The organism is Deinococcus murrayi DSM 11303, from assembly GCF_000482805.1.
GTDB classification, from domain to species: Bacteria; Deinococcota; Deinococci; order Deinococcales; family Deinococcaceae; genus Deinococcus; species Deinococcus murrayi.
In genome coordinates this window covers 56,297-112,769 of record NZ_AXWT01000016.1, presented here as the reverse complement: position 1 = coordinate 112,769, position 56,473 = coordinate 56,297, and the positions used below count along the sequence as shown (strand labels likewise).

Genomic DNA, 56,473 nt, shown 5'->3' with positions numbered 1-56,473 from the left:
GCGTAGAGGTGCCCAGTTGTTGCTGAGCCTGGCGGTTAAGGCCCAGCGCCCCGGTCAGCGTAGCCGTCAGCACTGCGGCGAGCACGGCCAGCACCGCCACCGACACCAGCACCTCGATCAGGGTAAAGCCCTGTGTCCTTGCCTGCCTCATGGGGTCCCTCGCGTCACGATGACTTTGCCCGTCACGCCCACCACGCGCACTTCCAGCGGGGTGAGGCCAGGAAAGGAGCTGGCAAGGCGCAGCACCTTGCCGGTTGCCCCCGCGAGTTCGCCGTAGGGGGCGGTATAGGTCACGAGGTTGCCCGACGTGCCGGAGCCGGAGCAGTTGGAGGTGCAGTTCAGCGTGACCGTGCCGGGCAAGCGCCGCTCGCTCCCACTCACCTGGTACCGCACCGAGTTGCCCGCGTCCCAGGAGACGGTAACGTTCGTGCTGCCACGCTGGGCCTGTGAGCGGGCGCGGCGCAAGTCGGTCGCCACCTGGGTGGCTGCCTCCCGCAGTTCTGCTGCGCGGGCGCTGCGGACCGTCCCGAAGCCCACCAGCCCCACCAGGATGCCCAGGATGGCGATGGCTATCAGGAACTCAATCAGGGTGAAACCGGAAGGGCGCATTACGACCCCTGCTTCCAGAGCACACGCGTCAGGTCGCGCTTGGTTCCTGCATCTTCAAAACTCCATTTCGGCGAGGTTGGATAGAAAGGCGGCGTTAAACCATCTAAAAATCGCTTGTCGTGTGAGTAGTCACGGCCATATCCCGTACCACTTGTCGTCCCGCTAGCTCCATAATAGCGCTCTACCATAGAGCCGGTAAACAGCATCTCACCGCGATATGCACCCGAATCATGACCCTCCACCATAAATTCCTGCTGACTCGCCATAAGGGCAGCATGAATCACTGCGTTATTGGGGACTTGGCGACGAACTACTATCTTGCCCGCGCTACTGAACAATCCCAGTACATTTTCCCGCTCCTTACAGGGCGGATTGAGTGATACAGAATCATACTCGTCATAACGGCAAGGCGACTGCGAGAGGGCAAGATCGCTGCGGATGTCAATTTGGCGAGGTGTTGCAACTGTAATACCAGAGAAGGAAGCCACTGCAGGCCGCACCCGAGCTTCTTGTGTACCCGTAGAGAGACGACCTGGGTCGGGGCCAACCAGGGTCAGTGGCTCGCTACCTGCGGCCTTAAAAATCACCCCGTTAAAGGGATTGGGCAAGAGTATCCAGCTACCATTTCCCGTCTTGCTGTATATTCTCTTACGGTCATCCACACGATAAATGGTGTTGCTATATGTGTAAGTACATGTACCACCAAGCTGCTCTACGCAGTTTTGAGAAACGATGGGTCGTAGGTATTGATAAGAAGGGGTAGCTTCCACCCAGCGCCTTTGAGCAGAATCGTAAGAGTTAGGTGGGTTCATGTCACCGTCACCCACAAACATCTGAATTCCAATAACTCCATTTCCCAATATCAGTCCGCGGCTATTATCACTCAGAGGGTTGCCATCAGCATCTAGCCCATTGGCCGCATTTTCTTGTATAAGCGCAGCACGAGGAAAAGGCTGGTATTGACTAGCGTAGTTTGGCGTGACGCCACTATAGTTTACATTGACGCGATTGTTACTAATATAGCTACGAATGCCGTCGCTTTTTTGTTCATCAGTCAGGGTGCTGTCCAAAGGATATCGGAACACGCTGCCGTTGACTCTAACCCCAGGTCGACGCACGCAGCTCTCTTCCTCTGCCGTCTGAGTACGCGATGTGCAGCCCGCACTAGAGATCTTCCCCGAAAATCTTGGGCTATTATATCCACTCTGTGAAGTAAAGGTAAAAATATCATTTGTCTTAATTTGTCCCTGAAAACTCGTCGTGGTTGTAAAGTTCACGGGGCCTCCTGATACCATTGTATGATAATCAGTCTGAACCACCGCATCGAGCAGGCTAGGCTGAAGCACATCAAACCACCATTCCCCGTCTCGAGCGCCTTGGGCAGTTATGATGCGGCGGCTGTTAGCATTCGCATCGGCACTAGCTGTCAGAGAGGCAACTCTGACAAAGACGCGATGATGATCTGGACCCAAACGTAAGATACGCGTCAAGCTTAAGCTCGTGGTTGTCGAACTTCCCAAGTCGCCGTTCGCTCTTGATTGTGCTTGAGTCAAGACTCGACGCCAGAAGGCCTTGCGAGCTGCTTCGGTGGCACCAGGTTGCTCACTGGCTGGGAGCGCATTGTAACTTGCAGGGGTTACCAGTTTGGCAAATAGTGTAAAGTTGTCGTCCGAATTCAAGTTGGTGGGCACGCAAGCTTGCGCCGTAGGATAGTTTCTTCCTGCGCCATCATTTCCATCGGGGTCGAAGAACCCAGGCCCTCCGTTAATGCCTTCATTGAGGGATGTCCAAGTACCCGTACCACAGAGTTGGTCAATCCAAGTACGCACAGCAGAGACACGCACGTTGGAGGCCAGGAATAGACCGGGTGTTGCTCCATTTTCAGCAGGGCTTAGCATGGTTTGCACGTCCCGCAACCACGACTGCGCCAGCGCCAGCCCCGATTCTGCCGCGTACTGCGCCCGCAGGGTGGCCGCCTGGTCCGCCGTATTCTGACGGCTGCCCAGGCCCAGCCGCAGGGTGGCCGCCAAGATGCCCGCCAGCAGCAGCAGGGTCAGCAGCACGACCAGAATCATGGCCGCGCCTTCGGTCCTTTGTGGGCCTCTCATGGGGTTCAGTCTGCGGCGCGGCCCGCGGGAGAACCTAGCCCCCGAATAGGGGCGCGTAAAGACGCCTTCATCCCCTTCGGCCCCTCGGCACAGCGGAGAAGCGGCACACTGGCGGCATCCCCATCAGGAGGTAGCCCCGTGACCGGACCCTACGACCGTCCCCCCATGCCCGCCACCGAGCCGACCGACACCCCCGCGCCCCTGCCAGAGCAGATGCCCGGCGCCGATGACACCGGCCCGGTGATGGACCCGCCCGTCAACCCCGACCTGCCGGGCATGCCAGAGCCGGACCCCACCGGCAACCCCGACACGCCGGGCATGCCCAGCCCGACGCCGATGCCCGCGATGTAAAAGCGGCGAGGGGTCAGGGGTCGAGGAGCCGAGAGGAACACCCCGTTTCTCGGCACCTCGGCCCCCGACTTCTAGACCCCCAACAGCGTGTGCCCCTGCTCGCGCAGCCAACGCCGCCACTGGGCATGGTCCGGCATGAGGCGCGAGACGTGTGCCCAGTAGCGGGGCGAGTGGTTGAGTTCCAGCAGGTGCGCGGCCTCGTGCAGGGCGACGTAGCGGGCCACCTCGCGGGGAGCGCGGCTCAGTGCCCAGTGCAGGCGGATGTCTCCCCGCGAGGTGCAACTGCCCCAGCGGGTGCGGGCAGCGCTCAGCCCCACCCGCCCCAGGCGGTCCCTGGCCCCCAGCGCCTCCGCATACTCCTCCACCCAGACGCGAAAGAGGGGCAGGGCGGCCTCGCGGCTCCATTCCTCCAGGGGGGCGGCGAGGTCCGGGCCGGGAGGCAGGTGCAGCTCGCCACCCACCCGCTGCGCCCGTGTCAGGCCGGGAACCTCGCGCAGGATGAGGGTCTCGCCCAGGAAGGGATAGGCGGCACCGTCCCGCCAATCCGCCGCCGGGGCCTGTCGCGCCGCAAAGGCCCGCAGGTGCCGCTCGGCCCACTCGCGGCGGGCCTCCACAAAGGCCGTGAGCGTCCCCTGCGGCGTGCGGGCGGGCGCGTGCAGCACGACCTCGCCGGGCCGGACCTGGAGGGCCAGGGTACGGCGGCGAGGGCTGCGGCGCAGCTCCACGGGAACGCCCCCGACCGTCCAGGGGGAGGGGGGCCGGGGGCAGGAGGGCGTCATCTCAAAGCTGATTGTAGGGCTGGCTGAAGGTGTCGCACCGGTTGGGGTCGCCCGTGCGGAAGCCGGTCATGAACCAGTTCACCCGCTGCTGGCTGCTGCCGTGGGTAAAGGAGTCGGGCACCACGTAGCCCCGGCTTTGCTGCTGCAAGGCGTCGTCGCCGATGGCCGCCGCCGTATTCACGGCCTCGCGCACGTCCTCTGGGGTCAGGTTGGCGAGGCTGGAGACCCGGTGGCCCCACACCCCCGCGAAGCAGTCGGCCTGGAGTTCGAGCCGGACCCCATAGGCGTTCGCCTCGGCCTGGGTCCGCGCCCCCTGCTGCGCCCGCGTGACCTGGTCGGCGATGCCGAGTTCGTTTTGGACGTGATGCCCGACCTCGTGCGCGATCACGTACGAGTAGGCGAAGTCGCCGCCGCCGCCAAGCTGACGGTCCATCTGCGCGAAGAAGGAGGTGTCGAGGTAGATCTTGTTGTCGAGCGGGCAGTAAAAGGGGCCGACCGCGCTCGTCGCCTGGCCGCAGGCGCTGCGCACCGCCCCCCGGAAGGGCACGAGCACGGGCTTGGTGTACGTGCGGCCTGCTTGCTGGAAGATGCCGCCCCAGACCTCGTTGGTGCTGCCCAGGATGCGGTCGAGGAACTCGTACTCCTCAGTCTCCCCCGCCTGGCCCGCTGGCGACTGGGTCTGAGCGGGAGGCGACTCCCCGCCCCCCAGCACCACGCTGGGATCTACTCCAAAGAACATGGCCAGCAAGGCGAGCAGCAGGCCGCCGATGCCGCCGCCCACCGCGAGGCCGCCGCCGGGCAAGCCGCCGCCACTGGGTTGCACGCCGCCGCCACTGCGGGGCAGGTTTTTCCAGTCCATCTCCAGCCTCCTTCGCCTTGGCTTGTGCCGGGCTTCAGGGGGCATTGTAGGGACCTGCCGGTGAGGGGGTCTTGACCAAGCCATAGGAAAAGGGCCGGCGGGCGCGGGTAGCCCGCGTCCCTCTGGCCCTCCCCTGCCCCGCGCTCAGTCGGCGGCGGGCACGGCCCCCAACGGCGCGGGGGTGGGGGGCGCGACCCGGCGGCGCTCGAAGTGGTAGAAGACGGCAGGTACGACAAAGAAGGTCAGCAGCGTGGATGTGACCACCCCGCCCAGAATCACGATGCCCAGCCCGCGGCGGAACTCGGCCCCCTCGCCCTGCCCCAGCACGAGCGGGAGGCTGATGACGAGCACGGTGAGGGTGGTCATCAGGATGGGCCGGAAGCGCAGCTCAGCGGCTTCGACGAGCGCTTCGCGCAGCGGCAGCGAGCGCATCCGCTCGGTCACGAACTCCAGGTACAGGATCGAGTTCTTGGTGGACAGCCCCAGCAAGATGACCATGCCGAGCACCGTGATCACGTCGAGGTCCACCCCGAACAGCGAGAGGGTCCACAGCGCCCCCACGACCGCGAGCGGTACCGGCAGCAGCAGGTAGGCGGGGTAGCGGAAGGAGTTGAACTGTGACCCCAGCACCAGGTAGGTCAGCAGCACCGCGAGCAGCAGCACGACCGGGCCGTAAAACACCAGGTCCCCGGTGAGGCCCGCTGCCCCAAAGGAAGACGCGTTGCCCAGCGTGACCCCATTTGTCAGGAGGCCCGCCGCCCGCGCCCGCTCGACCAGCTCGCGCTGGTAGGCAAAGGCGTTGGGACCGCCGGGAACGAGGTTGAGGTCAATGCGGGCCGAGTAGGCCTTGTTCAGGCGGCTGAGGGTGGCCGGGGCCTGCCGGGTCTGGAAGGTGCCCAGGCTGGCGAGGGGCACATTGGTCCCCAGCGCGGGCGCAAAGACCGTCTGCGACAGCAGGCTCTCGCCGCCCTGCACCTGCGCGGGGTCGAGCCTCACCACGATGTTCACGCTGCGGTCACCGTCGCGCAGCCGCCCCGCTACGCTGCCGTCGTTGTAGGTCCGCAGGGCCTGGGCCACGTCATTGGCGGTAAGGCCCGTGCCCGCCAGCCGCGCCGGGTCGGGCACAAAGGTGCGCTCCTGGCGGGTGGCCGAGAGGCTACTTTCCAGCGAGGCGATGTTGGGGTCGGCGGAGAGCAGCCGTAGCAGGGCGCGGTTGCGCTCGGTGAGCAGCGCCTGATTGGGCGCGGTGAGGGCGAGGCTGAGGTCGGCGTCTCCCCCCGGCCCCCCCTGCTGGGCGGTCACCCGCACCTCGGCCCCTGGCACCCCAGCAGCGAGGGCGGCGAGGTCGCGGGCATACCGGGCAGTCAGCGTCTCGATGGGGGCGCGGTCCTTGCGGGGGACCAAGGTCACGGTCAGGCTGGCGGCATTCGCATTCGTGCCCCCCAGCACCCCGCCCGCGCCCACGCTGGTTTGCACGAGCCGCACCTCTGGCCGGGCCAGCAGGTTCTCCTCCAGACGGGCCGCGAGCGCGTTCGTGCGGGCGAGGTCAGTGCCGGCGGGAAGTTCGAGGTCGGCGGTTAGGATGCCGCTGTCGCTGCGCGGCACAAAGGAAAAGCCCACCGTTCGCAGGGCCAGCGGAGCGCTGAGCAAGAAAGCCCCCGCGAGCAGCATGACCCCCCAGGGCCGCCGCAGCACTCCGCCCACGCTGCGGGCATAGGCGCGGGCGGTCGCCGTGACCCCCCGGCGGGTGAGGCCGTGCAGGGTACCCGTCAGGGCCTCCAGCAAGGCGAGCAGCACGGTCAGAACGTACCGCACCAGGGCGAGTGCGGCGGGCGCGAGCAGGATGGCGAGCGCGGCGACGGCGGGCCACTCCAGCTCCGTCAAGCGGCTGAGGCCCACCCACAGCGCCGCCCCGGAAAGCGCGAGCAGCAGCCCCCCGGAGAGGGTCCGCACCCCCGCCAGCGCCTCGCGGAGGAAGCGCGGCCCCTGCGCCAGCACGCCGGGCACCTGTCGCCAGCCGACCGGCTGCGGGTCGCGGGCATAGGCCATGCGGACGGTGAGAAAGAGGAGGCTCTCTAACCAGCTTAGCGCAATCGCCGCCGCGAGGCCCAGCCCGAACTGGCTAAAAAACTGACCCAAGATGCCGGGCATAAAGGACAGCGGGATGAGCACCGCGAGCAGCGAGAAGGAGGCCGCCGTGACCGCTGAGAAGACTTCCGAGGCCCCCAGCAGCACGCTGCGCAGCAGGCCGTAGCCCAGGTCGCGGTAGCGCTGCACGTTCTCGGCGACCACGATGGAGTCGTCCACCACGATGCCGATGGCGACGATGATGGCGAGCAGCGAGACGATGTTGAAGGAAAATCCGAACAGGCTATAGAGCAGTGGCGCGGCGCTGATGGAGATGGGAATGGCGAGAATCACGGCAAAGACTGTGTTGAGCCGTCCCAGGAACAGCAGCACGATGACGCCCACCGCGCCGATGGCAATCAGAAACTCCTTGAAGGTGTCCCCCACGGTCGCGCGGGTGGCAGTCGTGGTGTCGCTGGCAAGGGTGAGCTGGTAGCCCGCCGGGAGGGGTTGGGCCTCCATCGCCGCCGTCACCTCGTCGGCGACGGCCACACTGTTCGTGCCGCTGGCCTTGCGCACACTCAGGAGCACGGCGGGCTGCCCGTTCACGCGGGCGTAGCTCGTCGCGCGGGCGGAGGTGTCGCGCACAGTCGCCACGTCCGCCACCCGCAGGCCGGAAGCGGGGTCCACAAGGGTGCGTTCCACGTCCGCGAGGCTCTGCGGCGTGTTGCGGGTGGAAAAGCCCACGGTGGTGCCGCTTACGGTGACGCTCCCCGCCGGGAGGTCGAGCGCCGAAGCCTGAATCGCCCCCGCTACCCGCCCCGGCGTGAGGCGGTAGGCCTGGAGCCGCGCCGGGTCGAGGAGGACCTGCACTTGCCGTTCTGGAGCGCCCGATACCGCCACGTCCGCCACGCCGGGTACCCGCTCCAGCCGGGGCACCAGGGTGTCTTCGGCGTAGGCGACCACGTCCTCGGCGCGGGCCGCGCCTCCCAGCAGGGCCAGGGTCAGGATGGGGGTCGCGTTGGGGTCAAACTTCTGCACGACCGGGGCCTCGGTGCCCCCCGGCAGGGTGCCCCGAATCGCTGCCACCGCCTGCGAGACGCTGTTGGCCGCCGCATCGATGTCGGTGCCGTCCGCAAAGGTAATCACCACCGCCGACTGGTTGCTTACCGAGGTCGCGTTGATGTCGGTCACCCCGCCCAGGGTGCTCACGGCGGCCTCGATGCGCTGGCTGACCTCGCGGTCGACCTGGTCGGGGGTTGCGCCGGGATAGGCGGTCGAGACGGCGAGCACGGGCACCTCGAAGCTGGGCAGCAGCTCGACCCCCAGCCGGGTCGTCGCCAGCAGCCCGAACAGGACCGTCGCCACAAAGATGCCGATGGAAAAGACGTAGTTGCGCACGCTAAAGCGCACGGCGGGATGCACGGGCGGTTCGGGGGTACCGTCGGGCAGCGTGCCGCGGGGCAGGCTGAGTTCGGGGGGGTCGTGGGTGCTCATGGACACTCCGGAAGGGGGAAGTCAGGCCGGGAGAGACAGGAGCGGACGCCGTCAGCTCGCCTCATGACCCTCCTCCGGCGACCCGCACCCGCGCTCCGTCCTGGAGGCCGCCCGGCACGGGGGTCACCACCCTGGCTCCGGCGTCCAGCCCGCGCACGGCGACCTGCCCCCGCGCCTCGGCCTCCACCCGCACGGGCACGCGCCGGGCCACACCGTCCCCGACCACGTACACGGCGCTCTCGCCCCCCTCTACGCTGAGGGCCGCCGACGGCACGAGGACGCCGCCGCCCACCGCCGCTCGGTAGCGCACCTGGGCCGCGCCCCCCACCGGCAGGGCAGCCCCGCCTTCCACCCGCGCCGTCACGGGCACCAGGCGGTCGGCACCCGCCACCCCGCTCAGCCGCTGCACGGCGGCCACGTAGGTCTGTCCGCCCGCATCGAGGTTGAGCCGGGTGCCGGGCGCAAGGGCCGCCGCGTCCGCCGGGGTCACGTTGAAGCGGGCGCGGACCTCACCCGTTTCTACCAGCCGGAAGACGGGGCTGCCCTGTCCCACCGCCTCGCCGACCTCGGTCCCGACCGACACGACCACCCCCGCGAAGGGAGCGCGGACGACCGTGCGCTCCAGCGCGGTTTCGGCCTGGGTGACCCCGGCGCGGGCGCTTTGCACGCTGAGTTCGAGGGCTTCGGGGCTGCCCGCCCCCGCTCGCCCGTTTTGCGCGAGGGCGTTGCGGGCCTGCGCGAGGGCACTTTCGGCCTGCGCCTCTCCCGCCTGGGCCGCGAGGAGGGCCGCCTCAGGAAGCTGGCCGTCGTCATACCGCTTCTGGGCGTTCCGCGCTTCCTCGCGGGCGCGGCGCAGCCCCAGCTCAGCGGCGCGAACCCCCGCTTCCAGCGCGGGGCGAGCGGCCTGCACCGCCTCCCGCGCTTGCCGCAGGCTGAGTTCGGCCTGCTGGAGGGCCAGCCGCGCCGAGGTCAGCGCCTGCCGCGCCCCAGTATCGTCGAGCTGCACGACGGGCTGCCCGGTCGTCACCCGCTCGCCCTCCGCGACGAGCACGCGGGTCACCGTGCCGCCCGCCTGCGCCGCCACGTTGCTGTCGCGGCCCGCTTCCAGGGTGGCGGCCACCGTGCGAACCACCGTCAGCTCCCCCTCCTGTGCCCGCACCGTCCGCACCGCGAGCGCGGTTGTCTTGGGGGGCGGGGTCGAGAGCCGGGTAGCCCCCTCTCCTCCCCCCGGCGAGCAGGCCGTCAGCGCGAGGCACACGGTCAGCGGAAAAAGCGGCCAGCGGGGGCGGGTCACGCGAACCCCCGGCCATACGGGGCGAGGAGAGCGGGCTGGGGATGGGACATAGAAACAACCTCCACAAGGGACGAGGGGGCTAGGGGGCGAGGCCAGGCCACAACAGGTCGAGCAAGGCCGCGACAAACCGGCCAGGGTCTGCTGGGGAGGGGGGAGGAGCTGGGCCAAGGGGCGCATCCTCCTCCCATGCCCCGGCGAGCAGTTCGCGGTGAACGTGCTGGGTAAGCGCTCCCAGCAGGGCGAAGGCGACCACCTGCGGGTCTTGGGGGCGCACCCGGCCCAGCGCCATCTCGGCCCGCAGGTACGCCGCCAACGCGTCCTGGTCTCGGCGCAGGGGGTCCCCGATGCGGCGCAGCAGGGGGTTATGCGCCGGAGCGTGTCCCTGCGAAAGCATCAGCGTGAGGCGGGGCAGCACTCGCGCCGCGTCCTCCAGGAAGCGCCGGGCCACCTCCTCCAGGTGCCCGCGCACCTCGCCCATGCCCACCCGCCCCGGCAGGTCGTCGCGCCAGGGCGTTCCTTCCCGCAGCCCCACCGCCGCCTCGAAGAGGTCCGCTTTGGTGGGATACCGGGCAAAGAGGGTGCCCTCCGAGACGCCCGCCCGCCGCGCAATCTCGGCGGTGGTCACGCCCACCCCGCGTTCCAAAAAGGCGGCGCGGGCCGCCGCGACAAGCTGCTCGTCCGAGACGCTGCGAGGCCGGGGCATATACCTGAGTATGCACTCAAAAATGGCCGAAGGCGCTGTAGGAGGGCCTACACTGCGGCCCTGCGCCGAGCTACTGCACCGCCCGCGCTGGGCAGGTCACCCGCACGCGGACCTCTTGACCTTCGGACCAGACCTCCTGGCCTGCCGTGTGGACGAGCAGTTCCTGGCCGCCTAGCCGCACGACGTAGGTCACGTCGTGGCCCTTGTACTCGCGGGCGGCGATGGTGACCGGGGTGCCGTCCTCGCCGGGCCGGGCAAAGGCCAGGTGCTCCGGGCGCACGCTCACGAGCACCGCCCCCTGCGCGGGTTCCTCCAGCGGCAAGTCACCCAGGGCGGTGCGGGCCACGTGGCCGCTCGCGGTGCCTGACAACAGGTTGCTGCGGCCCAGAAAGTTGGCGACAAAGGCGGTGCGCGGGTGGGCGTAGACCTCGTGCGGGGGGCCGAGCTGCTCGGCCCGGCCCGCCCGCATGACGACGAGGCGGTCCGAAAAGGCGAGCGCTTCTTCCTGGTCGTGGGTGACGAGGAGGGCGGTGGTGCCGCTCTCGCGCAGGATGGCACGGACCTCCTGGCGGGTGGAGTGGCGCAGCCCCGCGTCGAGGTTCGAAAACGGCTCGTCGAGCAGCAGAAGCTGGGGCCGGGGGGCCAGGGCGCGGGCGAGCGCTACCCGCTGCTGCTGTCCGCCCGAAAGCTGGTGGGGGTAGCGGCCCTCAAAGACAGTCAGGCCGACGAGCGCGAGCGTCTCGCGGGCGCGGGTGAGCCGCTCGGCGCGGGGCAGCCCAGAGAGGCCGAAGAGCACATTGCCCAGCACGGTAAGGTGCGGAAAGAGGGCGTAATCCTGAAAGACCAACCCGACGCCCCGGCGCTCTGGAGGCACGGGTGGGGCGGTCATCTCGCGCCCCGCGATGCGGATGCTGCCGCGGTCCGGCGTCTCCAGGCCCGCGATGAGCCGCAGGGTGGTCGTCTTGCCGCAGCCCGACGGCCCCAGCAGGGTGACCAGCTCGCCGGGAGCGACCCGCAGGTCCAGGGCCTCCAGCACGGGCGGCAGCCCCGGCGCGTAGCTCTTGGTGAGGCCCACAATCTCCAGCAGCGGGGCAGGAGGGTCGGCGAGGGCCGCCGGGGGCGTCCCGGCGCGGGTCAGGGGGCCAGCAGGAAGGTGGGTCACGGCCTTTCTCTCCTCAGAATCAAGATGGTGAGCAGCGCTCCGCCCAGAGCCAGCACCAGGGCGTAGGGGGCGGCTGCCGCGTACTGCGCCTCCTCGGTGTAGGTCCAGACGTTGCGGGCCAGGGTGTCAAAGCCGGTGGGGGCCAGCAGCAGGGTCAGCGGCAGTTCCTTGAGGACACTCAGGAAGACGAAGGCCGCGCTCGCCAGCAGGCCGGGGCGCATCAGCGGCAGGACGACCCGCCACAGCGTCCGCCCCGGCCCCGCCCCCAGGACCCGCGCCGCCTCCTCCAGCCGGGGGGTCGCCCGCGCCAGCGAGGTGCGGATGGGACCGATTGCCTCCGCGACGAAGTGCAGGGTATAGGCCAGAATCAGGAGGGAAAACGTCTGGTACAGTCCCGGCGCTGCCCGCAGCACGAAGAAAATCAGCGCGAGGGCAAAGGCGAGGGGCGGGGTCGCGTAGCCCAGGTAGGCCACCCGCTCCGTGACCCTGGCCGCCCGCCCCGCGTAGCGATTGCCGATGTAGGCGAGCGGAAAGGCGAGCGCGGTGGTTGTGAGGGCCGCTACCCCCGCCGCCGTCAGCGCCGAGCGGGTCGCGTCCCACAGCCCGGCCAGGGCATAGGGATTTTGCTCCAGCCGCAGCCAATAGGCCACGGTCCCCAGCGGCACGACGAGCGCTGCGCCCCCCAGCAGCCCCACGAAGACCCAGGCGGGCAGCACCCAGCCGCGCAGCGGCACGCGGGGAGGCTGCCGTGCCCCCCCCGGCGATACCCGTGCCAGGAAGACGCCGCGCATCAGCCGCGCCTCCAGCCACAGGGTCAGCCCGGTCACAGCAAGCAGCATCAGCGCCAGCCACGCCGAGTACACCCGGTCGTAGGCCGCCGTGTACTGCTGGTAGATGGCCGCACTGAAGGTGGGGTAGCGCATCAGGCTGGTCACCCCGAAGTCGCCCAGCACGTGCAGGGTGACGAGCAGCCCGCCCGACAGCCACGCCGGGCGCAGGTGCGGCAGCGTGACCTCCCGGAAGGTCTGCCCCGGCGTGCGGCCCAGCAGCCGGGCGGCGTCCTCCAGCGCGGGGTCTTGGGTCCGCAGCGCCGCGTGCAGGTTCAGGAAGAGGTACGGAAAGGTAAAGAGGGTGAGCACCCCCAGTGCCCCCCAGAACCCGCTTGGCCCCGGCCAGGCGAGTCCCGTCAGCGCCTGAATGGTGCCCCCTGGCCCGCTCGCGGCAATGAGCGCGTAGGCCCCCACATACCCCGGAATCGCCAGCGGCAGGACCCCCAGCAGGGTAAGCACCCAGCGCGGGCGAAAGGTCGTGCGGGCCGCCAGGTACGCGAGCGGCAAGGCCACCGCCGTGCCCGCGGCGAGCACGCCCAGCGCCAGCCCCAGCGTGTTGCGCAGCAGTTCGAGGTTGCGCATCCGAAAGACGATGTCGCGCAGCTCCTGGGTCTCCGCGCCAAAAGCCCGCAGCACCAGATAAGCGAGCGGCAACACAACGCCCAGGGCGGTCAGGAGGGCGGGCAGGGCCAGGGTGGGGGGCAGACGTCGGCGCAGGGTCATGGGGAAAAAGGGGGCGGCGGCCACGGGGGACTCGCCGCGCCAAAGTTATCAGAGTGGATTGGTCAGGATTGGGGGGCGGGCGTCCCGAAGCCCAAAGAGGAGGGGGAGGCCCCACCCAACGGGCGAGACCTCCCCTCTGGGGCTGGCGGCTGGAAGCTGGCCGCTGGCACCGGCCTTAGAGCAGGCCCGCTTCCCGCAGCAGCCGCTGGGCCTTTTCGATGTTCTTGGGCAGCACGGCAGGGTCGAGGCGCGGGCTGCGCTTGGTCACGTCGCTGTAGGGCAGCATGGTCGTGGGCTGGATGATGTTGCCAATCACCGGGTACTCGAAGTTCACGCTCAGGAAGAAGGTCTGCGCGTCTTTCCCCGTCAGTGCCTGAAGGAAGCGGGTGGCCGCCGCCCGGTTCTTGCTCGTCTTCAGAATGCCCGCACCCGTGGCGTTGCCCAGGTTACCGATGTCGCCGTTCTTAAAGAAGTAGGTCTCGACCGGGTAGTTCAGGCGGTTGACCCGTTGGATGTAGTAGTGGTTGGTCAGCGCCACGTCAATCTCGCCCGCCCGCATCGCTTCGAGCATCCCGACGTTGCTCGTCTTGTAGTCCTTGGGTTGCAGGGCCTTCATGCCCTCCAGCCAAGCCTTGGTCGTGGCCTCGCCGTGCTTGGCAATCATGCCCGCCAGGAAGTCCTGGAAGGAGGGATAGGTCACCGTCCAACCGATGCGCCCCTTGAGGCTGGTCATCTTGGGCAGGTCGAGGACGCTGTCGGGGAGGTCCCCCGGCTTGATTTTGTTCGGGTTGTAGGCCAGTACCCGGAAGCGCACGGTGGTGGGCAGCCAGGAGCGGTCGTCGGGCACGTAGTCGGGGGCCACCCCGCGCACCATCGCGGAGGTCAGCTTCAGGAACTTGCCGTCCTCGGCCAGCTCTCCCAGCGCCCCCACCGAGTTGCCCCAGAACACGTCGGCGGGGCTGCGGCTTCCCTCCTCGCGCAGGGCGGCAACCAGTTGGCTATCGGTCCCGTAGCGGACATTCACCTTGATGCCCGTCGAGCGCTCAAACTGCTGCACGATAGGCTCCACAAAGGTCTTGGCCCGGCCCGTGTACACGGTGAGTTGGCCCTGGGCCAGCGAGGTTCCGGAGAGCAGCAGGGCGGCGGAAGCGAGCAGGATTCGCGTCATGGGGCGAATCCTAAGTAAACCGCTCGGTATTGTCAACTCAGGAGTAGGTGAAGCGGGGGGCAGGGGCCACCGCCGCCGCCCCCCACGTCCTGCGCTCTGGCTAGCGCTCCTCTAGGGCCAGCTCAATCAGGCGGGTGACCAGCTCGCTGTAGCTCAGGCCCGCCGCCTCGAAGAGTTTGGGGTACATGGAGGTGGTGGTAAAGCCGGGCATGGTGTTGACCTCGTTGAGGAACAGCTCGCCCGTCTCCTCGACGTAGAAGAAGTCCACCCGCGCCAATCCCGCGCAGTCCAGGGCACGAAAGGCGGTCAGGGCGAGGTTGCGGACGCGCTCGGCCACCTCGGCGGGCAGGGGGGCAGGGATGTGCATCTCGGCGCGGCCCTCGGTGTACTTCGTCTCGTAGTCGTAGAAGTCGGCGTCAAAGCGCAGTTCTCCGACCGGGCTGGCTATGGGCGCGTCGTTGCCCAGGATGCCGACCTCCACCTCGCGGGGCTTGTGGGGGGTCATCGCCTCCAGAATCACCCGGCGGTCAAGGGAAAAGGCGAGGTCGAGGGCCGCCTGCAAGTCTTGGGGGCGGCTCACCTTGCTGATGCCCACGCTGGAGCCGAGGTTGGCGGGCTTCACAAAGAGGGGAAAGCCGAGTTCAGCGGCGCGGGCCAGGACCTCCTCCGGGCGGGTCTGCCACTCGCGGCGCACGGCGAGGCGCCAGTCCACCTGCGGAATGCCCACCGACGCCAGCACCTGCTTGGTCATCACCTTGTCCATGCAGGCAGCGGACCCCAGCACCCCCGACCCCACAAAGGGAATCCCGGCGAGAGTCAACAGGCCCTGAATCGTGCCGTCTTCCCCCATCGGGCCGTGCAGCAGCGGAAAGACAGCGTCGTAGCCCTCCGCGCTCGCGGCGCGGTGCAGCACGAGGTCGCCGCCAGAGACGGCCTCTCCGGTCTCCAGGGCGCGGGCGGTGTCGGTGGGCGCGAGCCAGCGCCCCTGCGGGCTGATGACCACCGGGGTCACGTCGAACTGGTCGCGGGGCAGGGCCGCGAGAACGCTGCGGGCACTCATCAGGCTGACCTCGTGTTCGCCGGACTGACCGCCCGCCAGCAGCAGGATGCGCTTCTTCATCGCGGGGCAGTATGTCACCCCAGAGACCCCCTCTCCCAAGCGCCCTTGGCCACTCTCACATGCCCCCTTCAGGCTGCGCTATGATTGGCCCCGTCTGACACCCTCAGGTTTTCCGGCCCCGGCCCACTGGCCTACGGCGCGTCTCTCCGCTCTGCCCCAGGAGGCACCATGAAGAAAGTCGCTCTGCTTAGCTCGCTCCTCGTTGCTGGCGCTCTGGTCGGCACTGCTCAAGCTGCTGTCGCCAAGGACACGCTGGTCGTTCAGTGGTCCAGCGATGTGCCCACGCTGGACCCCTCTGCAACCTATGACACGGCCTCCGGTGCCATCGTCGAGAACCTCTACGAGACGCTGGTGACCTACAAAGGGGCCAGCATCCGCGAACTCGAACCCCTGCTCGCTACGAAGTGGACCATCAGCAACGGGGGCCGCACCTACACCTTCGACCTGCGCAAGAACGTGAAGTTCCACTCTGGCAACACCATGACCTGCGCGGACGCCGAGTACTCCTTCGAGCGCAACCTGGTCACCAACGCCGCCGAGTCGGGCAACTGGTTTATCGCCGAGAGCCTGCTGGGAACGGGCAGCAACGCCAATGATGACAAGAGCATCACCTGGGCCAAGATTGACAAGGCCGTCGAGTGCAACCGCGCTGGGCAGCTCGTCTTTACCCTGCCCAAGGTGGACCCCGCGTTCCTCTCCAAGCTCGCCTACGCGGGCCAGAGCATCGTGGACCGCCAGCACGCCATCCGCATTGGCGAGTGGAAGGGCACCGAGGCCGACTGGAGAAACTGGATTGGCAAGGACCTCCAGGGCAGCAACCTCAGCAAGCAGCCCAGCGGCACGGGCGCCTACCGCCTGGTGCGCCGCGACGCCAACGCGATTCTCGCGCAGGCCTTTGACGGCTACTGGGGCAAGAAGCCGGCCATTAAGAACGTGATTATCCAGAGGGTGCCCGAACTCGCCGCTCGCCAGCAGGCTTTCCTGCGCGGTGACGCCGACCTGATTGAGGCCGGTGGCCGCGCCAACATCGAAGAGCAGCTCAAGGGCAAGCCCGGCGTCGTCATTGTGGACGGCCTGCCCAACACGGTGGCTTCGGCGTTCTTCATGAACCAGAACATCAAGGACGCCTCGCGCCTGGGCAGCGGCAAGCTCGACGGGCGCGGCATCCCGGCGAACTTCTTTAGCGACGTGAACGTGCGCCGCGCCTTTGCCTACTCCTTCAACTACGCCCAGTACATCCGCGACGTGCAAAACGGCAAGGGCAAGCAGCGCACCATGCTGCTGCCCGACTCCTTCCCCGGCTACGACGCCAAGATTAAGACCTACACCTATGACCCCAAGCAGGCCGAGGCCTACTTCAAGCGGGCCTGGGGCGGCAACGTCTGGCGCAACGGCTTTACCCTGAACGTGGCCTACCGCGCCGGGTCCGTTCCCGCGCAGACGGCCATGGAGATTCTGAAGAAGAACATCGAAGCGCTGAACCCCAAGTTCCGCATCAACATTCAGCCCAAGGAATGGTCGGCGATGCTGAACGACTCCAAGGCGGGCAAGGAACCGATGATCATCATCGGGTGGGCGCCCGACTACGCTGACCCCGACAACTTCATGTACACCTTCTACTCCAGCAACGGGTACTACTTCCCCCGTTCCAACTGGAAAGACGCCCAGGTGGACAAGTGGCTGGAGCAGGCCCGCGAGACCACCAATACGGCCACCCGCAACCGCCTGTACTCGCTTGTCGGGCAGCGGGCCTACGAGCAGTCTCCCTACATCCTGATTCCGGCGGGCGTGGGCATCATCGCCCACCGCGACAACCTGCTTGGCGTGAGCGCGCGCACCTACAACCCGATGATCAGCTTCAGCGACACCGGGACCCTCTGGAGGGACCTCAGCAAGAAGTAAGCCGTCAGCAACAGCCGTCACGCGGGACGGGAAGGGTCAATCGGGGCCTTTCCCGTCCCCCTTTGTGGGGCGAACACTCCGCGTGTATGGTGGAGTGCTGACGCTCTTTCTCGCCTCACCTCCTTTCATCACAGAACCCTGGGCAGGGGCGAGAATCAGCGCCGACTCCCGGATTTCCGGAGATTCCTCCCTTCCTAGAGGTTGTCATGCTCAATTTCATCGTCCGCCGCCTCGCTCAGATTCCGCTGGTCATGCTGGCCCTGTCGGTGCTGATCGTGGCCCTCACGATGCTGCTCACGCCCGCGCAACGGGCGGCGGGGTACATCCGCAGTGACCAGCAGGCCGCGCAACTGGAGCGCATCATCCGCGAGCGGGGGCTAGACCAGCCCTTTCCGGTGCAGTACGGCAAATGGCTACAAAGTACCCTCTCCGGCGACCTGGGCTTTTCCAAAGCGAGCGGGCAGCCCGTGCTGGATACCATCATCGACCGGCTGCCCAACACCATCGAGCTGACGCTGCTGACGGCCATCCCCATCATCCTGATAGGGGTCTGGCTGGGCACCCTCAGCGCGTTGCACAAGGACCGTTTTATTGACCAGGTGCTGCGGGTGTTCGTGGTGCTGGGCTACAGCCTGCCGACCTTTGTGCTGGGCATCATCCTGTTGGCCGTGTTTTACGGCTACCTGGGGTGGCTACCGGGGGCCGGGCAGGTGGAGGTGGTCAATCAGTTCGCCATCGGGGACCTGCGGCGCTACACCGGGATGCTGGGCGTAGACGCCTTGCTCAACGGGCGCTTTGACATCGCGCTCGACGTGCTGCGGCACCTGATTATGCCTGCACTAACGCTGTTTATCGTCAGCAGCGCGACCATTCTCAAGGTGATGCGCAACAACATGCTCGAAGCGCTGACGAGCGATTACGTCCGCACCGCCCGCGCCAAGGGCCTGCCCGAACGCACGGTGAACCTCAAGCACGCCCGGCGCAACGCCCTGCTCTCGGTCATCACGCTGGGGGGCTTCCTGATTATCAATCTGCTGAGCGGCTCGATCATCACCGAGACCATCTTCGCCTATCCCGGCATCGGCCAGTGGGTGGTGCAGTCGGCCCTGCAACTCGACGTGCCCGCCGTGCTGGGCTTCGCGCTGCTCTCGGCCATCATTGTGGTGGTGGTGAGCACCCTGACTGACATCCTGTATGGGGTCGTTGACCCCCGCGTGAGGTTTGACTGATGACAAGTGTTCCCGCTGCTCCTGCCACCTCGCAGCGCCGCAGCCGCCTGCGCGATTTCCTGACCTCGCGGCCCATCCTCAAGCTGCGGCGCAATCGCCTTGCGATGGTGGGGATGGTCATCGCCCTGCTGTTTTTGCTCATTGGCTTTTTCGCCCCCATCATCGCCCGGCCCTCGGCGGGGTCCAACTGCCTGCGCGACCTGGGGGCCAGCAGCCCGCAGCAGGTCGCCAACCCGCTCGACCGGGTGTTCTGGCAGGCCCACTTCGCGGCCCCCGCGACCTGCTACGCGATCGAGCGCGAGAGCTTCTCGCCGGTGCCCACCCCGCCCAGCGAGACGGCCCGCTTCGGCACCAGCCAGGGCTACGACATCTTTTACGGCCTGGTGTGGGGCACCCGCACGATGTTCAAGCTGTCCTTTATCATCGTGGGCATCACCCTGGTGCTGGGCGTGATTATCGGGGCGATTAGTGGGTTTTACGGCGGCTGGATCGACAACCTGATTCAGCGCTTTATCGACGTGTTGTTCGCGCTGCCAGGCCTGGTGCTGACCATCATCCTGATTACCTTCCTGAAGGCGAGCAATCCCGGCATCGACCCCTCGCTCCCCATCATCCTGGCCTTTACGGTGACGGGCTGGGCGGGGTACGCCCGCATCGTGCGCGGGGACGTGCTGCGGACCCGGCAACTGGAGTATGTGGACGCGGCCCGCAGCCTGGGGGCACGCGACCCGCGCCTGATACTCAAGCACGTGGTGCCCAACAGCTTGGCGAGTGCGCTGCCCATCGCCATCCTCGACCTGGGGACCGTGCCGCTGGGCATCGCCGCGCTGTCGTTCCTGGGGCTGGGCTTCCCGACCGGGTACGCCGAGTGGGGGCAACTCGTGGACTTCGCCCGCGCCTGGCTGCAACCGCAATACTGGTACGTGATGGTGTACCCGGCGGCCTTTATCATCCTGTTCAGTCTCGCCTTTAACCTCTTCGGCGACGCCCTGCGCGACGCCTACGACCCCAAGACGCGCTGAGCCGCCGCCACCCCTCTGCCCGCCCCTGGCCCCCATGCCGGGGGCGGCTTCATTTGGCGCGTGCCCAAACGGTCAGGTCGCCGTCGTCCTCGTCCCAGGCGGTGCCGACGGAGAGGAAGCCCAGCTTTTCCAGCACGCGGGCACTGGCGGGGTTGCTCAGGGCCGTCTGGGCCGTGACCCGCCGCACCTCAGGGCGGGCGAGCAGGGCCGTCACCAGGACGCCAACCGCCTCGGTCGCATACCCCTGCCCCCAGGTGTCAGGGTTCAGGCCGTAACCGATTTCCACGTCGCCTGCCTCGTCCGGTACGCCGCCGCCCTTGGCCCCCATCTGGCCGATGGCGGTGCCGGTCGCCCGCTCGACCAGGGTGGCGCTCCAGCGTTCGCGTTCGGGGTCGAACGCCGCCAGCCGGGCAGGAAGCAGCGGCAAGAGGTCGCCGGGCCACGCCGGAGGGTAGGTCACGGTAAGGGGACCGTCCGGCGTAGAAAGGGCCACCGTGAAGGGGGCCTGCGCGAGCCGCCCCGCGATGACCTCACGGGTGAGGGGAACAAGGATGAGGCGGGAGGTCACGGCGTACATGGCCGCAGACTAGAGCGGGCCTGCTACAGCCGGCGTCTGCCGGATGGGGCGGGTCAGGCCCGGCGGAGACCCGCCGCCTGCACCCACCCCGGCACCCGGCCCCAGGCGGCGGCGTAGCCCAGCCCCGCCAGCGCCCACAGCGCGAGCGCGGCGAGGGGCTGGGCGAAGAGGGTGCAACCCAGCAAGAAGGGAACGGCGGGAGCGCCCCCCGATTGCAGGGCCGCCGTCAGAACGGCGCGGGTGGGGGGTTGAGCAGGGTCGCGGGCGGCGCGGCGGGCCAGCCGCAGCACCAGCGCGGCGAGCAGCACCCCCAGCCCGGCGAGCGCGGCGACCCACAGGGGGGGCAAGGCCGCGGGACCGCTCAGGGCGTAGGCAGCGCCCAGCGGCAGCCCCGGCACGGCCAGCACCGCAAAAGCCGCCGCTTGCGCCCGCCGGGCCGCCCGCACGAGGTCGGTGGGATGCCCGCTGCCGACCTCGCGGACAAAAGCCCTAAACATCGGCGGGGAGGGGGGTCAGGGCCTCGACGGTGGCGGGCACGCCGCCCACCTCCACCCGGTCCCCCGGCACGAGTTCGCGCCGCAGCCGGGCGAGGCTGAGGCCGCCCGCATGGGCACCCGACTGCCCCACAACCCGGCCCTCGCGGGTGACTTCCGCCCGTTCAGGCAGGGCCTCGCCGCGCAGCCGCGCCAGCCCGTAGCGGGCCTGCCCCCGCGCTTCGAGCCGGGCCATGATTTCCTGGCCCACGTAGCAGCCCTTGCGGTAGCTGATGGCGGGAAGGGGACCGCCCACGTCCAGCCCGATTTCGGGAATCAGGGTGCCCGCAAAGCCGTCGGCGTCCACGTCGGGAATCCCGGCACGGATGCGGGCGGCGTGCAACTCGGAGAGGGGCACCTCGGCCCCCGTGAGCGCCCCCAGCACCGCCTCCTCCTGCCGGGCGAGGAAGTGCAGGTCTACCCCCGCCCCCCCGGTGCGGTTCACGCGCCCACCCAGCACGGCGGCCCCCGCCAGCTCGAACTCCTGCGCGTCGCCGCCCGCCGGGTTCCAGCCGGGACAGTCCGCTTCGCGCCAGATGTGGATGGTGCGGAGGTCGGCGGAGAGGTCCCCCAGCTCGACCTGGTCGAAGATGATGTAGCGCCGCAGCCGCTCGGCGAGCGCCGGAGCCTGCCCCGCGCCGAGGTGCAGGTACACGTCGCCAGAGCGCTTGTACACGCGGGCGAAGAACTCAATCTGCCCGCGCACGTTCAGGAAACAGGCGGCGACCAGGCCGGGGGTGGGTGCCCCCCGCAGGTCGTTCGTCATCTGCCCCTGCGCGAAGTCCACCCGGTCTGGCCCGGTCAGGCGCAGGGCGCTGGAGGGAAGACGGGTCCACATGGGGCCAGGCTACGGGAAAAGGCGGGGGCGATGTGGGGCGGGGGGCAGATTCAGGGCAGATGCCCATCTGGGATTGCTTAGATTCCAGAACATCCGGAAAAGCGCCGGATGATCTTCCATCGCCGCCGTCCCGTGGTTGTTGCCACTCGCTTCGCTCGGTGGATTCTCTGGAATCCACGCAAGGTTGGTCTCAGTCGCTCGCCGCCGCCAACTCGCGCCCGGCCCGCAAGGCCCGCTGCGCCTCGCGGGTGAGGTTCCAGCGGGTTAGGTCGGAGACGCCCTCGCGCACAATCGCCTCGGCGTGGGGCAGGGCGGCGCGGCGCGAGGCGAGGTTGCGGCTCACGATGGCGGTGAGGTCGTCGAGGTTGTAGAGGAAGGCACCGGGTACGCCCCCGATGCCAGGGTCGAGGATGCGCGGCACACTGATGTCAATGAGGAACATGGGCCGCCCCGCACGCCCCTCCAGCGCCGCCGCCACCCCCTGCGGGTTCAGAACGTAATGGGGCGCGGCGCTCGACGCCATCACGACGTCGGCCAGGGGCAGCGCCTCGTGCAGCAGCTCGGCGGCGCAGGCGCGGCCCCCCACCCGCTCGGCGAGCGCCCGCGCCCGCTCGGCGGTGCGGTTGACGACAATCACGTCGTCTACCCCCGCCGCCCGCAGGTGGGTCAGGGTCAGCTCGGCGGTCTCGCCCGCGCCCAGGATGAGGGCGGTCCGCCCCGTCAGGCCCCCCAGGGCCGAGTGCGCAAGTTCGACGGCCACGCTCGACACGCTGACCACTCGGTCGGCGAGGGCCGTCTCGGTGCGGACCCGCTTGCCCGCCGCGAGTGCGCCCTGCGCGACCTTGTTCAGGACCGTGCCCGATAGCCCCAGCTCGCGCGAGAGCTGCCAGGCCCGCTTGACCTGCCCCTGAATCTGCGTCTCCCCGATGACCAGGCTGCCCAGGCCCGCCGCCACGCGGTAGAGGTGGGCAGCGGCGGCCTCGCCCCGGTGCACGTACAGGTGCTCTTGCAAGTCCGCGCCCCAGGCGTCCCCAAAGACGGCGCGGGGGTCGCCGCGCAGTCCGGCGAGGTAGACCTCGGTGCGGTTGCAGGTCGCCAGCAGCATCACCTCGCGGGCAAAGCGCGAGAGCTGCGCGAGCACGGCGGCTTCCTCCCCGGCGCGAACGGCGGCCCGCTCGCGGACCTCGACGGGGGCGGTCTGGTGGTTCAGGCCCACGACCACGAAGTCGAGTGCCACAGGGAGGGCCACGTGCGACCGGGCGAGGAGGGCGCGGCCCGTCGGACAGGCGAGCGTCACGCGTCCCCCCCGGCGGGCGCGAGGCCCAGGGCTGCCCGGATGTCGGCCCGCAGCGCGGCGAGGGCAGCCCCGCGCTCCGGCTGCGGCAGGCTCAGCGCGGCCTCGCGGCGCTCGGCCCAGGCGTCCACCTGCTCTGGCGCGGGCAGCAGCCCCCCGACGCGCTCGGCGAGGGCCTGCGCGAGCAGCGGCAGCTCGCGCCCGGTCGTGAGGGCCACCTCTACCCCGCCCCGGCGGGCGACGGCGGGAAAGCGCAGGTTGCCCGCCCCGGCGTCCCCGGCGTGGTTGACCAAGGCACCCCCAGCGCGGGCCTCGGCGGTCACGGCGGCGTTCACCTCGGCGCGGTCCGTCGCCGCGACGACCACCCGCGCCCCCGCCACGTCGCCGGGGCGGTAGGGGCGGGGGTCATGGGCCACGGGCAGGGCCGCGAGGTCGGGGTGCAGGTCGGGGGCCACCACCCGCACCCGCAGCCCAGCTTCCAGCAGGGTGCGGGCACGGCGCAGCGCCACCGGGCCGCCCCCCACCACCACGGCAGCCTCACCGCTCAGATTCAGGAAGGCGGCCAGCGTCACGCGGGGCAGCATAGCGCGGCCCCGCCGGGGCGGGCGTCCCCGACCGAACGGTCAGAAACCACGCGCTGGCGGGCACTTTTGGGCGGACGGGCCGCTTCAGACGCGCCGGGAACCTGGTCCCAGCAGCGGGAGAGAGACAAACGCCGCGACGACCTCCGGGTCAAACTGCCGCCCTGCCTCGGCCCGCAGGAGGTCGAGGGCGGCGGGCGCGCTCAGGGGGGCGCGGTAGGGCCGCACGTGGGTCAGGGCGTCAAAGACGTCGACCACCGAAAAGAGGCGGGCCAGACGCGGGATAGCCTCTCCCGCCCGCCCGTCGGGATATCCGGCCCCGTCCCAGCGCTCGTGGTGCGAGCGTACGACCCCCAGCACCTCAGGCGGCATACCGGGAATGCGCCGCACCAGGGCCTCGCCCATAAGCACGTGCTTTTGCATCAGTGCCCGCTCATCGGGCGTCAGCGGCCCCGGCTTGAGGAGGATGCCGTCGGGCACGCTGAGCTTGCCGATGTCGTGGAGGTAGGCCCCCTGCCGCAGGTGCTCGCGCTCGCCTTCCTCCAGCCCCAGCGCCCGGCCCAGCCGCTCGGAGAGGGCGACCGTGCGCCCGGTGTGGCCCTGGGTTTCGTAGTCGCGGGCTTCGAGGGCGAGGCCCAGGGCCAGCAGCACTCCCTCGCGGGTAGCGGCGGCGCGAGCGGTTTCACGGATGCGTTGCAGGGTGACGGTGCCCGTATTGGCAAAGGTGGCCAGCAAGTGCTCGTCTCGGCGCAGGAACGGGGGGTCCTCGCGCCCCACCGTCAGCACGCCCAGCAGCCGCCCGGAGGAGGAACGCAGCGGCGCGTACAGCACATGCTGCGGCGGAACTCCGGCACGGCGCACGGCCCAGGGGGGCAGGTGCTCGCGGCGCAGGTGCAGCACCGGGTCTGGCCCCAGCGCCGCCCGCCAGGAGGCTCCCTGCCCCCGCGGCAGGGTCCGGCCCAGGTCGTCGGCGTGTTGCCCCGCCTGGGCGGTGACCCGCAGCACGTCCAGTTCGGGCAGGTAGCGCAGAAAGAGGGCGTAGCGGGTGCCCAGCAGCCGCACGCTTTGCCGGGTCAGGATGGCTTCGACCTCGCTGCGCACCTGGGCGCTGAGCAGCGCCTGGCTCAGGTCGAGCAGGATGCCCAGGGCCGCCCGGTCGTCCGCGCTCACGCGGTCCCCCAGGGCAGGTGGGTCCGCGCAGGGGGGCACATGGGGATAGGGTGACACAAGCCCGCGCCCCCGCGCCGGGAGTCTGCACCGGGTGCAAGGGCGGGCAGGGGCCTCAGCTCAGGCCCAGCACCGCGCCCTCCGCGGCGTCCGCGAGCGCTTCCAACGACGCCTCCCGCGCCACCGTCACGTGGGTAAAGCCCGCCTCCCGCGCCGCGTCCGCCGTCTGCGGCCCCATCGCCACGACTCGGAAGTCGGTGCCCGCGAGCCCGGCGAGGTGCCGCGCCGCGCTGCCCGAAGCCAGGGTCACCACGTCGGCCCCGCGCAGCCGCGCCAGCGCCGCCTCGCCCAGCTGGGCAGGTTCGGTGCGGTACAGCTCGGCGCGGGCGTAGCGCACCCCCCGCGCCCCTAGCGCCCGCTGCAGCTCGGCCTCCGCGAGCTGGGAGGTGAGGTGCAGGGCCAGCTCGCCCGGTGCGGCGGGCAGCTCCGCCCCCAGGTGCCTGGCTCCCGGCGTGCTCGGCACGAAGTCGGCAGGGCGGCCCCATGCCGAGAGCGAACGGGCCGTGCTGGGGCCAACCGCCGCCACCCGCACCCCGGCGAGGTGCTCGGCCCCTAGCCCCAGCCGTTCCAGGTGCTCGGAGAGGGCCGTGACCCCCTGGTTGCTGGTGAGCAGCAGCCAGCTCACCCCCGACAGGTCGCGCAGCCGGGCGTGTAGGGCGGCCTCGTCCCCGGCAGGTGCAAAGCGGATGAGGGGCACTTCCAACACCTCGGCTCCCCGCGCGCGCAGCACGTCCGAGAGGCGGCTGGCCCCCTCCCGCGTGCGGGTGACGGCCACCGTGCGCCCGGCGAGGGGCAGGGCGCTCACCGGGCCTCCGCCTCCGCCGCCTGCAAGCGGCGGAACAGGTCAGAGTCCTCGAACCAGCGCAGCGACTCCCGCAGCCGCACGACCTCGCCCACCACGGTGACGGCGGGGGCTTCCAGCCCGGCCTCGCGCACCGCCTGGGCGATGGTGCCGAGGGTGCCCGTCGCCACCCGCTGCCGCCCGGTCGTGCCCCACTGCACGGTGGCGGCGGGCGTCTGCGGGTCGCGCCCCGCCGCGACGAGGTCGGCGCTGATGGCTTCCAGGTTCCGCACCCCCATCAGGAGCACCAGCGTATCCACCCCGGAGAGGCGCTCGTAGTGCGCCCCGCCCTCCTGGGTATTCCCCGTCAGCACCGCAAAACTGCGGGCCAGCTCGCGGTGGGTGACCGGAATCCCGGCGTAGGCGGGCGCAGCGATGGCGCTCGTGACGCCGGGGATGACCTCGAAAGGGACTCCAGCGGCGACGCAGGCCTCGGCTTCCTCGCCGCCGCGCCCGAAGACGAACACGTCGCCACCCTTAAGCCGGGCGACCCGCTTCCCGCCGCCCTCCCGCGCCTTGTGCACGATCAGCGCATTGATTTGTTCCTGCGAGATGTACTCGGAAAAGCCCTTTTTGCCGACATAAATCGTCTCGGCCTGCGGGCAGTGGCGCAGCAGTTCCGGATTGGCGAGGTAATCAAAGAGCACCACATCGGCCTCCCGCAGGGCCTGTGCCCCCCGCAGGGTGAGCAGCCCTGGGTCACCCGGCCCTGCCCCGACCAGGGAGACGAAAGCGCGGGAGGGGGGGGCGGGGGCAGCGTCGGTCATGCAGACAGGCTAGCGGGCCGGGGGCGGGACAGATGGGCGGGGGGCTAGGGACGCCCGGTCCCCTCCCCCTCCAGCCCTACGGGCGCGTCGGGGAGGTCGTCGGGGGTCGGCACCGTGTAGGTGTACGAGTGGGCGATGTCCGGCATCTCCAGCGACTCGTGGCCCCGGTTAACGATGCGGCCCCCCGCGTACTTGGCCACGCTCAGGAGGGTCAGTTCCCAGTTGCGGCGCTGTCCGGCGTGCGCCCCGAAGATGTAGGCAAGGCGGTCAAACTGCGAGTTCACCCGCAACAGCGACTCGATTTGCAAGATGACGTGCCCCGGCTCCTCCTGCGGGTAGACCCGAAAGTCGGAAGTGCCCGCGTCGGGGTGCAGCCGCAGGGTGCGCACGCGAAAGCCCAGGGGGTCGACATGCTCCACGACCACCCGGCCCCGGCGCACCAGCATCATCTGAATCGCCAGCCGGGTGCCCTTCTCGACGGGCGGAATGGGGCCGTCCAGCCCCCGAAAGGCGGCGAGCCACCGGGGGGCATGCTCCGGCAGGTGCTCGCGCCAGTGCCGGGCGATGTCCTCCGGGGTGCGGGTGGCCCCCTCCAGCTCCACCCAGTAGCGGCGGCGGGTGAGCGGCCCCACCCCGTCTTCCGGCCCCGACGGGCGCAGGGGGTCGGGCGGCCCCTTCAGGGCGTAGGCGGCGGCAGCGAGGGCGGGCAGGGCGAGAAAGCGCAGCAGTCGGGACATGGCGATACCTCCGTGGGCTTCCCCGGCCAGGAGGGGCCGGGCATCGCGGGCAGGCTAGCTGCCCCGCCGGGGCCGGGGGCATGACCGGGGTTCATGCAGCGGAAAGAGAGGCGGCCCCTACGGAGTCCGTAGCAGAGTCACGTGGGCGGGGTCAGGCCGTTCGCCGTCCGCACCGCGTCGCGCACCGCCGCGCACACCGCCTCCTGAACGAGCGCGACGAGCAGCAGGGGGTCGGCGACGGGCCGAACGCAGGAACTCAGCACAAAGGTGCTATCCCCGTCCCAGGGGGTGTGGCTGGGGTGAATCACGCGCCCCAGCGCCGTCTGAGCGGCGTCCGCGAGGCGGCAGGCTTCGGGTTTGGTGAGGAGGTGCTCGGTGGCGACCGCGACCAGGGTGGTGCTTTCCACGTCGCCGGGGGTAAAGGCACTGGCACCCGGTCCTACCCCCGGCCCAGCCAGCACGCCGCCCCGCTCGTCGAGCACGTCCCCGATGGGATTCACGACCGCCAGCGCCCCCACCGCGACCCCATGCCGCTCCAGGTAGGCGCTGCCCAGGCCCCCCGGCACCGCCCCCACACCGAGGTACTTGCCCGCCGTCGTGCCCGTGCCCGCGCCGACGCGCCCGCGCCCAACCGGGGCTGCCGACGCCGCCCGCGCCGCGAGTTCGCCCTCGCGCTCGCCGGGGCGCGCTTTGGGGTCCCCCACGCCGAGGTCATAGACCACCGCCGCGGGCACGAGGGGCACCCGCGCCCAGGGCGTCTCGTGGCCCACCCCGCGTTCCTCTAGCACCCGCACCACCCCGGACGCCGCCGCGAGGCCAAAGGCGCTGCCGCCCGTCAGCAGCAGGGCGTGAATGCGCTCGACCTTCTTTTCCGCCGCAAGCAACTCACCCTCGCGGGTGCCGGGGCTGGGGCCGAGAAAGGACGCCGAGGCAACCGCGCCCGCGTCCGGGCAGAGAATCACCGTGCAGCCGGTCAGGCCGACCGGGTCGGTCCAGTGGCCGACTCGAAAGCCGGGAATGGCGGTGAGGGTCGTGTTGAGAGGAGTCACGCGACCATTGGACCATTCCGGAGCTGCCTCAAGCGCAAAAGCCCCCGGCAAAGGCTCCGGGGGCGGGGAACTGGGGGCTGGAAGCTGGCGGCTCTCCTACGGCGTCTTCAGCGCGTATCCGATGCCGCGCACGGTGCGGATAATCCCGTACCCGTCGAGGTCGCGCAGCTTGGCCCGCATGTTCGCCATGTGGACGTCGACCACGTTGGAGTTGGAGGGCAGCTCGCCATTCCAGACCTCGCGCTCGATTTCCTGGCGGGAGTACACGCGCCCCGGTTGCCGAGCGAGGAAGGTCAAGAGGTCGAACTCCTTGGGCGAGAGCCGGACCTCGTGGCCGTTGTAATGGCACAGCCGCTTTTGCGGGTGGATTTCCAGCGCCCCGATGGAGATGACCTCGCCGTGCTGCTGGTGCCGGAGCTGCACCTTGACGCGGGCGACGAGTTCTTCGGGGTGAAAGGGCTTGGTCATGTAGTCGTCCGCGCCCGCTTCGAGCAGGTTGACCTTGCGGTCGACCGCGTCCATCGCGGTGAGGATGATGATGGGCACGCTGCTCGTCTTGCGCAGCCGCCGGGCGATCTCCGCACCGTCAAAGTCGGGAAGGCCCAGGTCGAGAATGACCAGCTCAGGGTTGTTCTCGCGGGCGCTGGTCAGGCCCGTCACGCCGTCGGGGGCGGTCAGCACCTTGTACCCGGCCTGTTCGAGTTCGTACTGCACGACGCGGGTGATGTCGGGGTTGTCTTCGATCAGCAGAATCCGTTGTTCCATGGTGGGATGCCCTTTGTCTCCGGTCTGGGGCCGCGGCGCGGTCGGGGAGGGGAAAAAGGAGGCTGCCCTTGCTGGCGCTGCATGCTCTGACAGCCACGTGTTATGGGCCATCGTAGGGGGGGGCATAGGGCCGCCGGGTGACCGAAGCGGTTTACGGTCCCTTAACGCCGGGTCAGGCGAGGGTACCGCTCGCCCCACACCCCGATGGGGGGCCAATCCACACCACTCGCCCCAAGTGGCGAGCGGCAGAAGCGTCCGGCAGAGGCCCCTGGGTCCCCCCGCGCCCACGGCGGCTCTCCCCGACCTGCCGGGGGTAAGCGGCTCTGTGCTGGCCGGGAGTCTGACCGCTCCTGCGGTATCGTGGCTCCCGCCTCTGCACAATGCCCACCCCTGGTTGAAGCTCCTTCAGCGCGGCGTCAGTGCCCCAATCATCCCGCTGGCAATCAGGGCCGCCGCCCCCAGCCCCAACAGGATAAACCACGCGGGCGCCCGGCCCCCATGCGCCGCATTTGCCGCCGCCCACGCCAGCCGCAGGTTGACGAGCGCGAACACCAACAGAAAGGCGTCCAGCGCGTCCACGCTGCGCCCGCCCCCGATGGCCCACGGGTACGACACGAGGAAAGGCAGCCCCGCCAACGCGAGGGCGACGAGCAACTGCGGGGCGTAGGGGGGCATAGGGAGAGGCTATCCCGACCGGTCCCGTGGCAGGGTGCCCGCCGCTGCCGCAACCAGCAGCGAAAGCAGTGGCCCCCCAGCGACCAAAGCCAGGGCCGTCACCCGTTCGGTCGCGGTCAGGTCCGGCCACATCACGGCGACCAGGTAGCCCGCCCCCAAGGCCCACCCCGCGAGGCGGCGCTCCCGCTCCCTACCCTGCACCTGCCAGAGCTGGCTATTGACCAGCACCCAGTACAGCAGCCCCATTCCCCAGAAATAGAGGCTCCCGCCGTACTCGAAGCCCCAGACCACCCCCACCACCGGAACCGCGCACAGCAGCGCGAACTCGGCCCAGCGGAACACCTCGCCCCAGAAGCGCCACAGGTACAGCGCGAGCAGGGCGAGGTAGAGCGCGGTGGGCAGGCTCAAGCTAAGGCTCCTCGCGCCGGAGAGGATTCTCAGATGGCTGGCCCCGGAAAGCGGCGTACAGGGGGCCAAGCACCATGTAGAAGAGCATCAGCCGCTTGTCTCCCACAGACATTCCGCTCCAAGTCACCGCTGCCACAAAGCCCGTGCTGAGGACCCAGCCTGTCAGTCGCCGCAGCGTCTCTTCGTGCTCTCCGGCCCGCTTGAATCCCCACAGAAAAACGGCATAGGCGAGCGCAAATGTAACAATGTATAGGCCCCTATCCCGCTCCAAACCGTAAAGCTGGTGAACTACCGGAAGCAGGCAAAGCGCAATAAACTCGACAGGCCTGAAACTTCGCCAAAAAGACAACAAATACAGTCCAAGTAGAGCAAGGTAGAGAAACTTCAAGCTCACAGTCCAACTTTATCAGGGATTGGGGTCGGGCCAGATGGTGTCTTTGACATGCTCAATGCAACCCTTACCACTCGCTTGACCAACCACACACAAGAAGATGGTATTCCTCACTTCCGGCTGAGTCGCCACCCTACGCGTGAACTGGCCAACCGCCTGCCGACAGGCAGCATTTGCGGCGCACTTTAGAGCCGCTCCTACTGCGTAGACAATCAAAGCCGTGTCCGGCTCCGAATAAAAGTCCCCAACCCTTCTGTCTTCGAGTTGATTGCTGATGTAGCCTAGGCGCAAAGCCTCTTCGTAAGTCACCTCGTGCAGAAACCAGCCGTTTTCGAAGGCTTCGTGCAAGGCTCCCCATTCCGATGGACTGAGGTCCATATCGGGAGTCCAACCCTCTGGAGAAGAGAGGGGGACCTCCGGCAAGGGCTGTGCCAGAGCAAGACCGCTGCCAGCGACTGGAGCCATGATTGCGAGACACGCCAAGGCCTTCGCCACCACCTCTTTAGTTGTTGGCATGGTTGCATCTTAACCCCCTGTCTCTTCCCCCCCCTTTGTCTAGACAATCTGAGGGGTTCTCTTACCCCAGCTCGTGGTACTGGCCCCGGAAATAGACCAGCGGATCGTCGTCAGTGTAGCGGGCGTACTCGACCAGCCCCAGGTAGAGGGTGTGGTCCCCCGCCGGGATGACCTCCTGCTTGCGGCACACGAGCTGCGCCACGCTGCCGCCGATCAGGGGCAGGCCCTCGTGGGTGAACCACGGCACCGCCTCTTCGGGGCCGGGCCGCCCCGCAAAGTGGTCGCTGAGGGAACGCTGGGCCGCCGAGAGGATGCTCACGCCAAAGCGTTCCACCTCTGGCCGCGAGAGCAGGGCGTGCATGTGGGCGCGGTGGTCCACGCTGACCAGGATGAGGGGCGGGGTCAGGCTCACCGACACGAACGCGCTGGCCGTCATCCCCCGCCGCTCTCCCCCGCCGTCCGCCGCCGTGATAACAGTCACGCCGCTGGCAAAACGCCCCAGCGTCTGCCGGAACTCGAAGGGGGGAATGCCGCCGGGAACGGGAGAGGTCATGGGGGTGAGTCTAGCGGGGGGGTGGGTGGCCTTGTCGGGCCAGCGGGGCGGGCCACCCCTCCCCTGCCCCCTACCGTCGCCCACTCGCCGCCGGAGCCGACGCCTCGCGCAACAGCAGGTCGGGGAGGCGCACCACGCCAAGTTCGGGGACCGTGTCGGCCCAACGCTGTCCGGCCACCCGAATCTCGACGGGTCCGGCGGGGAGGGTCAGAAAGCCGTAGTGCCCGCCGCCGTCGGTGCTGGTGCGGGCGACGACCTTGCCGCCCTGCCAGGCTTCTACGGGGCGGCCCCCCGGCACGGCGGTGCCGACCACCCGGCCCGACAGCCCGCGCAGAGTGGGGGGCCTCGCCTGCCAGTCCACCCGCCCTGCGAGCACCCCCCCCGGCGCGGTGAGGACGGCGCGAATCGCCTCCAGGCCCTGCCCGGTGCTCTGGCGGGTGCCGTAGACGTCCAGCGTGGGCGTGCGGTAGGAATAGCCCACCCACCCCAGCCCGGCAACGACCGTGCGGCGGGCCTGCGAGGCGGTCACAGCGGGCGGGTTGAGGTACAGGGCGGTGCCGCCCGCGACCTCGGCGCGGCCCCGCACGCTGGCGGCAAAGGCGTTCCAGCCGTCCAACCACTCGGCCTGCTCGCCCACCCCATCACGCTTATAGTTCATCAGGACGTTGAGATCGAGGTAGCCTTCGCGCATCCAGGTGGGCCAGTCCTGCAAGACATCGGTGTAGGTCCGCGACTTGCGGAAGGCCGCGAGGTCGCCCGGTGCGGGGGGCGGCCCATAGGTGATCGTCGCGGCGGTGACCCAGGCGGTCGGGCGAATGGCCTTGACCTCCAGGCTGATGCGGCGCACCAGGGCCGTGACCTGCTCGCGCTTCCAGGCCTGCCAGCGGGGGTCACTGGGAGCGGGGGTACCCTTCGCGCCCGTCTCGGCGCGGTAGCGGGCCAGCGTCTTGGGGTCGTAGCCCCACGCCCCGCCGTCGGGGTAGCGGATGCGGTCGAGCTGCACCCCGTCGACCGGGTAGTTGCGGACCAGGCTGACGACCGACTCGACCATGTGGTCGGCGGCGGCGGGAATGCCGGGGTCGAGCCAGCCGTCGCCGCCCTCCTGCCAGGAGCCGTCGGGGCGGCGGGACATCCACGACTCGGCCCCGGCGTCCGGGCCATGCCGCCGCGAGAGATGGCGGGGGCTGGTGTTGGGCATGCGGGCATTGACCCCCCCCGTCACGCTGACCCAGGCGATGACCCGCATCCCGCGGGCGTGTGCCAGCCGGGTCACGATGGTCAGGGGGTCAAAGTTCTTCTCGAAGTCCTTGTCGGTGATGGGCGGCACGCTCGCCCGCAGGCACAGGCAATCGCCCCGGCGCACCGCCTGCACGAAGAGGGTATTGACCCCCAGCCGCGCGGCGTCCTCCACGACCTGCGCGACCTGCTCCCGCGTCTTGAGGCCCGGCCCGAAGGCGTCCACCCACAGCCCCCGCACGGTGCTGATGGGCGCGGGCTGAGGGGGCGGGGGGACAGGAGCAGGGGGCGTCGGGGCGGGCGCAGCGGGCGGTTCCTGCGGCGCGGGGGCGGGCGGCAGCGGCAGCGCGGGCACCACTACCGGGGAAGGCACCGGGGCAGATTCGGCGGGGGACAGGGCGGAAGGCGCAGGCGCGGGAGCCGTCGCCCCGGCCAGTGACCATAGCAGGCTCAGGGAGAGGGCAAGGCGCACGGAGGGGCGCACGAAATGAGGAGTCTTCACGGCGTGCGGGCAGCCTAGCGCAGAGGCCAAGGCGAGCGGGTGAAGACGGAACCTCCGGCCCTAGGCCTGGGCCTCGGCCTCGGTCCCCTCTCCCTCGTCGTCGTCCGCGCCGCTCGCCTCCGCCGCTGCCGGGGCGCGGCGGTTCTTGCCAATCTCGCGCACGCGGCCCACAAAGCGCCCTTTGATTTCCTCGTAGAGGGGATGGGCGCGGATGTCGCCGGGGCGGGCGGGGGCGGCCCCGGCAGCGGCGGGGACCGGGGCCGGGGGGCCAGAGCGCGGGGCGGGCGCGGGGCGGGCAGGCAGCGCGTCCGCGAAGGGGGCGTCCTCCAGCGAGGGCGGTGGTCCGCCCACCGAACCGCCGATGTCGTCCCAGTCGGGTTCTTGGGTCACTTCCTCGACGATGTACAGCTCGCGGACGGCGTCGGGCGGGGGAGGCGGCTGGGCGGCGGGGGCCTCCTCCCAGGGGGCGGAGGCGGCCTCTGCGAGGGGTGCGGGGGTCACGTCGTCGGGGCTGGGAGGCGGGGCCGGGCGCAGGGGGGCGGCAGGAGGCGCCTCCAGGGTGGCGGTCGCCGCACGGGCGTGGGAGGCGGGCTTTTCCGGGGCCGCCCGTTCCAGCGGGGCGAAGTCCGGCCCCCGTGAAGCGCGGGGGCGGGGGGCGGGGTCGAAGGCGGGAATGTCGGCTGTGGGCGCGGCGGCCTGTGCTGGAGGAGGACTGGGAGGCGACGGAGTGGGGGAAGACGGCACGCCCCCGCCCCCGCCGCCGCCATCCGGCCCAGCATCGTCCCCGCCGCCCCCCAGCCGCACCCGCCGCCCGACGTCCGGCCCGGCGAGTTCGAAGGTGACCGGACCGAAGACCTTGAGCACCAGCGCCGCGACCTCGTCAAACTTGGCGGCAATCTGCTTGGCGTGAAAGCTGCTCTTCTCGTCGTAGCTCAGGCTCACGTAGCCCGGCTCGGCGTGCATCCGGGCGGGCTTGAGAAAGGCCCGCAGCTGCATGGAGGCTTGCCGGGTCACGTCCGCCCAGGTGCCCCGCAGGGTTGCGGGCGCGGGGGCCGGGACGGGGGCGGGCGCTCCTCCAGCGGGGGACGGCGCGGCAGACGCCCGCCGCACCCCCACTGGAGGAGCCGGAGCCGTGGATGGAGCCGCCGCTCCCCCCGATGCCCGCAGCTCGGCCAGCTCGCGCTCCAGGCGGCTCAGGCGCTGAGTCACATCGGTGGGCAGGGCGGACGCGGCAGCCCCCGCTCCCGCAGCGCCCCCCCCACCGGCGGCCAGGAGGGCGTGCGTCAAGGCGAGTTCGAGGCTCAGGCCGTCGGCGGAACGGGCAAAGCGGGCCTCCTGCTCGTCAAGGGCCGCTTGCAGCCGCAGCAGCCGGGGCACGTCGGCTCCCTCCAGCGCCTGCCCCTCCAGCCCCAGCTCGGCATGCAGGGCGTCCGCCAGGGCCGCGACCAAGCCCTCAACCACCGTCCGCGCCGCGAAGCCCTCACGGTAGAGCTGCGCTGCCCCCTGGAGGGCTGCCCCCGCGTCCCCCAGCACCAAGGCCCCCGCGATGCCCCGCACCCGCTCGCCGGGGGGCAGCCCCAGAGCGTCTTCGACCGCCGCCTGGGTGACCGCCGTGCCCGCCGCGAGCATCCGCTCCAGCAGGCTCTCGCCGTCGCGCATCGCCCCGTCGGCCAGCCGCCCGATGAGGTGCAGGGCCTCCGGCTCGGCCTGCAGCCCCTCGCGCCGGGCCAACTCCGCGAGCTTTCCGGCGATTTCCTCCGGGGTCAGGCGGCGAAAGCGGTAGTGCTGGCAGCGGCTGAGGATGGTCGGGATGATTTTTTCCGGCTCGGTCGTCGCCAGGATAAAGATGACGTGGGCGGGCGGCTCCTCCAGCGTCTTCAGGAGGGCGTTAAAGGCCGCCCTCGACATCATGTGCGCCTCATCGAGGATGTAAATCTTTTTGCCCCCGCGCATGGCCGCCAAGGAAACCTTCTCGCGCAGGTCACGCACGTCGTCGACCGAGTTGTTGGAGGCCGCATCTATCTCCAGCACGTCGGGGTGCGACCCCGCACGCACCGCGAGGCAGCTCTCGCACTCGCCGCAAGGTTTCGGACTCGGCCCGGTGCAGTTGGCGGTCATCGCGATGAGGCGGGCGGTGGTCGTCTTGCCCACCCCCCGCGGCCCGGAAAAGAGGTAGGCGTGCCCCACCCGCCCCTGCTCCAGCGCGGTTTTCAGCACGTCCTTGACGTGTTCTTGGCCGACCACCTGCTCCCAGCGAATGGGGCGGGCGCGCTGGTAGATGGCGCTCATGCTGGCCCCTCCGGGGCTGTGAGTGGGGGGTGGGGAGTGGGAAGTGGGAAAGGCAGACACCACGACCCACTCCCCACTGACCATTCCCCACTGACCCCGGACCCGTTCACCCGCCCAGTCTACCGGGGGCCTCCGGGCCAGGGGGTGAGGGGGGGCAGGGTTGGGCGCTCCCCACGCGCTGCAAGAAGCAAGGAGCGCCCCGCAGGACGCTCCCCACTTCCAACTCCCGCTACTCCGAAAGCCAGATGTACCGCGCCAGCAGCAGCGCCGCGACCGCGTACAGGATGGGGTGCACCTCGCGGCCCCGGCCCGCGAGCAGCTTGATGCCGCACAGGCTGATGACCCCCCAGCTCACCCCGTTGGCGATGGAAAAGGTCAGCGGCATGGCGATGAGGGTGAGAAAAGCGGGGATGCTCTCGGTGACGTCCTCCCAGTGAACGTTTCGCAGGCCCTCCAGCATCAGCGCCCCCACCAGGATGAGGGCGGGCGCGGTTGCCGCCGCCGGAATCGCGCTCGCCAAGGGCCACAGGAACATGGCGAGGAGAAAGAGCACGCCCACGACCACGGCGGTCAGTCCGGTGCGGCCCCCGTCCTCGATGCCGGAGGCTGACTCTACGTAAGCGGTCGTGGTGGAGGTGCCCAGGAAAGCCCCCACCATCGCCGCGAGGCCGTCACTCGCAAAGGTGCGCCGGGCGCGGGGCATGTCGCCGTCTTCGCGCAGATATCCGGCCTTTTGCGCCAGACCCGTCAGGGTTCCGGTCGCGTCAAAGAAGTCCACAAAGAAGAAGGTAAAGACCACGCTGAGCAGCCCCAGCCCCAGCGCCCCAGTGATATCGAGCTGCCCGATGAGGCTGCCGGGCCACACCGGGGTGTCGAAGATGCCCAGGAAGCGCCCGGTAAAGCCGCTGAAGGGGGCGGGCTGCCCGTTGGCCCCCACGTACACCGGGAGCCGAAAGGCGATGGCAAGCACGGTGGCCGCCAGGATGCCCCACAGAATCGCGCCCCTCACCCGCCGGGCCAGCAGCGCCGCCGTGATGACCAGCCCGGTCAGCGCGACCACCGACGGGGCGGCGGTGAGGCGGCCCAGGCCAACCAGGGTGGCCTCGTTGGCCACCACGATGCCCGCGTTGCGCAGGCCGATAAAGGCGAGAAAGGCCCCGATGCCCGCCGTGATGGAGAACTTCAGGACATTCGGAATCGCCCGCACGATGGCCTGCCGCGCCCCCACCACGCTGAGGAGCACGAACAGCACCCCAGAGACGAAGACGGCCCCCAGCGCCGTTTGCCACGGCACCCCCAAGCCGCCCACCACCGTGAAGGCGAAAAAAGCATTCAGGCCCATGCCGGGGGCCTGCGCAAAGGGGTAGCGCGCCACCAGACCCATCACCAGCGAGCCGAAGGCCGCCGCGAGCGCGGTCGTCATCAGCAGTTGCACGAACGCGTTGGGCACGTCAATCGCCGTGCTCAGAATCTGCGGGTTGACGAAGAGGATGTAGCTCATCGTCAGGAATGTCGTCAGGCCCGCCCGCAGTTCGGTGCCCGGCGTGCTGCCCGCCGCCCGAATGCCGAAATAGCGGTCGAAAAAGCCGCCCGTGGAGGCTGAAGTCGTCGTCACGGCCCCCACTATGAAGGCAAAGGAAAGGCCGCGTCGCGACTTCCCCAGTTCACCCCCACTGCCGCCTACACTCGGTGGGTGATTGCCCTGGCATCTCGCTTCGCCATCGCCTATACTCAGCCGAGGTTGTTATGCTACTAGCAGAAATCATCAGCGTGGGCACGGAGCTGCTGCTTGGCGAAATCGTCGACAGCAACGCCGCTTACCTCGCCCGCGAACTCGCGGCGCGGGGGGTCACGCTGCACCGCAAGACCGTGCTGGGCGACAACCTGGGCCGCCTGAGCGAGGGGTTGCGGCTGGCCCTCTCCCGCGCCGACCTCGTCCTGGTGGGGGGCGGCCTCGGCCCCACCGACGACGACCTCACCCGCGAGGCGATTGCCGAGGTGCTCGGCGAAACGCCACAGGAAGACCCCGCTCTGCTCGCCTGGCTGGAGGGCCTGTATGCCCACCGGGGCCGAGTCATGCCGGGTGTCAACCGCAAGCAGGCCTGGCTCATTCCTTCCGCCGAGGCGCTGCCCAACCCGGTCGGCACCGCGCCGGGGTGGTTCGTGCGGACGCGGGTGGGGGGCCGGGAGCGCCTCCTCGTTGCTCTGCCTGGCCCCCCCCGCGAGATGCAGCGGATGTGGCGCGAAGAGGTGCTGCCCCGGCTGCCGCTGCCCGACGCAGCGCTGCACACGGTGACCCTCCATACCCAGGGCATCGGCGAGAGCAACGTGGCCGAGCTGCTGAGGGAACTCACGCGGACGGCCAATCCCAGCGTCGCCACCTACGCCCGCAAAACCGGGGTAGACGTGCGGGTGGCGGCAAGTGCCCCTACCCCCGCAGAGGCGCAGGCCCTCGCCGCCCCGGTGCTGGCGACCGTGCGCGAACGCCTCGCCCGCTGGACCTGGGGTGAGGACGGCGACACGCTGGCGGGCGCGGTGACCGCCGCCCTCGCCGGGCGCACCCTGGGCGTGGTCGAGGCCGGAAGCGGCGGGGCGCTCTCGTTGCTGCTCGCCGATGAACCGGGCTTCCTCGATGCCGCCGTCACGGTGGACCATGCCCGCCTCATCACCCTGGGCCTGACCCCGGTCACCCTGCGCGACCACGGGGTCGTGAGCCAACCCGCTGCCCTGGAGCTGGCGCGGGGAGCGCGGGAGCACCTGGGGGCCGACGTGGGCCTCGCTGCCGTCACCACCGCCAAGGGGGAGGGCGCGGGCCGCACCTTTGTCGCCCTGAGCGACGGCGAGCGGGCCGAGGTCCGGGCACTCGACTGGCCCGGTGACCCCGCCCAAATCCGCGAGCGGGCGGCGGTCGCGGCGCTGGCCCTCGCCCTGCGCGTGCTGCGCTCCCCGGCGGTGGGCGCATGAGGATTCGCAAGACGCCCAGGCCCGCCGCGCCGCCCGCTCATGAAGCCCAGGTCAAGGCTGAGGTCCCCCAGCCCGCCCCTCCACAAGCTACGAGCCACCCGCCACAAGCCCCTCAACCCCTCCGCCTCTTTTACGCCTTCAAGGTCCCCAGCGACGTGGCGGCTCCCCTCGCCGAGGCGCAGCGGCAGCTGCGCGGCAACTGGCGGGCGGTGCGGGCCGACCAGCTGCACATCACCCTCGCCTACCTGCCCGCCGTGCCGCCCGACCGAGTGGCCGACCTCAAGCGGCTGGGGGTCCGGCTCACGGCGCAGCGTCCACCCCTGGAGCTGCGGCTGCGCGGCACCGGCTACTTTCCCAACGAGGGCAGCCCCCGCGTCTGGTTCGTGAAGGCGGAGGCGGAGGGTCTGAACGACCTCGCCGCCGAGCTGCGGGCCGGGCTGCGGGACCTCGGCATCGCCACCGACGACCTCCCCTTTAAGGCGCACGTCACCCTGGCCCGCAAGAAGGGACCGGCACCGCGGGTCTCTCCCCTTCTCTTTGACCTCGGCTGGCAGGCAGGGAACATGGCGCTGATTCGCAGCACCCTCCGTAAGACCGGCCCGATTTACGACACCGTGAGCACGTTCCGGCTGCGGGGAGCGGCCAGCAGCCAGCTTCCAGCCGCCAACGACAGAGACGCTTCATTCCCCACTCCCCACTCCCCACTCCCCCCTCCAGAGGAGACCCCATGAGCAAAGACACCCCCAAGGACCTCAGCACCCCCGCCGACAGCAAGGAACGGCTCAAGGCCATCGAGACGGCCATGACCCAGATTGAAAAAGCCTTTGGCAAAGGCTCCATCATGCGGCTGGGGGCCGAGAGCAAGCTCGACGTGCAGGCGGTCAGCACGGGCAGCCTCAGCCTCGACCTCGCGCTGGGCGTAGGCGGCATTCCGCGCGGGCGCATCACCGAGATTTACGGGCCGGAGTCGGGCGGCAAGACCACGCTGGCCCTCTCGGTCATCGCGCAGGCGCAAAAGGCGGGCGGCACCTGCGCCTTTATCGACGCCGAGCACGCCCTCGACCCGGTGTACGCCCGCAGCCTCGGCGTGAACACCGACGAGCTACTCGTCTCGCAGCCCGACAACGGCGAGCAGGCGCTGGAAATCATGGAGCTGCTCGTGCGGTCGGGTGCGATTGACGTGGTCGTCGTGGACTCGGTCGCCGCGCTGACCCCCCGCGCCGAAATCGAGGGCGAGATGGGCGACTCGCTGCCCGGCCTCCAGGCCCGGCTGATGAGCCAAGCCCTGCGCAAGCTCACGGCCATCCTCTCCAAGACGGGCACCGCCGCCATCTTCATCAACCAGGTCCGCGAGAAAATCGGCGTGATGTACGGCAACCCCGAAACGACCACCGGGGGCCGGGCGCTGAAGTTCTATGCCTCGGTGCGCCTCGACGTCCGCAAGATTGGGCAGCCCGTCAAGATGGGCAACGACGCCGTGGGCAACACCGTCAAGGTCAAGACTGTGAAAAACAAGGTCGCGCCCCCCTTCAAGGAAGTCGAGCTGACCCTGATGTACGGCAAGGGCTTCGACCAGCTCAGCGACCTCGTGACGCTGGCCTCCGACATGGACATCATCAAAAAGGCGGGGTCCTTTTACTCCTACGGGGAAGACCGCATCGGCCAGGGCAAGGAAAAGGCCATCGCCTACATCGCCGAGCGCCCGGAGCTGGAGGCCGAGATTCGCGAGCGCGTCCTCTCGGCCATCAAGGAAGGCCGCGCCGGGGACGTGCCGGGTGTGGCGAGCGTGCCCGCTGTCGCGGAGTAAATCGCCTAAGTTTGGCCGCGAGCGCCCCTGCCCGGAAGTTGGGTGGGGGCGCTTTTGCCGCTCATCAAGAGTCTTACCTTGCATGTCATCGTGTAAGAAAGGGGGGCAATCATGCGAACGAAGACCGTGACCGTCAGCAGCAAGGGGCAGGTCGTCCTGCCACGTGAGGTCCGCGAGCGGCTGGGTGTCGGCCAGGGGGACCGGATAGAGTTCGTGATGGATGAGCAAGGGATTCACGTTCGCCCCAGCCGGGGTGAGGGGAATCCATTTCTGGCCTGGGTCGGGGCGGCTCCGCTCCCAGAGGGCTACACGACCGACGACTTCATCCGCGAGACGCGGCACGAGGGCTTGAGTGACGAGGAACTCCGCCTTCTGCGCAGCGGTCCGGGTGCCCGTGTCACCCGGATGGATGAGGTTCTGAAGGACGCCGGGTCCAGGGACGACCGCCCTTGAGAACCGCGCTCGACACGAATGTCATCAGTGACCTGCTGGACAGAACGCCCAGGGCGGCGGATGTGGCGCGAGTCCTGGCGGCCCTGCAAGCACAGGGACCACTGGTCATCAGCGGTGTGGTGTATGCCGAGCTGCACGCCCGCCCCAACACGCCACGTCCTTTGATCGACTCCTTTCTTGGGGCGACGGGCATCATCCTTGACCCCAGCATGAGCCTCGCGGCCTGGGCCGAAGCCGGACAAGCCAATGCCGCCCTGCACGCCCGCCGACGCGCCGGGGGGCAAAGGGGAATGCGGCCAGTCCTCCCCGACGCCCTCATCGGTGCCCACGCCCTGCACCATGCTGACGGACTCTTTACCCTCAATGTGGCCGACTTCAGCGACTTTCCTACCCTTCGTATCGTGACTCTGTAGCCCTGGTCCCCCCTCACCCTCCCCCTTTCGGCGGATGCCCCCGCCGGGGCCGGGCGGCCACACTGGGGCCATCCTTCGGGCAGGGCCTCCGCACGGGAGGCAGACAGACCCGCCCTGAGACGAAGCCCCCATCCGGGTGAAGGTGGGGGCCTTTTTCGGGCTTGTCACGTAACCCACCCCCTAGTCCCCCCCGCCGGGGGGTGTAGCGTAGACCCACATCCCTTCCGGCTGCTGGCCCTGCTCCTCCCTCTTTCCCCCACCCCAGGAGGCCCCGCGTGCCCTATTCCACCCATCCCACGCCCCTGCTGGAGCGCGAGCACTGGCGCGACCTCGGCGGGACCTGGCGCTTTGCCTTTGACGACGCCGCGCAGTGGTCGCACCCTGAAGAGGTGGTGTTTGACCGCGAGATTGAGGTGCCCTACCCACCCGAAAGCATCCGCAGCGGGATTCATGACGAGGACTTTCATGCGGTGGTGTGGTACCGGTGCACGGTGGCGCTGGACGCCCACGAGCGGCAGGGGCGACTGCTGCTGCACTTCGGGGCGGTGGACTACCGCGCCCGCGTGTGGGTCAATGGCGACCTGGTGGCCGAGCACGAGGGGGGGCACACGCCCTTTACGGCGGAGGTGACTCGGCAAGCGGCCTTCAGCCCCACGCTGGACATCGTGGTGCGGGCCGAGGACGACCCCCATGACCTGACCCAGCCCCGCGGCAAGCAGGACTGGCAGCGCGAGCCGCATTCCATCTGGTACCCGCGCACAACGGGCATCTGGCAACCCGTATGGCTGGAGCCGGTGCCGGAGACGTATCTGGAACGCCTGACCTGGACGAGCGACATGCAGCGCTGGCAGATTGGCGTGCGGGCGACCCTGAAGGGGGACCTGGGGCCAGACCTTACCCTGCGGGTGCGGCTGTGGCGGGGGGGCGAACTGCTTATCGACGACCGCTACGCCGTCACGCACCGGCACATGGTCCGGCAGCTCTCGTTGGCCGACCCCGGCATCGACGACTTCCGCAACGAGCTGCTGTGGAGTCCGGGGCACCCACAACTGCTGGGGGCTTGCGTCGAGCTGTGGCGCGGCGACACGCGGCTCGACCGGGTGCACAGCTATACGGCGCTGCGCTCGGTGGGGGTGTCGGGCAACCGTTTCCTGCTCAACGGGCGGCCCTACTCCCTGCGGATGGTGCTCGACCAGGGCTACTGGCCCGAAGGGCTGCTCGCCGCCACCGACGAAGAACTGCGCCGCGACGTGGAACTCGCCCGGCAACTGGGCTTTAACGGTGCCCGCAAGCACCAGAAGATTGAAAACCCGCGTTGGCTGTACTGGTGCGACGTGCTGGGGCTGCTGGTCTGGGAGGAGATGCCCAGCCCCTACCGCTTTACCCCGGAAGCGGTCGGGCGGCTCACCCGCGAATGGCTGGAGGTGCTGGAGCGCGACCTGTCGCATCCCTGCATCGTGGCCTGGGTGCCCTTCAACGAGTCCTGGGGGGTGCCGGACCTCCCCAACAATCCGGCCCACCGCGACTACGTGCGGGCGCTGTACCACCTCACCAAGACGCTCGACCCCACCCGCCCGGTGGTCGGCAACGACGGCTGGGAGCACACCGCAACCGACCTGCTGACCGTGCACGACTACGCCGACGACCCCGAACTCTTGCGGCGGCGCTACGGCACCTGCGAGAGCACCCGCCAAACGCTGGAGCATCAGCAGCCCGCCGACCGGGTCCTCACCCTGGGCAACCTCCCCGAAGCCGGGCTGCCCGTGATTCTCTCGGAGTTCGGCGGCATCGCCTACATTCCGGGTCGGCAAAGCGGCTGGGGCTACAGCCAGTCACAGAGCGAGACCGCCTTCCTGAGTGACTACTCGCTGCTGCTTTCAGTGATTCACGCCTGCGAGGGGCTGTCGGGGTTTTGCTATACCCAGCTCGCCGACACCTTTCAGGAGAAAAACGGCCTGCTGTACGCGGACCGCCGCCCCAAGGCCGACCTGCGCACCCTGGCCCGCAGCACCCAAGGACCGCGCACCGCCCGCGAGATGGCGGTAGACCCCGTCTCCAACCCCTTCGGGCACTCGGCCCGCTGGCGCAACCGCCGGGAAACGCTGGTCCCTCACCGCGAGGAGGCGGAGGTATAGGGAAAAAGGCCCTCACCCCGCCGATAACGCAGCGGGGGAGGGTGAGGACCCGCTCAGCGCCGCCGCACCAGCGCCCACGCCCCCGGCAGCAGCAGCGCCGCGAGGCCGATTTTGAGAGTGTCCCCAACGAGGAAGGGCGTCAGGCCCGCGTTCAAAAGCGCTTGCCCCTGCAGCCCGGTCACCAGGCTCAGCCAGGTCAGGCCAAAGGCATAGATGACGACACTTGCGGCGAGCATGGCGAGCGCCGCCCCGGCGGGCTTGCGGTCGAGGGCGGAGCGCTGTACCAGCCAGCCCACCAGGGCGGCGGCGAAGACGTAGCTCAGCAGGTAGCCGCCCGTCGGCCCGGCGAACTTGGCGAGGCCCGCGCTGCCCCCCGCAAAGACGGGCAGCCCCGCTGCCCCCGCCAGCAGGTAAGTCGTCATGCTCGCCGCGCCCCGCTTCCAGCCCAGCGCCGCCCCGACGAGCAGCACGGCGAGGGTCTGGAGGGTGATCGGCACGGGCTTTAGGGGAATCTCGACCTGCGCGACGAGGGCGACGAGGGCCGCGCCCCCGAAGACGAGCAGCGCGTCGCGGACGAGGCTGGAGCGGGGCACGAGTGTGCGGGCGAGGGTGGGGTGAGCGGCGGTAGCGGGAGAGATACGGGTCATGGGGTGTCCTCCTGGGGACGGGAAGGGGCGGAAAGGGAACCGATGAGGTGCACGTCACCCGCATGAACGGGCACGGTAGCCCCGTCAGCGAGGCGGACGAGGAGGCTGCCCCCCGCGCCGAGGTCAAGGGCGGTGCCCGATACCTCGCCCTGCGCCGTCAGGACCCGGACCTCGCGGCCCAGGGTGAGGTTGGAGCGTCGCCACGCCGCGAGCACCTCGTCGGGCGGGGCCGCGAGCCAGCGCTCCAGCTCGGTCAGCAGGCGCGAGAGCAGCCCCGCGCGGGTCAGTTCCGGGCGAAACTCGTGCAGGCAGGCCGCGCCGGGGGGCGCGGCGGCTACGTTCACGCCGAGGCCGAGCACGGCGCGGCGGGCTTCCTCGCCCCGCAGGTCGGCTTCCAGCAGGATTCCGGCGAGCTTGCGGCCCTCCGGCGTGAGGAGGTCATTGGGCCACTTCAGCCCCCCCACCCCACACGCCGCGTGCAGCGCGACCCCGGCGGCCAGCGGCAGGAGGGCGAGGCTCGGCAGGGGCAGCGGTCCGTGCAGCAGCACGCTGAAGACCAGCGATCCCTGCGCGGTGTCCCAACTCCGGCCCCGCCGTCCGCGCCCGGCGGTCTGCCGCTCGGCCACCACAACCGCGCCGTGGGGGGCAGGGTCACGGGGGTCGTCGACCCAGGCCCGCGCCTCGTCCTGGGTGCTGCCGACTGTGCCCCGGTAGCGCAGCGCCCGCCCGAAGGTGCCCGTCACCGCGACCAGCCCCGGCGCGGGCGTGCCGGGAGCGAGGGCGTACCCGGCGCGGGTCGTCACGACGGGGACGCCTTCTTCCCGCAGCCGCCGCGCCAGCGTGTTCACGGTGACCCGGCCCACCCCCAGGCGCGCGCCCAGGGCGTCCCCGGACTGGGGCTGGTCGGTCAGGAGGGGCAGGAGGCGCTCGGGCACGTTCAGCGTTCTAACCGATAGGCTGAACGAAAGGCAATGAACTGGGTTCAGAGCTGGCCCCGGCTCAACCGTAACGCCCGCGTCAGGCCCGCTGCGGGCCGTTTGCTATCTTCGGGGCATGACGATGGTGCGGCAGACTCGGCAAAGACAGGCGGTGATTGAAGTGCTGCGGGCGTCCCGCGAGCACCCGGACGCCGCGTGGATTCATGGCCGGGTGCGCCAAGTGCTGCCGCAGGTCAGCCTGGGCACGGTGTACCGCACGCTGGACGCCCTGGTTCGCGACGGCTTGGTCGTGACCATCGAGCGGGCCGGGCAAGCCACCCGCTACGACTACAAGCACGAGGGCCACGACCACCACCACGCGGTGTGCCGGGGCTGTGGGGCCATTTTTGACGTAGAAGCCGCCGACATCCCGGCGCTGCCGCCCTCGGCACTTCCGGCGGGTTTTCAGGTCACCGACGTGCGGCTGGAGTTTATGGGTCTGTGCCCGCAGTGCGGGAATACCTCTGCCGGAACGTCCCAGCCGGACTGACCGAGCGCAGCGGGACAGCGGGTACCACGTCCCGACCCGTCCGCGCTAGCCTGCCGGAATGAGCGTGCCCGCCGCCCCCCTGCGCCCCCGTCCCTTCCTGCCCGCCTTCTTGCTGGGGTGGGGGCTGGGGGCGCTGGTGCTGCTGCTCGTGCGGGGGGCAGGCCTCGCCCTGCTGGAGGGGCCTTGCCAGGGCCGCACCGTGCTCGCGCTGCTGCCGCCGCTGCTGCTGGGGCCGGGGGGCCTGGCGCTGACCGCCCTGAACTGGAACCGCCCCCGGCGGGCGGCCCTTGGCCTGGGCCTGGTCGCAGCTTCGCTCGTTCCGGCCTTGGCGGTGGGGGCGCGGGACATTGGGGTCCTGCGGGCCTCCGGCTGCGCGGGGGGCTACGTGGTGATGTCCCGTGGGGGCCACCCCGTCGCCGAACTCGTCGTGGACGCGGGCAGCACCCTCGACCTCACGGTGCGGGTGGGCGGCTACTCGGCCCAGACGCACCCCGGTCCCTTCATCTTCAGCAGCCAGGTCCCCGCGCCGGGCCTCTCGGTCTCCTTCGGGCAGGCCGGGGCAGAGGCCGGACAGACGGTGCCCCTGCGGGTGACCGTCGCGCCGGGCACCCCTGCCAACGCCTACGTCCTCCAGGTGCGGGCCGTACAACAGGCTGGCCAGCAGACTTTCGAGGCGACCGGCAGCCTCACCCTCACCGTGCGGCCCTAAGGCCAGCAAGGGCGCGGGGACCGCTGCCTGAACGGCGGGCAGTAGGCTGAGGGGGTGAATGTGGCGGAACTCTCCAGCATCAGCCTCCAGACCTTCTTGACCATGCTGGTGGTGATGGATCCCATTGGCCTGGCCCCCATCTTTATCGGGCTGGCCGGAAACCGCCCCAGCTTCGAGCGGCGGCGGGTCGCCCTCAAGGCCACGCTGGTGGCCGGAGCCATCATCCTCGCGTTCGGGCTGTTCGGGCGCGGCCTGCTGGAGCACCTCGGCATCAGCCTGGGGGCTTTTCGCATCGCGGGGGGCATCCTGCTCTTTCTCATCGCGCTCGACATGGTGTTTGCCCGGCCCAGCGGCTCCAAGGAAACCCCCGAAGAGGGGCAGGAAGCGCAGGAGCGCCAGGACATCAGTGTGTTTCCGCTCGCCATCCCCCTCATCGCGGGGCCAGGAACGCTCGCGAGCATCATGATTCTGGCGGGGGACGCGCACGGCAGCCTGCCGCTGCTCTCAGCGGTCTTTCTGGTGACTTTTTTCGTGCTCGCGCTGTGCTACCTCGCCCTGCGCCTCTCTGGCCAAATCGCCCGCGTCATCGGCGTGACGGGCGTGCACGTGGTCACCCGCGTGCTGGGGGTCTTGCTGGGGGCGCTGGCGGTCCAGTACGTAGCCGACGGCGCCCTAGAGTTCCTGCGCCCCGCCGCCGAGGAGACGCTGCGCCGGGGCGGGTACCCGTGGAGAGCTTAAGGCGCGCGTCCGGCTCCTCAGCGACTTGGCGCAACATCTGCCTGAAGAGGCCGCTCTACAATGCCCCGCGTGAACCTACACACGAGCGTGACCGGAAAGGAGGCACGCGAGCTGCGGGTGGTCCCCGACCTGAACGCACCTCGCGTGCTGGTGCTGAACGCATCCTACGAGCCTCTGCACGTCACGAGCATCAAGCGCGCCATCACGCTCGTGCAGTACGGGGTCGCGGAGGTGCTGGAACTCGGCGGCGACGTGGTGCGCTCGCCTTCTACGGTGTTGCGGGTGCCCAGCGTGATTCGTCTGCGGCGCTACGTGCGGCGGCCCCGCGTGCATCCGGTGCCCTTTAATCGCCGCAACGTGCTGCGCCGAGACACCTATACCTGCCAGTACTGCGGCTCCAGCCAGGACCTCACCCTCGACCACGTGCTGCCCCGCTCGCGCGGCGGGCGGCACAGTTGGGACAACGTGACCACCGCCTGCCGCCCCTGCAACCAGCGCAAGGGCAACCGCACCCCCGATGAGGCCGGGATGCCCCTGCGAAGCCGCCCCCGCGCCCCCACCTTCGGCGTCTATGCCCACGGCCAGTTTGCCCACTGGCAGCCGGAATGGGCGGCGTACATCGGGCAAGGCTAGGCCCACGGCGGCCCTGTTCGGGCGAGCGGGGAGCGGCCTACACTGCCGCATGACCCGCGAAGAAGCCCTCGCGCTGATGCAGGCCCATACCCCCTCAGAGTCCCTGCGGCGGCACATGCTGAATGTCGAAGCGGCGATGCGCTGGTACGCCCGCCTCTGGCACGAAGATGAGGAGCTGTACGGCCTCACCGGACTGCTGCACGACTTCGATTATGAGAGCCACCCCGAAGAGCACCCGACCTGGGGGGTGGCCTACCTGCGCGAGCACACCGACCTGCCCGCTGCGGCTTTGGAGGCGATTTTGGGGCACGCACCCGCCACGGGCGTGCCCCGCCGGACGCGGCTGGCCCGTACCCTCTTCGCCGTCGACGAGCTGACCGGGCTGGTACAGGCGGCAGCCCTCATCCGCCCCGACCGGGACGTTCGCGGGGTGACCCTGAGCAGCCTCAACAAGCGCTTCAGGACCCGCTCCTTTGCCGCTGGGGTAAGCCGCGAGGAGGTCGAGCAGGGGGCGCGGGAACTGGGCGTGGACTTGGACACCCACCTGGGCAACGTGCTCCAGGCCATGCAGGGGGAAGCCGCCACTCATGAAACGGACCTCGCCACATGAAGGACTCATGGATACGCACTCAGCGCTCCGCCATGTCTCGCGCTCAGACTGTGCTCAACTCAACCGTTGCTGACAAAGCGACCTCAAGGAGACCTATGAACAAGACGCTGCTGACGCTGGCCCTCCTCTTTGCCGCCCCGACTGCTCTGGCGACCGCCCCCGCCGCGGGCTACATCCAGGTCCAGGACGACACCACGGACACCACCGACACCGGCACCACCGACGACTTCTCCGGTGACACCAACACCGACACCACTGACGGGGCCGCCGAGAGCTTCGGCGAGAACGTCGATGAGGCTGGGCAGGCCGTGGGTGACGCGGTGGACACCGCCGCCACCGAGACCGGAGAGGCGGTTGACAATGCCGCCCAGGACGTCAACAACGCGGTTGACCCCAACAACGACGGCGTCGTGGACTCCAACAACGACGGTGTGGCCGACACCCGTCAGTTCCCCTGGGGCCTGCTGGGTCTGGCGGGCCTGTTCGGGCTGCTGGGCCGTAACCGCCCCGGCCCGGTGCCCGTCGCCACCCACACCACGACCACCAGGACCACCGACCGCCGCTAAGCCTCTCCCCCACGCACTCCCGCCCCCGGCCTGGAAGCTGGGGGCGGGGCTTTTGTAAGGGGTCCTGGGCGGCGGGCCACCGGGCCGTTATACGCGGGGCGGAAAGCGCACAAAGGTCATCCAGAAGTCCTCAAAGGCGCGGATGGCCTGCAAGAAGTTCTCGAAGCCGACGGGTTTGACAACGTAGCCGCTGGCGTGCCGGGTGTAGGAGCCGCGCACGTCCTCGTCAGACTGGCTGGTCGTCAACATGACGACGGGGATGGGCGCGAGGTCGGGGTCGGCCTTGATTTCGCCGAGGACCTCCAGGCCGTTTTTGCGCGGCATGTTGATGTCCATCAGGATGACGTCGGGGCGGGGGGCGTCCCGGTGTTCTCCCTCGCGGCGCAGAAAGTGGAGCGCTTCCACACCGTCGCGGACGACGTGCACGCGGTTGGGCACCCGCGCTCCCTCAAAGGCTTCCTGGGTCAGCAAGACATCTGGCTCGCTGTCTTCAACGAGCAAAATCTCAATGCGGTCGGGCCGAGCGGGGGTCACGCGCCCTCCCGCCACAGGGGTAGCCGCAGCTCAAAAGTGGTGCCCTCGCCGGGGGTCGAGGTCAGCGTCAGACGACCGCCATGCGCCTCCGCGATTTTGCGGCAGATGGCGAGGCCCATGCCATTGCCGGGGTAGGTCTCGCGGGGGTTGAGGCGCTGAAAGATCGCAAACACCCGTTCATGATACTCAGGTGCAATCCCGATTCCGTTGTCTGCCACCCGAATGACAACTTCGCCGCCCTCCTCGGCAGCCGTGACCCGCACCTGGGGCGCAACCCCTGGGCGGTGAAACTTCAAGCCGTTGCCGACGAGGTTGGTCAGGAGCTGCACCAGCAGCCCCGGATGCCCCAGCACGGTCTGGGGCGTCTCCCAGTCGAGGTCTCCGCCCGTGGCCTCCAGCAGGGCGCGGACATTGCTCTGGGCTTGCCGCAACGCCCCGTCGAGCGGCACCGGGATGGGGGCCGTCCCCGTGCCCCCGGCGCGGCCCACCCGCGCAAAGCCCAGCAGGTCCTGAATCAGGCCACGCATCCGCTCGACCGCCTCCACCATAAAGCGCAGGTACTGGTCGGCCCGGTCGTCAAGCTGTCCCTGGTAGCGCCGGGCCAGCAGCTCGGCATAGCTGCCCAGCGTCCGCAGCGGCTCTTGCAGGTCGTGCGAGGCGACATAGGCGAACTGTTCGAGTTCGGCGTTGCTGCGCTTCAGGTCGCGCACGGCGGCTTCAAGTTCGGCCCGCGCCCGCTGACGCTCGCCGATGTCCTGAAACATCACCACCGCCCCGCTGACCTCGCCCGCCGCGTCGTGGGTCGGCGTCACGACGTAAGCCACCGGAACCGGATGCCCCGCCGCGTGCCAAAACACGTCCTCCTCGCTGCGCCGGGGCTGCCCGTCGCGCAGGGTTTGGTAGATGGGGCATTCCTCGACCGGAAAGGACGTTCCGTCCGCTCGGTGGTGGTGGATGAGGCTGTGTTGGTGTGCCCCTATCAGGCGCTCGACGCTGTAGCCCAGAAGCTGCGCCGCCGCCGGGTTGGCAAAGGTGGTGCGGCCCTGGCGGTCTAGCCCAAAGATGCCCTCCCCCGCCGAGGTGAGCAGCAGGGTCGAAAAGCGGGTCAGCTCGGCCAGCTCGCGGGTGCGCTCCTCCACCCGCTCTTCCAGCCGGGCGTTGAGTTCGCGCAGCCGCGCTTCGGCGGCCTTGACCGCGCTGAGGTCCTGGTTGATCCCCACCCACTCGCGCACCTGGCCGCTCTCTTCCCGCACCGCCACCCCGCGGGCCAGCATGGGCACGTACACCCCATCGGCGCGGCGCAGGCGGTATTCGGTTTCGTAGGGGGTGCCGCCCTCCACCGCGCGCTGCCAGGCGGCCCGCGCCCCGGCCCGGTCATCCGGGTGCAGGGCCGTGACCCAACCCGCGCCGGAGTACTCCTGGGGGGTCTGCCCGGTAAAGGCGGTCCAGCCCGGCTGCGGCCCCAGCAGTTCGCCCGCCGGGGTGGTCGTCCAGACGATTTGCGTGGTGGCTTCCACGAGCGAGCGGTAGCGCCGCTCGCTGCGCTCTAGCTCACGGCGCAGGCGCTGTTCTGGGGTGATGTCCGCGAAGACGGTGACGACCTGCTTGACCTGCCGGGTGCCGGGGATGGGGCGCGGCAGGGCCGTCACGCTCAGCCAACGCGGTTCTTCTCCCGCTGGGCCGCCGGGCACTACGCCCAGCAGCACGTCCCGCTGCGCTTCGCCGGTCTGGAGGGCGGCGCGGGTGGGCAACGCTTCGGGGGCGAGGCGCTCTCCGGTCACCGAGACGACGTGCCAGTCAGCCTGCGCGGGTACCTCGCCGGTCATCTGCGCGAGGCTGAGGTCCAGCAGGCGCTGCCCGGCGGCATTGGCCTGCAAGACCCGGCCATCTGCCCCCTGCACCAGCAGCCCCAACCCCAGCCCGTCCAGCAGCTCTTCGGCCACCTCCAGCGGATGCCGGGTGTCGCGCAGGTGCAGCCAAACGCCGCCCTCTCCGTCGGGCGTGAGGGTCGCGAGGGCCGGGGCAAGCGAGCCGGGCAGCGCCACGCTGCGGCGCACCGCCGCAGCTCCCCCAATCACCTGCGCGGCGGCCTCAGCCAACAGCTTGGCCGTTTCCGGCGAGAAGAGGGCCTGCCAACTGTCCATCCCCGGGTGGCCCAACCGCTCGCGGGCCGCTGGATTGAGCCAGAGCACGCAGCTGCCCTGAAGCCGCAACACCGGGTCGGGCAGGGCCGCGAGCAGGGCGAGTACCCCCCCAGCGCTCACGCGGGTTGCCAGCTCATCCGCGCAGGGCATACCCGACGCCGCGCACGGTGCGCAGCAGGCCGTAGCCATCGAGGTCGCGCAGCTTGGCCCGCAGGTTGGCCATGTGCACGTCGACGACGTTGCTGCCCTCGGGGAGGCGGCCCTGCCAGATTTCCTGGCCAATCTCCTGGCGCGAGTACACCCGCCCCGGCTGCCGGATGAGCAGCGCGAGGATGTCGAACTCCTTGGGCGAAAGCCGCAGCTCTTCGCCCTTGTAGGTCACCAGCCGCTTTTGGGGGTCGAGGGTGAGGTCACCCATGGTGAGGCTTTCGCTCACGCGCTGGCGCAACTGCACCTTGACGCGGGCAATCAGCTCGTCGGGGTGAAAGGGCTTGATGAGGTAGTCGTCGGCCCCCAGCCCCAGCAGCCGGACCTTTTCTTCGACGGTGTCGCGGGCCGTCAGGACGATGATGGGCACGGCGCTGTTCTTGCGCAGCCGCTGCACGACGTCGCCGCCGTCAAAGTCGGGGAGGCCGAGGTCCAGCAAAATCAGGTCCGGATGATCCTCGCGTGCCCGAATCAGGCCGTTCATCGCAGAGTCGGCGTGCTCGACGGCGTACCCCGCGTCTCCGAGGTCCATGCGCAGCACATTGGCGATATCGAGGTCGTCCTCGATGACAAGAATCCGTTGGGCGCTCACGCCCCGATGATACTCGCCTTCATGGGCACTTCACGCCCGACCGTGAGGAGAACCCCTTTTCGGCGGGCTTTCCGCTCCAGCGGAAGCGGGGGGACCTCCTTCTTGCCAAGCAGACTCTTCGGGAGCGGCTGGCCGTCACCCTTTTGAAGTTGCCCTCTGGATTTGACGAAAAAATCGCTCTGCTCTGCCAAGAAACACTTTCAGCCGAGTTCAGGAATGGGGTTGCCATCTGCACCGGGTCTCTTGGCCCCGGCCAGAGCGTGCTAGGCTGCGTGGACTGCGCCCTGCTTGTCCGCCAAGGAACCGGGCCGCCACAATCCGCCTTTTCCTTCGGGCCACGCCCCGCGCCGCTTTGGGCCTGGCTCTTTGCCCCTCCCCCCGTGCGGTACGGCGCTCTCCCGCCCAGAACTGCACGCCCCCTTCTCGGAGACCCCATGACCCATCCCCAGCAGGGCCGCGCGCCCGCCCCCACCACGCCCGCTCCATACCTCGAAGTTGTGCCGCTCGGCGGCATGGGCGAAATCGGCAAAAACATCACCGCCTACCGCTATCAAGACGAAATCATGGTCGTCGACGGGGGCCTCGCCTTTCCCGATGCCCACCAGATGGGGATTGACCTGATTATCCCCAAAATCGATTACCTGCAAGCCCACGCCGGGCTGATTAAGGGCTGGATTCTGACCCACGGCCACGAGGACCACATCGGGGGCCTCCCCTATATCCTGCCGCGGCTTCCCAAGGTGCCGGTCTACGGCGCGCCGCTGACGCTGGGGCTGGTGCGCGAGAAGCTCGCCGAGTTCGGCATCAAGGAAAGTGACGTGGACCTGCGCGAGGTTGACCTCAACGACAAAGTGCGCATCGGGCGGCACTTTCACGTCGAGTTTCTGCGCATGACCCACTCCATCCCCGACAACATGGGCTACCTGCTCACCACGCCCGCCGGAGTGGTGCTACACACCGGGGACTTCAAGCTCGACGACCAGCCCGCCGACGGCAAACCGTCCGACCTCGCCCGCATCGAGCAAGCGGGAAAAGACGGAGTCCTCCTGCTGATCAGCGACTCGACGAACGCCGAGCGTCCGGGGCGCACCCCCAGCGAGGCCGAGGTTGCTCGGAACCTGGAAGACCTCATCGCGGGCCTGAGGGGCCGGGTCTTTCTGACGACCTTCGCCTCGCAGGTCAACCGCATTCAGAACCTGCTGCACATCGCCCACCGCCAGGGCCGCCGGGTGGTCATGGAAGGCCGCTCGATGCTGAAGTACGCCCAGGTGGCCCAGCAGACCGGGCACCTCGACACCCCTGACCCCTTCCTGACTTCAGAAGAGGTGTCGGGCCTGCAAGACCAGCAGATTTTGTACATCTGCACCGGGTCGCAGGGGCAGCCCATGGCGGTGCTGGGGCGGCTCGCCTTTGGCAACCACGCCAAGATTGCCCTCAAGCGCGGCGACAGCGTGATTCTGTCCAGCAATCCCATTCCCGGCAACGAGGAAGCGGTCAACCTGATTATCAACCGCCTCTACGAAATCGGCGTGGACGTGTACTATCCGCCCACCTACCGGGTGCATGCCTCCGGGCACGGCTCGCAGGAGGAACTCGCGACCATCCTCAACCTCGCCCGGCCCAAGTTTTTCCTGCCCTGGCACGGCGAGCCGCGGCACCAGATTAACCACGCCAAGCTCGCGCAGACGCTGCCGCGCCCGCCCAAGCGCACCCTGATTGCCCGCAACGGGGACGTGGTGAGGGTTGGCCCCGACGAGTTCAGGGTGACGGGCACCGTGCCCGCCGGAGCGGTCTACGTGGACGGCCTCGGCGTGGGCGACATCGGCGACGATGTGCTGCTTGACCGCGCCTCGATGGGGCAAGAAGGCATCCTGATCATGACGGCGGTGCTGCATCCCACCCCCCACGTCGAGATCGTCTCGCGGGGCTTCGTGCGCTCCAACCGCGAACTCGACGGTCAGATTCGCCGAGTCGCCCTGGAAGCCGTCGAGGTCGGCCTGCGCGAGAAAAAGCGCCTCGAAGACGTGCGCGACGACATGTACGGGGCGGTGCGCCGCTTTGTCCGCAAGGCGACGGGGCGCAACCCGGTCCTGATTCCGCTGATTGTGGACTAGAGCAGGTGACGAAAGATGCCCCGCGAGCTGCCCTCTTCCCACAGGAGAGGGTTTTTTCGCTTTCCCAGATTCTCCAGGCGAGAAACGCGGGACGTGGGGGGCGGGGTGAGGGGACACAACCCCCCAGCGCAGCCTTGCGCACGTTCGTGCCGCAGACCCGTGCGATAATGCCCGCCATGAGCGTGATTCCCTACGTGATCGAGCAGACCGGTCGGGGCGAGCGGATGTACGACATCTATTCGCGCCTCCTCAAGGACCGGATTATCTTCGTGGGCACGCCCATCGAGTCGCAGATGGCGAACACCATCGTCGCGCAACTGCTGCTGCTCGACTCGCAGAACCCGGAGCAGGAAATCCAGATGTACATCAACTGCCCCGGCGGGGAAGTCTACGCGGGGCTGGCGATTTACGACACCATGCGCTACATCAAGGCCCCGGTCAGCACCATCTGCGTCGGCATCGCCATGAGCATGGGCAGCGTCTTGCTGATGGCCGGGGACAAGGGCAAGCGCATGGCCCTGCCCAACAGCCGCATCATGATTCACCAGGGGTCGGCGGGCTTCCGGGGCAACACCCCCGACCTGGAGGTGCAGGCCAAAGAGGTGCTGCACCTGCGCGACAAGCTCATCGGCATCTACCACAAGCACACCAACCTGCCGCACGACAAGCTGCTGCGTGACATGGAGCGCGACTACTTCATGTCGCCCGAAGAGGCCCAGCAGTACGGCCTGATTGACTCGGTGATTGAGAGCACCCGTTCGCTGGAGGGGGCGCTGTGACCGGGCGCGGCACGCCGGGCGGGGACCGCTGCTCGTTTTGCGGGCGGCAGCACCCCCAGATTGCCCAGCTCATCGAAGCGCCGGGCCGCGCCGCCTTTATCTGCAACGAGTGCACCGACCGGGCGCACGAACTTGTCAAGCAGCACAAGAAGGCAGGCAGCGAGTTCACCCTGGGAGAGCTGCCCACCCCCCGCGAGATTAAGGCCTACCTCGACGAGTTCGTTATCGGGCAAGACGAGGCGAAAAAAGCCCTGGCGGTCGCGGTCGTGAGCCACTACCAGCGCCTCGCGCATCCCGACGTGAACCTGCAAAAGAGCAACATCCTCCTCATCGGGCCGACGGGTACGGGCAAGACCCTGCTCGCGCAGTCGCTCGCCGAGATGCTGGAGGTGCCCTTTGCGATTGCTGACGCCACCACGCTGACCGAGGCGGGCTATGTCGGCGACGACGTCGAGAACGTGATTGTCCGGCTCTTGCAGGCCGCCGAATATGACGTCTCGGCAGCCGAGCGCGGCATCATCTACATCGACGAAATCGACAAGATTGCCCGCAAGAGTGAGGGCACCTCCATCACCCGCGACGTGTCGGGCGAGGGCGTGCAGCAGGCACTGCTCAAAATCATCGAGGGCACGGTCGCGCAGGTGCCGCCGCAGGGGGGCCGCAAGCACCCGCAGCAAGAACTCGTGCAGGTGAACACGAAAAACATTCTTTTTATCGTGGGCGGAGCCTTTGAGAACATGGCTGAGATTGCCCGCGCCCGCACCAATGTCCGCGCCCTGGGCTTCGGGGCCGAGCACCGGGGCGAGGAAAAAGAAGAGTTGCGCTTCCTCCCTGAAGACCTCGTCAAGTTCGGGCTGATTCCGGAGTTCGTGGGCCGCCTGCCCCTCGTCGTTCAGCTTCAGGACCTCGACGAGGAAGCGCTGGTTCGCATCCTCACCGAGCCGCAGGGGGCCATCGTGCGGCAGTACCAGGCCCTCTTTGGCTTCCAGGATGTCAACCTGGAGTTCACTGAGGCCGCCCTGCGCGAAGTCGCCCGGCGCGCCCGCGAGCGCAAGACCGGGGCACGGGGACTGCGAGCGGTCCTGGAAAAAGCCATGACCGACCTGCTCTTCGAGCTGCCCGTTGAGGGCCTGCGCGACCTGCGGTTTGACGCCGAGCACATCGACCATCCGCTCGCCCTTCTTGAGTCTAAGGGACTCAAGAAGTCTGCCTAAACGCAACAGAGATTACAGCCCTTCCCCGCCCCAGTCCCTAGACTTTCGGGACATCGTGGGCGGGTGTCTTTCTTGGCTCCCGCATTAGACTCATCTCATTCCGGCCCTGGGGCCGGTGATAAGGAGCAAGCATGGTCTGGGAACTTCCCGTCGTCGCCCTCAGAAATATGGTCATTCTGCCCGGCATCACCATGAACATCGATGTGGGGCGCCCCAAGAGCAAGCGGGCGGTGGACGAGGCGCAAAGCAGCGACCGCCGGGTGCTGCTGCTGACCCAGCGCGACCCGCGCACGGACGACCCCACCCGCGCCGAGCTGTACGAGGTCGGCGTGCTGGCGGTGATCAAGCAGGTGGTGCGGATGCCCGACAACACCTATCAGGTGCTCGTCGAGGCGCAGGAACGCGCCCGCGTCGAGGAAGAGGTCCCCAGCAGCTACCTGCGGGTGCGGGCGCAGACATCGCCGAGCACCCCCCCGGCAGACGAGCTGCAAACCCGCGAGGTGCAGGTGCTGACGGGAGAGGTCAAGGCGTCCTTTGAAGAGTAC

54 protein-coding genes (2 of these 54 cut by a window edge) are annotated in these 56,473 nt (G+C 69.3%); 20 read left to right on the top strand and 34 right to left on the bottom strand.

The window, feature by feature from the left end; translation table 11 throughout:
• The 3 genes in view from H565_RS0102635 to H565_RS16230 are tightly spaced (each overlapping or abutting the next) and all read right to left on the bottom strand, a layout consistent with a single transcriptional unit that may run on beyond the window.
• On the bottom strand, positions 1–151 hold the beginning of the coding sequence (locus tag H565_RS0102635; RefSeq protein ID WP_084542868.1) for a prepilin-type N-terminal cleavage/methylation domain-containing protein. 311 nt of this gene lie to the left of the window's left edge; only the first 151 of its 462 coding nucleotides appear in the window; it begins with the start codon at positions 149–151; its stop codon lies beyond the left edge, outside the window.
• Positions 148–609: a pilus assembly FimT family protein gene (locus H565_RS14085; protein ID WP_034408120.1), complete on the bottom strand. Its 462-nt coding sequence runs from the start codon at positions 607–609 to the stop codon at positions 148–150. The genes H565_RS0102635 and H565_RS14085 overlap by 4 nt, the downstream gene beginning before the upstream one ends.
• Positions 609–2,684: a hypothetical protein gene (locus H565_RS16230; protein ID WP_157468855.1), complete on the bottom strand. Its 2,076-nt coding sequence runs from the start codon at positions 2,682–2,684 to the stop codon at positions 609–611. The genes H565_RS14085 and H565_RS16230 overlap by 1 nt, the downstream gene beginning before the upstream one ends.
• Before the next feature lie 171 nt (positions 2,685–2,855).
• Here H565_RS16230 and H565_RS0102625 point away from each other — a divergent pair, with 171 nt between their 5' ends.
• A complete protein-coding gene (locus H565_RS0102625) occupies positions 2,856–3,068 on the top strand; it encodes a hypothetical protein (protein WP_027459676.1) in 213 nt (70 codons plus the stop codon).
• Positions 3,069–3,139: 71 nt separating this feature from the next.
• Here the strand turns inward: H565_RS0102625 and H565_RS0102620 are convergent, their stop codons facing one another.
• From H565_RS0102620 to H565_RS0102580, 9 genes are all read right to left on the bottom strand, one after another.
• Entirely contained in the window at positions 3,140–3,847 is a 708-nt protein-coding gene (locus H565_RS0102620) for a M48 family metallopeptidase (RefSeq protein ID WP_027459675.1), read from the bottom strand.
• 1 nt (position 3,848) lies between these two features.
• On the bottom strand, positions 3,849–4,706 hold the full coding sequence (gene ypfJ / locus H565_RS0102615; RefSeq protein WP_051363372.1) for a KPN_02809 family neutral zinc metallopeptidase: 858 nt from the start codon (positions 4,704–4,706) through the stop codon (positions 3,849–3,851).
• 144 nt (positions 4,707–4,850) lie between these two features.
• Entirely contained in the window at positions 4,851–8,270 is a 3,420-nt protein-coding gene (locus tag H565_RS0102610; protein ID WP_027459673.1) for an efflux RND transporter permease subunit, read from the bottom strand.
• Between the two features lie 61 nt (positions 8,271–8,331).
• Entirely contained in the window at positions 8,332–9,564 is a 1,233-nt protein-coding gene (locus H565_RS0102605; RefSeq protein ID WP_027459672.1) for an efflux RND transporter periplasmic adaptor subunit, read from the bottom strand.
• Positions 9,565–9,643: 79 nt separating this feature from the next.
• Positions 9,644–10,267 (bottom strand): TetR/AcrR family transcriptional regulator, encoded by a 624-nt coding sequence (locus H565_RS0102600; protein ID WP_027459671.1) that lies wholly within the window; start codon positions 10,265–10,267, stop codon positions 9,644–9,646.
• A 70-nt stretch (positions 10,268–10,337) separates the two neighbouring features.
• Positions 10,338–11,429, bottom strand: coding sequence for an ABC transporter ATP-binding protein (locus tag H565_RS0102595; protein WP_342663787.1), 1,092 nt, complete (start codon positions 11,427–11,429; stop codon positions 10,338–10,340).
• The gene (locus tag H565_RS0102590; protein ID WP_027459669.1) at positions 11,426–12,982 is read right to left on the bottom strand and encodes an ABC transporter permease; all 1,557 of its coding nucleotides are present in this window, start codon (positions 12,980–12,982) and stop codon (positions 11,426–11,428) included. The genes H565_RS0102595 and H565_RS0102590 overlap by 4 nt, the downstream gene beginning before the upstream one ends.
• A gap of 175 nt (positions 12,983–13,157) precedes the next feature.
• Entirely contained in the window at positions 13,158–14,150 is a 993-nt protein-coding gene (locus tag H565_RS0102585) for an extracellular solute-binding protein (RefSeq protein ID WP_027459668.1), read from the bottom strand.
• 100 nt (positions 14,151–14,250) lie between these two features.
• On the bottom strand, positions 14,251–15,270 hold the full coding sequence (locus H565_RS0102580; RefSeq protein ID WP_027459667.1) for a D-alanine--D-alanine ligase family protein: 1,020 nt from the start codon (positions 15,268–15,270) through the stop codon (positions 14,251–14,253).
• 168 nt (positions 15,271–15,438) lie between these two features.
• On the opposite strand from H565_RS0102580, the gene H565_RS0102575 reads away from it, so the two are divergent.
• From H565_RS0102575 to H565_RS0102565, 3 genes are all read left to right on the top strand, one after another.
• Entirely contained in the window at positions 15,439–17,172 is a 1,734-nt protein-coding gene (locus tag H565_RS0102575) for an ABC transporter substrate-binding protein (protein ID WP_027459666.1), read from the top strand.
• A gap of 206 nt (positions 17,173–17,378) precedes the next feature.
• Complete coding sequence (locus tag H565_RS0102570; protein ID WP_027459665.1) at positions 17,379–18,401, top strand: ABC transporter permease; 1,023 nt, start codon at positions 17,379–17,381, stop codon at positions 18,399–18,401.
• On the top strand, positions 18,401–19,423 hold the full coding sequence (locus H565_RS0102565; RefSeq protein ID WP_027459664.1) for an ABC transporter permease: 1,023 nt from the start codon (positions 18,401–18,403) through the stop codon (positions 19,421–19,423). Before H565_RS0102570 ends, H565_RS0102565 begins: the two co-directional genes overlap by 1 nt.
• A gap of 49 nt (positions 19,424–19,472) precedes the next feature.
• Here the strand turns inward: H565_RS0102565 and H565_RS0102560 are convergent, their stop codons facing one another.
• From H565_RS0102560 to H565_RS0102480, 17 genes are all read right to left on the bottom strand, one after another.
• A complete protein-coding gene (locus tag H565_RS0102560; RefSeq protein ID WP_027459663.1) occupies positions 19,473–20,000 on the bottom strand; it encodes a GNAT family N-acetyltransferase in 528 nt (175 codons plus the stop codon).
• Positions 20,001–20,053: 53 nt separating this feature from the next.
• A complete protein-coding gene (locus H565_RS0102555) occupies positions 20,054–20,497 on the bottom strand; it encodes a hypothetical protein (protein WP_027459662.1) in 444 nt (147 codons plus the stop codon).
• Positions 20,490–21,371, bottom strand: coding sequence for a CAF17-like 4Fe-4S cluster assembly/insertion protein YgfZ (gene ygfZ, locus H565_RS0102550; RefSeq protein WP_027459661.1), 882 nt, complete (start codon positions 21,369–21,371; stop codon positions 20,490–20,492). Before ygfZ ends, H565_RS0102555 begins: the two co-directional genes overlap by 8 nt.
• 190 nt (positions 21,372–21,561) lie before the next feature.
• Positions 21,562–22,668: a glutamyl-tRNA reductase gene (gene hemA / locus H565_RS0102545; RefSeq protein ID WP_027459660.1), complete on the bottom strand. Its 1,107-nt coding sequence runs from the start codon at positions 22,666–22,668 to the stop codon at positions 21,562–21,564.
• Entirely contained in the window at positions 22,665–23,237 is a 573-nt protein-coding gene (locus tag H565_RS0102540; RefSeq protein ID WP_245576149.1) for a precorrin-2 dehydrogenase/sirohydrochlorin ferrochelatase family protein, read from the bottom strand. Before H565_RS0102540 ends, hemA begins: the two co-directional genes overlap by 4 nt.
• A 96-nt stretch (positions 23,238–23,333) precedes the next feature.
• Positions 23,334–24,416 carry an HD domain-containing phosphohydrolase gene (locus tag H565_RS16540; protein ID WP_245576148.1) on the bottom strand — a complete coding sequence of 361 codons (1,083 nt, stop codon included), beginning with the start codon at positions 24,414–24,416 and terminating at the stop codon, positions 23,334–23,336.
• A gap of 112 nt (positions 24,417–24,528) precedes the next feature.
• Complete coding sequence (locus H565_RS16765; RefSeq protein WP_051363371.1) at positions 24,529–25,278, bottom strand: uroporphyrinogen-III synthase; 750 nt, start codon at positions 25,276–25,278, stop codon at positions 24,529–24,531.
• On the bottom strand, positions 25,275–26,081 hold the full coding sequence (cobA, locus tag H565_RS16760) for a uroporphyrinogen-III C-methyltransferase (protein ID WP_051363370.1): 807 nt from the start codon (positions 26,079–26,081) through the stop codon (positions 25,275–25,277). Before cobA ends, H565_RS16765 begins: the two co-directional genes overlap by 4 nt.
• 44 nt (positions 26,082–26,125) lie before the next feature.
• Positions 26,126–26,818 (bottom strand): DUF1990 family protein, encoded by a 693-nt coding sequence (locus tag H565_RS0102525; protein WP_027459658.1) that lies wholly within the window; start codon positions 26,816–26,818, stop codon positions 26,126–26,128.
• 137 nt (positions 26,819–26,955) lie between these two features.
• On the bottom strand, positions 26,956–27,867 hold the full coding sequence (locus tag H565_RS0102520; RefSeq protein WP_027459657.1) for a P1 family peptidase: 912 nt from the start codon (positions 27,865–27,867) through the stop codon (positions 26,956–26,958).
• A 96-nt stretch (positions 27,868–27,963) separates the two neighbouring features.
• Complete coding sequence (locus H565_RS0102515) at positions 27,964–28,632, bottom strand: response regulator transcription factor (RefSeq protein WP_027459656.1); 669 nt, start codon at positions 28,630–28,632, stop codon at positions 27,964–27,966.
• 405 nt (positions 28,633–29,037) lie between these two features.
• Positions 29,038–29,307 carry a hypothetical protein gene (locus H565_RS0102510; protein WP_027459655.1) on the bottom strand — a complete coding sequence of 90 codons (270 nt, stop codon included), beginning with the start codon at positions 29,305–29,307 and terminating at the stop codon, positions 29,038–29,040.
• A 9-nt stretch (positions 29,308–29,316) separates the two neighbouring features.
• Positions 29,317–29,715, bottom strand: a complete 399-nt coding sequence (locus H565_RS0102505) for a hypothetical protein (protein ID WP_027459654.1) — start codon at positions 29,713–29,715, stop codon at positions 29,317–29,319.
• Positions 29,716–30,683: 968 nt separating this feature from the next.
• The gene (locus H565_RS0102495) at positions 30,684–31,175 is read right to left on the bottom strand and encodes a flavin reductase family protein (RefSeq protein ID WP_027459652.1); all 492 of its coding nucleotides are present in this window, start codon (positions 31,173–31,175) and stop codon (positions 30,684–30,686) included.
• A gap of 70 nt (positions 31,176–31,245) precedes the next feature.
• Positions 31,246–32,652 carry a glycoside hydrolase family 10-like protein gene (locus H565_RS0102490; RefSeq protein WP_034408114.1) on the bottom strand — a complete coding sequence of 469 codons (1,407 nt, stop codon included), beginning with the start codon at positions 32,650–32,652 and terminating at the stop codon, positions 31,246–31,248.
• Between the two features lie 321 nt (positions 32,653–32,973).
• A complete protein-coding gene (dnaX, locus tag H565_RS0102485) occupies positions 32,974–35,202 on the bottom strand; it encodes a DNA polymerase III subunit gamma/tau (protein ID WP_027459650.1) in 2,229 nt (742 codons plus the stop codon).
• A gap of 229 nt (positions 35,203–35,431) precedes the next feature.
• Complete coding sequence (locus H565_RS0102480; protein ID WP_034408108.1) at positions 35,432–36,817, bottom strand: NCS2 family permease; 1,386 nt, start codon at positions 36,815–36,817, stop codon at positions 35,432–35,434.
• A gap of 131 nt (positions 36,818–36,948) precedes the next feature.
• Here H565_RS0102480 and H565_RS0102475 point away from each other — a divergent pair, with 131 nt between their 5' ends.
• From H565_RS0102475 to H565_RS0102450, 6 genes are all read left to right on the top strand, one after another.
• Positions 36,949–38,166: a CinA family nicotinamide mononucleotide deamidase-related protein gene (locus H565_RS0102475; RefSeq protein ID WP_027459648.1), complete on the top strand. Its 1,218-nt coding sequence runs from the start codon at positions 36,949–36,951 to the stop codon at positions 38,164–38,166.
• Complete coding sequence (gene thpR, locus H565_RS0102470; RefSeq protein WP_027459647.1) at positions 38,163–38,897, top strand: RNA 2',3'-cyclic phosphodiesterase; 735 nt, start codon at positions 38,163–38,165, stop codon at positions 38,895–38,897. The genes H565_RS0102475 and thpR overlap by 4 nt, the downstream gene beginning before the upstream one ends.
• Positions 38,894–39,973 carry a recombinase RecA gene (gene recA, locus H565_RS0102465; RefSeq protein WP_027459646.1) on the top strand — a complete coding sequence of 360 codons (1,080 nt, stop codon included), beginning with the start codon at positions 38,894–38,896 and terminating at the stop codon, positions 39,971–39,973. Before thpR ends, recA begins: the two co-directional genes overlap by 4 nt.
• A gap of 111 nt (positions 39,974–40,084) precedes the next feature.
• Positions 40,085–40,426 (top strand): AbrB/MazE/SpoVT family DNA-binding domain-containing protein, encoded by a 342-nt coding sequence (locus H565_RS14065; RefSeq protein WP_034408107.1) that lies wholly within the window; start codon positions 40,085–40,087, stop codon positions 40,424–40,426.
• Positions 40,423–40,839, top strand: a complete 417-nt coding sequence (locus H565_RS14060) for a type II toxin-antitoxin system VapC family toxin (RefSeq protein ID WP_051363369.1) — start codon at positions 40,423–40,425, stop codon at positions 40,837–40,839. Before H565_RS14065 ends, H565_RS14060 begins: the two co-directional genes overlap by 4 nt.
• A gap of 275 nt (positions 40,840–41,114) precedes the next feature.
• Positions 41,115–42,974 carry a glycoside hydrolase family 2 TIM barrel-domain containing protein gene (locus H565_RS0102450; RefSeq protein ID WP_027459645.1) on the top strand — a complete coding sequence of 620 codons (1,860 nt, stop codon included), beginning with the start codon at positions 41,115–41,117 and terminating at the stop codon, positions 42,972–42,974.
• Positions 42,975–43,027: 53 nt separating this feature from the next.
• On the opposite strand, the gene H565_RS0102445 is transcribed toward H565_RS0102450, so the two are convergent.
• Together H565_RS0102445 and H565_RS0102440 are read right to left on the bottom strand one after the other, a co-directional pair.
• Positions 43,028–43,621 (bottom strand): biotin transporter BioY, encoded by a 594-nt coding sequence (locus tag H565_RS0102445; protein WP_027459644.1) that lies wholly within the window; start codon positions 43,619–43,621, stop codon positions 43,028–43,030.
• Positions 43,618–44,556, bottom strand: a complete 939-nt coding sequence (locus H565_RS0102440) for a bifunctional biotin--[acetyl-CoA-carboxylase] synthetase/biotin operon repressor (protein WP_027459643.1) — start codon at positions 44,554–44,556, stop codon at positions 43,618–43,620. Before H565_RS0102440 ends, H565_RS0102445 begins: the two co-directional genes overlap by 4 nt.
• 118 nt (positions 44,557–44,674) lie before the next feature.
• Between H565_RS0102440 and H565_RS0102435 the strand changes: the two genes are divergently transcribed.
• The 6 genes from H565_RS0102435 (at position 44,675) to H565_RS0102410 (ending at position 48,344) form a co-directional block, all read left to right on the top strand.
• The gene (locus H565_RS0102435; RefSeq protein WP_034403483.1) at positions 44,675–45,088 is read left to right on the top strand and encodes a Fur family transcriptional regulator; all 414 of its coding nucleotides are present in this window, start codon (positions 44,675–44,677) and stop codon (positions 45,086–45,088) included.
• Between the two features lie 58 nt (positions 45,089–45,146).
• On the top strand, positions 45,147–45,797 hold the full coding sequence (locus H565_RS0102430) for a hypothetical protein (protein ID WP_027459641.1): 651 nt from the start codon (positions 45,147–45,149) through the stop codon (positions 45,795–45,797).
• A 54-nt stretch (positions 45,798–45,851) separates the two neighbouring features.
• Complete coding sequence (locus H565_RS0102425; protein ID WP_027459640.1) at positions 45,852–46,535, top strand: MarC family protein; 684 nt, start codon at positions 45,852–45,854, stop codon at positions 46,533–46,535.
• Between the two features lie 60 nt (positions 46,536–46,595).
• Positions 46,596–47,168: an HNH endonuclease gene (locus H565_RS0102420; protein ID WP_027459639.1), complete on the top strand. Its 573-nt coding sequence runs from the start codon at positions 46,596–46,598 to the stop codon at positions 47,166–47,168.
• A gap of 49 nt (positions 47,169–47,217) precedes the next feature.
• Positions 47,218–47,778 carry an HD domain-containing protein gene (locus H565_RS0102415; RefSeq protein ID WP_027459638.1) on the top strand — a complete coding sequence of 187 codons (561 nt, stop codon included), beginning with the start codon at positions 47,218–47,220 and terminating at the stop codon, positions 47,776–47,778.
• Between the two features lie 95 nt (positions 47,779–47,873).
• Positions 47,874–48,344: a hypothetical protein gene (locus tag H565_RS0102410; protein WP_027459637.1), complete on the top strand. Its 471-nt coding sequence runs from the start codon at positions 47,874–47,876 to the stop codon at positions 48,342–48,344.
• A gap of 87 nt (positions 48,345–48,431) precedes the next feature.
• On the opposite strand, the gene H565_RS0102405 is transcribed toward H565_RS0102410, so the two are convergent.
• The 3 genes from H565_RS0102405 to H565_RS0102395 are packed head-to-tail and all read right to left on the bottom strand — an operon-like array spanning position 48,432 to position 51,821.
• The gene (locus H565_RS0102405; RefSeq protein WP_027459636.1) at positions 48,432–48,878 is read right to left on the bottom strand and encodes a response regulator; all 447 of its coding nucleotides are present in this window, start codon (positions 48,876–48,878) and stop codon (positions 48,432–48,434) included.
• The gene (locus tag H565_RS0102400) at positions 48,875–51,172 is read right to left on the bottom strand and encodes a PAS domain-containing sensor histidine kinase (RefSeq protein ID WP_027459635.1); all 2,298 of its coding nucleotides are present in this window, start codon (positions 51,170–51,172) and stop codon (positions 48,875–48,877) included. Before H565_RS0102400 ends, H565_RS0102405 begins: the two co-directional genes overlap by 4 nt.
• Complete coding sequence (locus H565_RS0102395; RefSeq protein ID WP_027459634.1) at positions 51,156–51,821, bottom strand: response regulator transcription factor; 666 nt, start codon at positions 51,819–51,821, stop codon at positions 51,156–51,158. The genes H565_RS0102400 and H565_RS0102395 overlap by 17 nt, the downstream gene beginning before the upstream one ends.
• Positions 51,822–52,255: 434 nt before the next feature.
• Here H565_RS0102395 and H565_RS0102390 point away from each other — a divergent pair, with 434 nt between their 5' ends.
• The 4 genes from H565_RS0102390 to lon all read left to right on the top strand — a co-directional run.
• Entirely contained in the window at positions 52,256–53,935 is a 1,680-nt protein-coding gene (locus H565_RS0102390; protein ID WP_027459633.1) for a ribonuclease J, read from the top strand.
• Positions 53,936–54,102: 167 nt separating this feature from the next.
• Entirely contained in the window at positions 54,103–54,714 is a 612-nt protein-coding gene (gene clpP / locus H565_RS0102385; RefSeq protein ID WP_152550585.1) for an ATP-dependent Clp protease proteolytic subunit, read from the top strand.
• The gene (clpX, locus tag H565_RS0102380) at positions 54,711–55,928 is read left to right on the top strand and encodes an ATP-dependent Clp protease ATP-binding subunit ClpX (RefSeq protein WP_027459631.1); all 1,218 of its coding nucleotides are present in this window, start codon (positions 54,711–54,713) and stop codon (positions 55,926–55,928) included. Before clpP ends, clpX begins: the two co-directional genes overlap by 4 nt.
• A gap of 131 nt (positions 55,929–56,059) precedes the next feature.
• Positions 56,060–56,473, top strand: the start of a protein-coding gene (lon, locus tag H565_RS0102375; protein ID WP_027459630.1) for an endopeptidase La. It continues 2,034 nt past the right edge of the window; 414 of the gene's 2,448 nt are visible here — the first part of the coding sequence; it begins with the start codon at positions 56,060–56,062; its stop codon lies beyond the right edge, outside the window.

What these genes read in the sequence shown, in the direction of transcription:
- H565_RS14085 (WP_034408120.1), bottom strand. Translation starts at nt 609, where the DNA reads ATGCGCCCTTCCGGTTTCACCCTGATTGAGTTCCTGATAGCCATCGCC.
- H565_RS16230 (WP_157468855.1), bottom strand. Translation starts at nt 2,684, where the DNA reads ATGATTCTGGTCGTGCTGCTGACCCTGCTGCTGCTGGCGGGCATCTTG.
- H565_RS0102620 (WP_027459675.1), bottom strand. Translation starts at nt 3,847, where the DNA reads ATGACGCCCTCCTGCCCCCGGCCCCCCTCCCCCTGGACGGTCGGGGGC.
- ypfJ (WP_051363372.1), bottom strand. Translation starts at nt 4,706, where the DNA reads ATGGACTGGAAAAACCTGCCCCGCAGTGGCGGCGGCGTGCAACCCAGT.
- H565_RS0102610 (WP_027459673.1), bottom strand. Translation starts at nt 8,270, where the DNA reads ATGAGCACCCACGACCCCCCCGAACTCAGCCTGCCCCGCGGCACGCTG.
- H565_RS0102600 (WP_027459671.1), bottom strand. Translation starts at nt 10,267, where the DNA reads ATGCCCCGGCCTCGCAGCGTCTCGGACGAGCAGCTTGTCGCGGCGGCC.
- H565_RS0102590 (WP_027459669.1), bottom strand. Translation starts at nt 12,982, where the DNA reads ATGACCCTGCGCCGACGTCTGCCCCCCACCCTGGCCCTGCCCGCCCTC.
- H565_RS0102585 (WP_027459668.1), bottom strand. Translation starts at nt 14,150, where the DNA reads ATGACGCGAATCCTGCTCGCTTCCGCCGCCCTGCTGCTCTCCGGAACC.
- H565_RS0102580 (WP_027459667.1), bottom strand. Translation starts at nt 15,270, where the DNA reads ATGAAGAAGCGCATCCTGCTGCTGGCGGGCGGTCAGTCCGGCGAACAC.
- H565_RS0102575 (WP_027459666.1), top strand. Translation starts at nt 15,439, where the DNA reads ATGAAGAAAGTCGCTCTGCTTAGCTCGCTCCTCGTTGCTGGCGCTCTG.
- H565_RS0102570 (WP_027459665.1), top strand. Translation starts at nt 17,379, where the DNA reads ATGCTCAATTTCATCGTCCGCCGCCTCGCTCAGATTCCGCTGGTCATG.
- H565_RS0102565 (WP_027459664.1), top strand. Translation starts at nt 18,401, where the DNA reads ATGACAAGTGTTCCCGCTGCTCCTGCCACCTCGCAGCGCCGCAGCCGC.
- H565_RS0102560 (WP_027459663.1), bottom strand. Translation starts at nt 20,000, where the DNA reads ATGTACGCCGTGACCTCCCGCCTCATCCTTGTTCCCCTCACCCGTGAG.
- H565_RS0102555 (WP_027459662.1), bottom strand. Translation starts at nt 20,497, where the DNA reads ATGTTTAGGGCTTTTGTCCGCGAGGTCGGCAGCGGGCATCCCACCGAC.
- ygfZ (WP_027459661.1), bottom strand. Translation starts at nt 21,371, where the DNA reads ATGTGGACCCGTCTTCCCTCCAGCGCCCTGCGCCTGACCGGGCCAGAC.
- cobA (WP_051363370.1), bottom strand. Translation starts at nt 26,081, where the DNA reads ATGACCGACGCTGCCCCCGCCCCCCCCTCCCGCGCTTTCGTCTCCCTG.
- H565_RS0102525 (WP_027459658.1), bottom strand. Translation starts at nt 26,818, where the DNA reads ATGTCCCGACTGCTGCGCTTTCTCGCCCTGCCCGCCCTCGCTGCCGCC.
- H565_RS0102515 (WP_027459656.1), bottom strand. Translation starts at nt 28,632, where the DNA reads ATGGAACAACGGATTCTGCTGATCGAAGACAACCCCGACATCACCCGC.
- H565_RS0102510 (WP_027459655.1), bottom strand. Translation starts at nt 29,307, where the DNA reads ATGCCCCCCTACGCCCCGCAGTTGCTCGTCGCCCTCGCGTTGGCGGGG.
- H565_RS0102495 (WP_027459652.1), bottom strand. Translation starts at nt 31,175, where the DNA reads ATGACCTCTCCCGTTCCCGGCGGCATTCCCCCCTTCGAGTTCCGGCAG.
- dnaX (WP_027459650.1), bottom strand. Translation starts at nt 35,202, where the DNA reads ATGAGCGCCATCTACCAGCGCGCCCGCCCCATTCGCTGGGAGCAGGTG.
- H565_RS0102475 (WP_027459648.1), top strand. Translation starts at nt 36,949, where the DNA reads ATGCTACTAGCAGAAATCATCAGCGTGGGCACGGAGCTGCTGCTTGGC.
- thpR (WP_027459647.1), top strand. Translation starts at nt 38,163, where the DNA reads ATGAGGATTCGCAAGACGCCCAGGCCCGCCGCGCCGCCCGCTCATGAA.
- recA (WP_027459646.1), top strand. Translation starts at nt 38,894, where the DNA reads ATGAGCAAAGACACCCCCAAGGACCTCAGCACCCCCGCCGACAGCAAG.
- H565_RS14065 (WP_034408107.1), top strand. Translation starts at nt 40,085, where the DNA reads ATGCGAACGAAGACCGTGACCGTCAGCAGCAAGGGGCAGGTCGTCCTG.
- H565_RS0102445 (WP_027459644.1), bottom strand. Translation starts at nt 43,621, where the DNA reads ATGACCCGTATCTCTCCCGCTACCGCCGCTCACCCCACCCTCGCCCGC.
- H565_RS0102435 (WP_034403483.1), top strand. Translation starts at nt 44,675, where the DNA reads ATGACGATGGTGCGGCAGACTCGGCAAAGACAGGCGGTGATTGAAGTG.
- H565_RS0102430 (WP_027459641.1), top strand. Translation starts at nt 45,147, where the DNA reads ATGAGCGTGCCCGCCGCCCCCCTGCGCCCCCGTCCCTTCCTGCCCGCC.
- H565_RS0102420 (WP_027459639.1), top strand. Translation starts at nt 46,596, where the DNA reads ATGCCCCGCGTGAACCTACACACGAGCGTGACCGGAAAGGAGGCACGC.
- H565_RS0102415 (WP_027459638.1), top strand. Translation starts at nt 47,218, where the DNA reads ATGACCCGCGAAGAAGCCCTCGCGCTGATGCAGGCCCATACCCCCTCA.
- H565_RS0102410 (WP_027459637.1), top strand. Translation starts at nt 47,874, where the DNA reads ATGAACAAGACGCTGCTGACGCTGGCCCTCCTCTTTGCCGCCCCGACT.
- H565_RS0102400 (WP_027459635.1), bottom strand. Translation starts at nt 51,172, where the DNA reads ATGCCCTGCGCGGATGAGCTGGCAACCCGCGTGAGCGCTGGGGGGGTA.
- H565_RS0102390 (WP_027459633.1), top strand. Translation starts at nt 52,256, where the DNA reads ATGACCCATCCCCAGCAGGGCCGCGCGCCCGCCCCCACCACGCCCGCT.
- clpP (WP_152550585.1), top strand. Translation starts at nt 54,103, where the DNA reads ATGCCCGCCATGAGCGTGATTCCCTACGTGATCGAGCAGACCGGTCGG.